Annotated in this window: 83 protein-coding genes and 1 tRNA gene (2 of these 84 cut by a window edge); 46 read left to right on the top strand and 38 right to left on the bottom strand. The window is 54.3% G+C overall.

Going from position 1 to position 50,081, the window contains the following annotated elements:
• The 11 genes from fliP to fliF all read right to left on the bottom strand — a co-directional run.
• A protein-coding gene (fliP, locus tag QLG21_RS01545) for a flagellar type III secretion system pore protein FliP (protein ID WP_137849281.1) crosses the window boundary here: on the bottom strand, positions 1 to 608 show its 5' portion. The gene continues 130 nt to the left of window position 1, outside the view; only the first 608 of its 738 coding nucleotides appear in the window; it begins with the start codon at positions 606 to 608; its stop codon lies off the left edge, out of view.
• The gene (gene fliO, locus QLG21_RS01540; protein WP_282483751.1) at positions 608 to 982 is read right to left on the bottom strand and encodes a flagellar biosynthetic protein FliO; all 375 of its coding nucleotides are present in this window, start codon (positions 980 to 982) and stop codon (positions 608 to 610) included. Before fliO ends, fliP begins: the two co-directional genes overlap by 1 nt.
• A gap of 2 nt (positions 983 to 984) precedes the next feature.
• Positions 985 to 1,398, bottom strand: a complete 414-nt coding sequence (fliN, locus tag QLG21_RS01535; protein ID WP_006176216.1) for a flagellar motor switch protein FliN — start codon at positions 1,396 to 1,398, stop codon at positions 985 to 987.
• Positions 1,395 to 2,399 carry a flagellar motor switch protein FliM gene (gene fliM / locus QLG21_RS01530; protein WP_006176215.1) on the bottom strand — a complete coding sequence of 335 codons (1,005 nt, stop codon included), beginning with the start codon at positions 2,397 to 2,399 and terminating at the stop codon, positions 1,395 to 1,397. Before fliM ends, fliN begins: the two co-directional genes overlap by 4 nt.
• Before the next feature lie 4 nt (positions 2,400 to 2,403).
• Positions 2,404 to 2,874 carry a flagellar basal body-associated protein FliL gene (gene fliL / locus QLG21_RS01525; protein ID WP_006176214.1) on the bottom strand — a complete coding sequence of 157 codons (471 nt, stop codon included), beginning with the start codon at positions 2,872 to 2,874 and terminating at the stop codon, positions 2,404 to 2,406.
• A 106-nt stretch (positions 2,875 to 2,980) separates the two neighbouring features.
• Positions 2,981 to 4,207 carry a flagellar hook length control protein FliK gene (fliK, locus tag QLG21_RS01520; RefSeq protein WP_282483750.1) on the bottom strand — a complete coding sequence of 409 codons (1,227 nt, stop codon included), beginning with the start codon at positions 4,205 to 4,207 and terminating at the stop codon, positions 2,981 to 2,983.
• Entirely contained in the window at positions 4,204 to 4,647 is a 444-nt protein-coding gene (fliJ, locus tag QLG21_RS01515; RefSeq protein ID WP_006176212.1) for a flagellar export protein FliJ, read from the bottom strand. Before fliJ ends, fliK begins: the two co-directional genes overlap by 4 nt.
• 21 nt (positions 4,648 to 4,668) lie before the next feature.
• Entirely contained in the window at positions 4,669 to 6,039 is a 1,371-nt protein-coding gene (gene fliI, locus QLG21_RS01510; RefSeq protein WP_006176211.1) for a flagellar protein export ATPase FliI, read from the bottom strand.
• Complete coding sequence (gene fliH / locus QLG21_RS01505) at positions 6,039 to 6,746, bottom strand: flagellar assembly protein FliH (RefSeq protein ID WP_058610153.1); 708 nt, start codon at positions 6,744 to 6,746, stop codon at positions 6,039 to 6,041. The genes fliI and fliH overlap by 1 nt, the downstream gene beginning before the upstream one ends.
• Entirely contained in the window at positions 6,739 to 7,737 is a 999-nt protein-coding gene (fliG, locus tag QLG21_RS01500) for a flagellar motor switch protein FliG (protein WP_006176209.1), read from the bottom strand. Before fliG ends, fliH begins: the two co-directional genes overlap by 8 nt.
• Entirely contained in the window at positions 7,730 to 9,409 is a 1,680-nt protein-coding gene (gene fliF / locus QLG21_RS01495) for a flagellar basal-body MS-ring/collar protein FliF (protein ID WP_088208193.1), read from the bottom strand. Before fliF ends, fliG begins: the two co-directional genes overlap by 8 nt.
• A gap of 228 nt (positions 9,410 to 9,637) precedes the next feature.
• Here fliF and fliE point away from each other — a divergent pair, with 228 nt between their 5' ends.
• Positions 9,638 to 9,952, top strand: a complete 315-nt coding sequence (gene fliE, locus QLG21_RS01490; protein ID WP_006176207.1) for a flagellar hook-basal body complex protein FliE — start codon at positions 9,638 to 9,640, stop codon at positions 9,950 to 9,952.
• Positions 9,953 to 9,978: 26 nt separating this feature from the next.
• On the opposite strand, the gene QLG21_RS01485 is transcribed toward fliE, so the two are convergent.
• The 25 genes from QLG21_RS01485 to QLG21_RS01365 all read right to left on the bottom strand — a co-directional run bounded on the left by QLG21_RS01485 (position 9,979) and on the right by QLG21_RS01365 (position 21,520).
• Positions 9,979 to 11,274 (bottom strand): site-specific integrase, encoded by a 1,296-nt coding sequence (locus QLG21_RS01485; protein ID WP_282483749.1) that lies wholly within the window; start codon positions 11,272 to 11,274, stop codon positions 9,979 to 9,981.
• A 45-nt stretch (positions 11,275 to 11,319) separates the two neighbouring features.
• Complete coding sequence (locus QLG21_RS01480) at positions 11,320 to 11,565, bottom strand: excisionase family protein (protein WP_282483748.1); 246 nt, start codon at positions 11,563 to 11,565, stop codon at positions 11,320 to 11,322.
• A gap of 153 nt (positions 11,566 to 11,718) precedes the next feature.
• Complete coding sequence (locus QLG21_RS01475; protein WP_282483747.1) at positions 11,719 to 11,988, bottom strand: hypothetical protein; 270 nt, start codon at positions 11,986 to 11,988, stop codon at positions 11,719 to 11,721.
• Positions 11,989 to 12,038: 50 nt separating this feature from the next.
• A complete protein-coding gene (locus QLG21_RS01470; protein ID WP_282483746.1) occupies positions 12,039 to 12,275 on the bottom strand; it encodes a TraR/DksA family transcriptional regulator in 237 nt (78 codons plus the stop codon).
• Between the two features lie 2 nt (positions 12,276 to 12,277).
• Positions 12,278 to 12,547: a hypothetical protein gene (locus tag QLG21_RS01465; protein WP_282483745.1), complete on the bottom strand. Its 270-nt coding sequence runs from the start codon at positions 12,545 to 12,547 to the stop codon at positions 12,278 to 12,280.
• 88 nt (positions 12,548 to 12,635) lie between these two features.
• Positions 12,636 to 12,866, bottom strand: a complete 231-nt coding sequence (locus QLG21_RS01460) for a hypothetical protein (RefSeq protein WP_282483744.1) — start codon at positions 12,864 to 12,866, stop codon at positions 12,636 to 12,638.
• Positions 12,863 to 13,084 carry a hypothetical protein gene (locus tag QLG21_RS01455; RefSeq protein ID WP_045357106.1) on the bottom strand — a complete coding sequence of 74 codons (222 nt, stop codon included), beginning with the start codon at positions 13,082 to 13,084 and terminating at the stop codon, positions 12,863 to 12,865. Before QLG21_RS01455 ends, QLG21_RS01460 begins: the two co-directional genes overlap by 4 nt.
• Complete coding sequence (locus QLG21_RS01450) at positions 13,081 to 13,299, bottom strand: hypothetical protein (RefSeq protein WP_282483743.1); 219 nt, start codon at positions 13,297 to 13,299, stop codon at positions 13,081 to 13,083. Before QLG21_RS01450 ends, QLG21_RS01455 begins: the two co-directional genes overlap by 4 nt.
• A complete protein-coding gene (locus tag QLG21_RS01445; protein WP_282483742.1) occupies positions 13,296 to 14,426 on the bottom strand; it encodes a site-specific DNA-methyltransferase in 1,131 nt (376 codons plus the stop codon). The genes QLG21_RS01450 and QLG21_RS01445 overlap by 4 nt, the downstream gene beginning before the upstream one ends.
• On the bottom strand, positions 14,423 to 14,887 hold the full coding sequence (locus QLG21_RS01440; RefSeq protein WP_282483741.1) for a hypothetical protein: 465 nt from the start codon (positions 14,885 to 14,887) through the stop codon (positions 14,423 to 14,425). Before QLG21_RS01440 ends, QLG21_RS01445 begins: the two co-directional genes overlap by 4 nt.
• A gap of 2 nt (positions 14,888 to 14,889) precedes the next feature.
• The gene (locus tag QLG21_RS01435; protein ID WP_282483739.1) at positions 14,890 to 15,951 is read right to left on the bottom strand and encodes a DGQHR domain-containing protein; all 1,062 of its coding nucleotides are present in this window, start codon (positions 15,949 to 15,951) and stop codon (positions 14,890 to 14,892) included.
• A complete protein-coding gene (locus tag QLG21_RS01430) occupies positions 15,948 to 16,100 on the bottom strand; it encodes a DUF1317 family protein (RefSeq protein ID WP_282483738.1) in 153 nt (50 codons plus the stop codon). The genes QLG21_RS01435 and QLG21_RS01430 overlap by 4 nt, the downstream gene beginning before the upstream one ends.
• On the bottom strand, positions 16,100 to 16,321 hold the full coding sequence (locus tag QLG21_RS01425; RefSeq protein WP_282483737.1) for a hypothetical protein: 222 nt from the start codon (positions 16,319 to 16,321) through the stop codon (positions 16,100 to 16,102). Before QLG21_RS01425 ends, QLG21_RS01430 begins: the two co-directional genes overlap by 1 nt.
• 25 nt (positions 16,322 to 16,346) lie before the next feature.
• Positions 16,347 to 16,844, bottom strand: a complete 498-nt coding sequence (locus QLG21_RS01420; protein ID WP_282483736.1) for a single-stranded DNA-binding protein — start codon at positions 16,842 to 16,844, stop codon at positions 16,347 to 16,349.
• Positions 16,845 to 17,570: a Rad52/Rad22 family DNA repair protein gene (locus QLG21_RS01415; protein WP_282483735.1), complete on the bottom strand. Its 726-nt coding sequence runs from the start codon at positions 17,568 to 17,570 to the stop codon at positions 16,845 to 16,847.
• Positions 17,567 to 17,725: a hypothetical protein gene (locus QLG21_RS01410; protein WP_282483734.1), complete on the bottom strand. Its 159-nt coding sequence runs from the start codon at positions 17,723 to 17,725 to the stop codon at positions 17,567 to 17,569. The genes QLG21_RS01415 and QLG21_RS01410 overlap by 4 nt, the downstream gene beginning before the upstream one ends.
• Positions 17,722 to 17,919 carry a thioredoxin reductase gene (locus tag QLG21_RS01405; RefSeq protein ID WP_196338212.1) on the bottom strand — a complete coding sequence of 66 codons (198 nt, stop codon included), beginning with the start codon at positions 17,917 to 17,919 and terminating at the stop codon, positions 17,722 to 17,724. Before QLG21_RS01405 ends, QLG21_RS01410 begins: the two co-directional genes overlap by 4 nt.
• Before the next feature lie 8 nt (positions 17,920 to 17,927).
• The gene (locus QLG21_RS01400; RefSeq protein ID WP_282483733.1) at positions 17,928 to 18,896 is read right to left on the bottom strand and encodes a hypothetical protein; all 969 of its coding nucleotides are present in this window, start codon (positions 18,894 to 18,896) and stop codon (positions 17,928 to 17,930) included.
• Positions 18,897 to 18,966: 70 nt separating this feature from the next.
• A complete protein-coding gene (locus tag QLG21_RS01395) occupies positions 18,967 to 19,401 on the bottom strand; it encodes a zinc-finger-containing protein (RefSeq protein WP_282483732.1) in 435 nt (144 codons plus the stop codon).
• A 10-nt stretch (positions 19,402 to 19,411) separates the two neighbouring features.
• On the bottom strand, positions 19,412 to 19,621 hold the full coding sequence (locus tag QLG21_RS01390) for a cell division protein FtsZ (protein WP_006176189.1): 210 nt from the start codon (positions 19,619 to 19,621) through the stop codon (positions 19,412 to 19,414).
• Positions 19,618 to 19,782, bottom strand: coding sequence for a hypothetical protein (locus tag QLG21_RS01385; RefSeq protein ID WP_213132382.1), 165 nt, complete (start codon positions 19,780 to 19,782; stop codon positions 19,618 to 19,620). Before QLG21_RS01385 ends, QLG21_RS01390 begins: the two co-directional genes overlap by 4 nt.
• Positions 19,779 to 19,967 carry a hypothetical protein gene (locus tag QLG21_RS01380; protein ID WP_072049634.1) on the bottom strand — a complete coding sequence of 63 codons (189 nt, stop codon included), beginning with the start codon at positions 19,965 to 19,967 and terminating at the stop codon, positions 19,779 to 19,781. Before QLG21_RS01380 ends, QLG21_RS01385 begins: the two co-directional genes overlap by 4 nt.
• Before the next feature lie 158 nt (positions 19,968 to 20,125).
• On the bottom strand, positions 20,126 to 20,368 hold the full coding sequence (locus QLG21_RS01375; RefSeq protein WP_045142291.1) for a hypothetical protein: 243 nt from the start codon (positions 20,366 to 20,368) through the stop codon (positions 20,126 to 20,128).
• A gap of 50 nt (positions 20,369 to 20,418) precedes the next feature.
• Positions 20,419 to 20,489 (bottom strand) — tRNA-OTHER (locus QLG21_RS01370).
• A gap of 398 nt (positions 20,490 to 20,887) precedes the next feature.
• On the bottom strand, positions 20,888 to 21,520 hold the full coding sequence (locus QLG21_RS01365; RefSeq protein WP_282483873.1) for a S24 family peptidase: 633 nt from the start codon (positions 21,518 to 21,520) through the stop codon (positions 20,888 to 20,890).
• Positions 21,521 to 21,673: 153 nt separating this feature from the next.
• Here QLG21_RS01365 and QLG21_RS01360 point away from each other — a divergent pair, with 153 nt between their 5' ends.
• The 24 genes from QLG21_RS01360 to QLG21_RS01245 all read left to right on the top strand — a co-directional run bounded on the left by QLG21_RS01360 (position 21,674) and on the right by QLG21_RS01245 (position 33,241).
• On the top strand, positions 21,674 to 21,895 hold the full coding sequence (locus QLG21_RS01360; protein WP_032141965.1) for a helix-turn-helix transcriptional regulator: 222 nt from the start codon (positions 21,674 to 21,676) through the stop codon (positions 21,893 to 21,895).
• Positions 21,896 to 21,924: 29 nt separating this feature from the next.
• Positions 21,925 to 22,470: a toxin YdaT family protein gene (locus tag QLG21_RS01355; protein ID WP_282483731.1), complete on the top strand. Its 546-nt coding sequence runs from the start codon at positions 21,925 to 21,927 to the stop codon at positions 22,468 to 22,470.
• Between the two features lie 85 nt (positions 22,471 to 22,555).
• The gene (locus QLG21_RS01350; RefSeq protein ID WP_348994625.1) at positions 22,556 to 23,455 is read left to right on the top strand and encodes a replication protein; all 900 of its coding nucleotides are present in this window, start codon (positions 22,556 to 22,558) and stop codon (positions 23,453 to 23,455) included.
• Positions 23,452 to 24,141 (top strand): replication protein P, encoded by a 690-nt coding sequence (locus tag QLG21_RS01345; RefSeq protein ID WP_282483730.1) that lies wholly within the window; start codon positions 23,452 to 23,454, stop codon positions 24,139 to 24,141. The genes QLG21_RS01350 and QLG21_RS01345 overlap by 4 nt, the downstream gene beginning before the upstream one ends.
• 1 nt (position 24,142) lies before the next feature.
• On the top strand, positions 24,143 to 24,442 hold the full coding sequence (locus tag QLG21_RS01340; RefSeq protein ID WP_282483729.1) for a protein ren: 300 nt from the start codon (positions 24,143 to 24,145) through the stop codon (positions 24,440 to 24,442).
• Entirely contained in the window at positions 24,439 to 24,798 is a 360-nt protein-coding gene (locus QLG21_RS01335; protein WP_282483728.1) for a hypothetical protein, read from the top strand. The genes QLG21_RS01340 and QLG21_RS01335 overlap by 4 nt, the downstream gene beginning before the upstream one ends.
• Positions 24,795 to 25,025: a hypothetical protein gene (locus QLG21_RS01330; protein ID WP_282483727.1), complete on the top strand. Its 231-nt coding sequence runs from the start codon at positions 24,795 to 24,797 to the stop codon at positions 25,023 to 25,025. The genes QLG21_RS01335 and QLG21_RS01330 overlap by 4 nt, the downstream gene beginning before the upstream one ends.
• Entirely contained in the window at positions 25,022 to 25,309 is a 288-nt protein-coding gene (locus QLG21_RS01325) for a hypothetical protein (RefSeq protein ID WP_282483726.1), read from the top strand. The genes QLG21_RS01330 and QLG21_RS01325 overlap by 4 nt, the downstream gene beginning before the upstream one ends.
• Positions 25,306 to 25,638 (top strand): ead/Ea22-like family protein, encoded by a 333-nt coding sequence (locus tag QLG21_RS01320; RefSeq protein WP_282483725.1) that lies wholly within the window; start codon positions 25,306 to 25,308, stop codon positions 25,636 to 25,638. The genes QLG21_RS01325 and QLG21_RS01320 overlap by 4 nt, the downstream gene beginning before the upstream one ends.
• Entirely contained in the window at positions 25,635 to 25,925 is a 291-nt protein-coding gene (locus QLG21_RS01315; protein WP_282483724.1) for a hypothetical protein, read from the top strand. The genes QLG21_RS01320 and QLG21_RS01315 overlap by 4 nt, the downstream gene beginning before the upstream one ends.
• On the top strand, positions 25,918 to 26,118 hold the full coding sequence (locus QLG21_RS01310; RefSeq protein WP_282483723.1) for a hypothetical protein: 201 nt from the start codon (positions 25,918 to 25,920) through the stop codon (positions 26,116 to 26,118). The genes QLG21_RS01315 and QLG21_RS01310 overlap by 8 nt, the downstream gene beginning before the upstream one ends.
• Before the next feature lie 53 nt (positions 26,119 to 26,171).
• Positions 26,172 to 26,564 carry a hypothetical protein gene (locus QLG21_RS01305; protein ID WP_282483722.1) on the top strand — a complete coding sequence of 131 codons (393 nt, stop codon included), beginning with the start codon at positions 26,172 to 26,174 and terminating at the stop codon, positions 26,562 to 26,564.
• 439 nt (positions 26,565 to 27,003) lie between these two features.
• Complete coding sequence (locus QLG21_RS01300) at positions 27,004 to 27,537, top strand: hypothetical protein (RefSeq protein ID WP_282483721.1); 534 nt, start codon at positions 27,004 to 27,006, stop codon at positions 27,535 to 27,537.
• 184 nt (positions 27,538 to 27,721) lie between these two features.
• Positions 27,722 to 28,177 (top strand): YbcN family protein, encoded by a 456-nt coding sequence (locus QLG21_RS01295; RefSeq protein ID WP_282483720.1) that lies wholly within the window; start codon positions 27,722 to 27,724, stop codon positions 28,175 to 28,177.
• Complete coding sequence (locus QLG21_RS01290; RefSeq protein ID WP_282483719.1) at positions 28,177 to 28,347, top strand: NinE family protein; 171 nt, start codon at positions 28,177 to 28,179, stop codon at positions 28,345 to 28,347. Before QLG21_RS01295 ends, QLG21_RS01290 begins: the two co-directional genes overlap by 1 nt.
• A complete protein-coding gene (locus QLG21_RS01285) occupies positions 28,340 to 28,639 on the top strand; it encodes a hypothetical protein (protein ID WP_282483718.1) in 300 nt (99 codons plus the stop codon). Before QLG21_RS01290 ends, QLG21_RS01285 begins: the two co-directional genes overlap by 8 nt.
• Positions 28,632 to 29,264: a recombination protein NinG gene (locus tag QLG21_RS01280; protein WP_282483717.1), complete on the top strand. Its 633-nt coding sequence runs from the start codon at positions 28,632 to 28,634 to the stop codon at positions 29,262 to 29,264. The genes QLG21_RS01285 and QLG21_RS01280 overlap by 8 nt, the downstream gene beginning before the upstream one ends.
• On the top strand, positions 29,261 to 29,377 hold the full coding sequence (locus tag QLG21_RS01275; RefSeq protein WP_249415644.1) for a hypothetical protein: 117 nt from the start codon (positions 29,261 to 29,263) through the stop codon (positions 29,375 to 29,377). The genes QLG21_RS01280 and QLG21_RS01275 overlap by 4 nt, the downstream gene beginning before the upstream one ends.
• A complete protein-coding gene (locus QLG21_RS01270) occupies positions 29,374 to 30,063 on the top strand; it encodes a bacteriophage antitermination protein Q (RefSeq protein WP_282483716.1) in 690 nt (229 codons plus the stop codon). Before QLG21_RS01275 ends, QLG21_RS01270 begins: the two co-directional genes overlap by 4 nt.
• Before the next feature lie 179 nt (positions 30,064 to 30,242).
• Positions 30,243 to 30,482: a hypothetical protein gene (locus QLG21_RS01265; protein ID WP_282483715.1), complete on the top strand. Its 240-nt coding sequence runs from the start codon at positions 30,243 to 30,245 to the stop codon at positions 30,480 to 30,482.
• Positions 30,483 to 30,905: 423 nt separating this feature from the next.
• Entirely contained in the window at positions 30,906 to 31,277 is a 372-nt protein-coding gene (locus QLG21_RS01260; protein ID WP_048961198.1) for a phage holin family protein, read from the top strand.
• A complete protein-coding gene (locus QLG21_RS01255; protein ID WP_282483714.1) occupies positions 31,261 to 31,905 on the top strand; it encodes a glycoside hydrolase family 19 protein in 645 nt (214 codons plus the stop codon). The genes QLG21_RS01260 and QLG21_RS01255 overlap by 17 nt, the downstream gene beginning before the upstream one ends.
• The gene (locus tag QLG21_RS01250; protein WP_282483713.1) at positions 31,893 to 32,369 is read left to right on the top strand and encodes an Rz lytic protein; all 477 of its coding nucleotides are present in this window, start codon (positions 31,893 to 31,895) and stop codon (positions 32,367 to 32,369) included. Before QLG21_RS01255 ends, QLG21_RS01250 begins: the two co-directional genes overlap by 13 nt.
• Before the next feature lie 347 nt (positions 32,370 to 32,716).
• Complete coding sequence (locus tag QLG21_RS01245; RefSeq protein WP_100134976.1) at positions 32,717 to 33,241, top strand: Rha family transcriptional regulator; 525 nt, start codon at positions 32,717 to 32,719, stop codon at positions 33,239 to 33,241.
• Between the two features lie 17 nt (positions 33,242 to 33,258).
• On the opposite strand, the gene QLG21_RS01240 is transcribed toward QLG21_RS01245, so the two are convergent.
• Positions 33,259 to 33,393: a hypothetical protein gene (locus QLG21_RS01240; RefSeq protein ID WP_265093666.1), complete on the bottom strand. Its 135-nt coding sequence runs from the start codon at positions 33,391 to 33,393 to the stop codon at positions 33,259 to 33,261.
• A 212-nt stretch (positions 33,394 to 33,605) separates the two neighbouring features.
• On the opposite strand from QLG21_RS01240, the gene QLG21_RS01235 reads away from it, so the two are divergent.
• Entirely contained in the window at positions 33,606 to 33,821 is a 216-nt protein-coding gene (locus tag QLG21_RS01235; RefSeq protein WP_282483712.1) for a hypothetical protein, read from the top strand.
• 81 nt (positions 33,822 to 33,902) lie between these two features.
• On the opposite strand, the gene QLG21_RS01230 is transcribed toward QLG21_RS01235, so the two are convergent.
• Positions 33,903 to 34,388: a hypothetical protein gene (locus QLG21_RS01230; protein WP_282483711.1), complete on the bottom strand. Its 486-nt coding sequence runs from the start codon at positions 34,386 to 34,388 to the stop codon at positions 33,903 to 33,905.
• Between the two features lie 79 nt (positions 34,389 to 34,467).
• Here QLG21_RS01230 and QLG21_RS01225 point away from each other — a divergent pair, with 79 nt between their 5' ends.
• The 20 genes from QLG21_RS01225 to QLG21_RS01130 form a co-directional block, all read left to right on the top strand.
• A complete protein-coding gene (locus QLG21_RS01225) occupies positions 34,468 to 35,106 on the top strand; it encodes a putative metallopeptidase (RefSeq protein ID WP_282483710.1) in 639 nt (212 codons plus the stop codon).
• 32 nt (positions 35,107 to 35,138) lie between these two features.
• Positions 35,139 to 35,618, top strand: a complete 480-nt coding sequence (locus QLG21_RS01220; RefSeq protein WP_022651005.1) for a DUF2280 domain-containing protein — start codon at positions 35,139 to 35,141, stop codon at positions 35,616 to 35,618.
• Positions 35,605 to 37,068: a DNA-packaging protein gene (locus QLG21_RS01215; protein ID WP_282483709.1), complete on the top strand. Its 1,464-nt coding sequence runs from the start codon at positions 35,605 to 35,607 to the stop codon at positions 37,066 to 37,068. The genes QLG21_RS01220 and QLG21_RS01215 overlap by 14 nt, the downstream gene beginning before the upstream one ends.
• 11 nt (positions 37,069 to 37,079) lie before the next feature.
• Positions 37,080 to 38,540: a phage portal protein gene (locus QLG21_RS01210; RefSeq protein ID WP_348994624.1), complete on the top strand. Its 1,461-nt coding sequence runs from the start codon at positions 37,080 to 37,082 to the stop codon at positions 38,538 to 38,540.
• Entirely contained in the window at positions 38,494 to 39,468 is a 975-nt protein-coding gene (locus QLG21_RS01205) for a phage minor head protein (protein WP_282483871.1), read from the top strand. Before QLG21_RS01210 ends, QLG21_RS01205 begins: the two co-directional genes overlap by 47 nt.
• Positions 39,469 to 39,505: 37 nt before the next feature.
• Entirely contained in the window at positions 39,506 to 40,009 is a 504-nt protein-coding gene (locus QLG21_RS01200) for a hypothetical protein (RefSeq protein ID WP_282483708.1), read from the top strand.
• Between the two features lie 68 nt (positions 40,010 to 40,077).
• On the top strand, positions 40,078 to 41,487 hold the full coding sequence (locus tag QLG21_RS01195) for a DUF2213 domain-containing protein (RefSeq protein WP_282483707.1): 1,410 nt from the start codon (positions 40,078 to 40,080) through the stop codon (positions 41,485 to 41,487).
• A 3-nt stretch (positions 41,488 to 41,490) separates the two neighbouring features.
• A complete protein-coding gene (locus tag QLG21_RS01190; protein ID WP_202560733.1) occupies positions 41,491 to 41,925 on the top strand; it encodes a hypothetical protein in 435 nt (144 codons plus the stop codon).
• A 9-nt stretch (positions 41,926 to 41,934) separates the two neighbouring features.
• On the top strand, positions 41,935 to 43,032 hold the full coding sequence (locus QLG21_RS01185; RefSeq protein ID WP_282483706.1) for a major capsid protein: 1,098 nt from the start codon (positions 41,935 to 41,937) through the stop codon (positions 43,030 to 43,032).
• Between the two features lie 9 nt (positions 43,033 to 43,041).
• Positions 43,042 to 43,407, top strand: coding sequence for a hypothetical protein (locus QLG21_RS01180; RefSeq protein ID WP_282483705.1), 366 nt, complete (start codon positions 43,042 to 43,044; stop codon positions 43,405 to 43,407).
• A 2-nt stretch (positions 43,408 to 43,409) separates the two neighbouring features.
• Positions 43,410 to 43,790, top strand: a complete 381-nt coding sequence (locus tag QLG21_RS01175) for a hypothetical protein (RefSeq protein WP_282483704.1) — start codon at positions 43,410 to 43,412, stop codon at positions 43,788 to 43,790.
• The gene (locus QLG21_RS01170) at positions 43,790 to 43,963 is read left to right on the top strand and encodes a hypothetical protein (RefSeq protein WP_006820518.1); all 174 of its coding nucleotides are present in this window, start codon (positions 43,790 to 43,792) and stop codon (positions 43,961 to 43,963) included. The genes QLG21_RS01175 and QLG21_RS01170 overlap by 1 nt, the downstream gene beginning before the upstream one ends.
• Positions 43,963 to 44,313 carry a hypothetical protein gene (locus QLG21_RS01165; RefSeq protein WP_282483703.1) on the top strand — a complete coding sequence of 117 codons (351 nt, stop codon included), beginning with the start codon at positions 43,963 to 43,965 and terminating at the stop codon, positions 44,311 to 44,313. Before QLG21_RS01170 ends, QLG21_RS01165 begins: the two co-directional genes overlap by 1 nt.
• A gap of 2 nt (positions 44,314 to 44,315) precedes the next feature.
• Positions 44,316 to 44,780, top strand: a complete 465-nt coding sequence (locus QLG21_RS01160; RefSeq protein WP_045896310.1) for a hypothetical protein — start codon at positions 44,316 to 44,318, stop codon at positions 44,778 to 44,780.
• Positions 44,777 to 45,160, top strand: coding sequence for a hypothetical protein (locus tag QLG21_RS01155; protein WP_282483702.1), 384 nt, complete (start codon positions 44,777 to 44,779; stop codon positions 45,158 to 45,160). The genes QLG21_RS01160 and QLG21_RS01155 overlap by 4 nt, the downstream gene beginning before the upstream one ends.
• 62 nt (positions 45,161 to 45,222) lie before the next feature.
• Positions 45,223 to 45,966, top strand: a complete 744-nt coding sequence (locus QLG21_RS01150; protein WP_241176511.1) for an Ig-like domain-containing protein — start codon at positions 45,223 to 45,225, stop codon at positions 45,964 to 45,966.
• A 57-nt stretch (positions 45,967 to 46,023) separates the two neighbouring features.
• The gene (locus tag QLG21_RS01145; RefSeq protein ID WP_282483701.1) at positions 46,024 to 46,716 is read left to right on the top strand and encodes a DUF6246 family protein; all 693 of its coding nucleotides are present in this window, start codon (positions 46,024 to 46,026) and stop codon (positions 46,714 to 46,716) included.
• Between the two features lie 47 nt (positions 46,717 to 46,763).
• On the top strand, positions 46,764 to 47,144 hold the full coding sequence (locus tag QLG21_RS01140; protein WP_126811100.1) for a hypothetical protein: 381 nt from the start codon (positions 46,764 to 46,766) through the stop codon (positions 47,142 to 47,144).
• Entirely contained in the window at positions 47,144 to 47,500 is a 357-nt protein-coding gene (locus QLG21_RS01135) for a hypothetical protein (protein ID WP_048983890.1), read from the top strand. The genes QLG21_RS01140 and QLG21_RS01135 overlap by 1 nt, the downstream gene beginning before the upstream one ends.
• A 54-nt stretch (positions 47,501 to 47,554) precedes the next feature.
• Positions 47,555 to 50,081, top strand: partial view of a tape measure protein gene (locus QLG21_RS01130; protein WP_282483700.1) — the 5' portion only. The gene runs 74 nt beyond the window's last position; only the first 2,527 of its 2,601 coding nucleotides appear in the window; its start codon is at positions 47,555 to 47,557; its stop codon lies off the right edge, out of view.

Here is a 50,081-nt window from a genome sequence, read left to right as displayed (position 1 = left end):
ACGCTGGCGATCACCAGGTCGATGATCAGGAACGGAATGAAGATCGTAAAGCCAATCTGGAATGCCGTTTTCAGCTCGCTGGTTACGTACGCTGGCAGCAGAATGCGCATCGGAACGGCTTCCGGCCCCTGCAATTCGCCGGTGTTGGCCAGGCGGGCGAACAGCGCCAGATCCGCTTCACGCGTCTGGCGCAGCATAAATTCGCGCAATGGCTGAGCGCCTTTTTCCAGCGCGACCTCCATCGAGATCTTATCTTCGCTGAACGGCTGATAGGCGTCGGTGTAAATTTTATCGATCACCGGCGACATAATGAAAAAAGTCAGGAACAGCGCCAGCCCGAGCAGAACCTGGTTAGGCGGGGCGGACGGCGTGCCGAGGGCGTTTCGCAGCAGACCAAAGACGATGATGATGCGGGTGAAGCTGGTCATCATCAGCAGGATTGCAGGAAGAAACGTCAGCGAGGTGATAAACACCAGCGTCTGCACCGGCAGGGACCAGCTTTGTCCGCCACCCGCCATCGGGGTGGAGATCAGGCCCGGCAGCTGGGCGTAAACGGCAGGGGCAAACAGGCCAAGGCCGGCAAGCGTAAGGGATAACAAACGGCGCATCAGGATCTCCCGGAACGCTTAAGCAAACTCTTCATGATGGACTGAAAATCCGCCGGGGCGTCTGTCGTCACGTCAACTACGACGGGCGCAGGAGGCAGTTTATGGAGCACGTTGATCGTCGTGGCGGTCACGCCAAGAACCAGGCGCGCATCTTCAACGTCAACAATGACCACGCGCTCGCGTGGCCCAAGCGTGGTGCTGGCACTGACCTTCAGACCGCGCCCGGCGGCGGTTTTACCCGCCACGCCAAAGCGCTTTGCCAGCCATGCGGCAATAAGAATAAAGGCAATAATACCGAACAGGGCGCCGCTCACCTGGAGCAGCGGCGAACCCGGTACCGCAGAGGGTTGGGATACTGTTGCCTGGGTTTTCATCGTTAGCGGCTCAGACGACGCATACGTTCGGATGGGGTAATGATGTCGGTAATACGCACGCCGTATTTATCCGCCACGACCACCACTTCACCCTGGGCAATCAGATAGCCGTTGATCAGAATATCCAGCGGCTCGCCGGCCAGGCCGTCAAGGGCAACAACCGAACCCTGCGTCAGGCGCAGCAGCTCTTTAATGGTCATCCGGGTGCGTCCCAGCTCCACGGTCAGTTTGACCGGGATATCCATGATCAGGTCGATATCCTGCAGCGTACCGCTGACGTCACCGCCGCCTAACTGCTGGAACACAGCATCCGCCGCGCTTTTGCCCGGGGTTGTTTTTTGCTCGTTCAACGCATCAGCCCATAGATCGTCCAGTGCTCCGCTGTTTTCATCGGACGGATTGTTCATGTCACTCATTTGGGCTGTTCCTCATTCAGCGAATTCAAAATCGGGTTGATCAAGTGTTCAACGCGTAGCGCATACTGGCCGTTTATCGTGCCGTACTGGCTTGTCAGCACGGGTACGCCATCCACATGGGCAATAATGCGGTCGGGTTTGTCTATCGGCAGAACATCGCCGGGTTGTAATTTCAGGATCTGGGATAAGCGCATCGACACGTCGGCGAAGTTAGCCACCAGCTCCAGCTGCGAATGCTGAACCTGACGCACCAGATTTTCGCGCCAGTTCTGATCTTCATGGCGTGAGTTTTCCAGCGGCGGGTTGACCAGCAGCTCGCGAAGCGGCTCGATCATGCTGAACGGCAGGCAGATATTGAACTCGCCGGTCAGGTTGCCAATTTCCACATGGAACGGGGTATTCACCACGATATCGTTCGGCGAGGTGGTGATGTTGGTGAACTTCACCTGCATCTCGGAACGCACGTACTCCACTTCAAGCGGGTTAATCGCTTTCCACGCGTCGCTGTAGGATTCCAGCGCCAGCTTCAGCATGCGGTTGATTACGCGCTGCTCGGTGTGGGTAAATTCACGACCTTCCACCTTCGTCGGGAAGCGGCCATCGCCGCCAAACAGGTTATCAACCGCGATAAACACCAGGCTTGGCGAAAACACCACCAGACCGGTACCGCGCAGCGGCTTGAGGTGGATCAGGTTAAGGTTGGTCGGCACCGGCAGGTTGCGGGCAAACTCATGATAGGGCTGAATGCGGATCGCGCCAACGGTGATGTCCGGGCTACGACGCAGCAGGTTGAACAGCCCCATACGGAACTGACGCGCAAAACGTTCGTTGATGATCTCCAGCGCCTGAAGACGCTCGCGCACCACGCGACGCTGGGTATTCGGGTCGTAGGGACGAATGTTATCGTCACCGGCCAGACCCGGCTTTGGCTCATCGTTTTTATCGCTATCGCCGTTAAGCAGCGCGTCGATTTCTGCCTGAGAAAGAATGCTATCGCCCATGTCGTTACCGCAAAATGAAAGCTGTATACAGAACGTCGGTGACTTCCTGCTTGGGTTGACCATGGACCAGCGGCGTCGCCAGCGTCTGCTTAATGGCATCGACCAGCTTTTGCTTGCCGTCATCGGAGGCCAGCGCCGAGGCGTCCTGACGCGAGAACAGCAGCAGCAGGCGGCTGCGCACTTCAGGCAGATAATCGTTAAGACGGGCGCGCGTGGCTTCGTCTTTCAGGCGCAGCGTAATGCCGATGTACAGCACGCGGTCCGCATCGCCCAGGTTCACGGTAAACGTATCCAGCGGGAAGAAGACCGGGGCCGGTGGCGGCGGTGCTTCTGCTTTGGCGGCAGCGCCGGTCGGTTCCTGCTGCATACGCCAGTAACTGTAGCCTGCGGTGGCGCAGGCGGCGAGCGTGATCAACACCAGCAGCGGGATCCAGATGGAACGCTTACTTTTTTTGGTGATAGCGGAGTCAGTCATCTGATACGAGCTTCCTGTTTCGGTACAGCTTAATACGGTGATTATCCCGTGTCCGGCTTAGGTCAAAGCGTGGAAAAGACGGGGATAATCACGTTACCTCTGGCGTTTAGGCGAAGATGTCTACCGCGCCGTTACCGCGCGCGGCGGATTGCAGGGACGCGGGAGCAATAAGCAGGTCGTCACCCTCTTCATTGAAGCCCCCCTGCTGGCCGGAGCGGGAGGCGTGCTGTTGCTGTTCAGAGGAGGACTGTTGCTGCCCGGCAAAACTCTCGCTGCTGACGCTGCTCTGGGAAAGCTGAATACCGTTTTCAGCAAGCTGGGTGCGCAGCATTGGCAGCGCGGCTTCCAGCGCCGCGCGAACGTGGCTGTGCGGCGACACCAGCTGCAGCTGCGCCTGGTTATCATCGAGCTTAAGGGAAATCTGTACCTGACCGAGATCTTCCGGATGCAGACGCAGCTCCGCTGACTGTTGTCCCTGCTTCGTGAACAGCGTGATGTGCTGGCTCAGCGTTTGCTGCCATTCCGGTGTACCGAGCGGCTGGCTCAACACCGGAGCCGTCGCAACGGTTGCCGCAGGCTGTGAAGGCGCAGGGGTACTCACCATTGGCGCAAGCGTGGCGGTTGGCGCGGTGGCGGTAGACGTCGAGGCTGCCGCGATATCCTGTTTCTCCGCTACGCCGTTCGCGACCGGCGCGACGGGCACAGAGGCGTCAGCGCCTTGCACGAGGGGCTGGTATGGCGAGGCGGTTTTGCCCTCATCGCGACCCGGCAGGTCAGCGGTCAACGCGTGTCGCCCGGCAGTGGACGGCGTCAGGGCGGCGGAGGGAAGGGACGCGCGGGCGCTCAGGCCTTCGGCGCTCTTCGGCTGCGCGGCAACCGCCGTCTGCTGGTGCGGCAGCATGGCCATTAACGCGCTAAGCCCGGCCAGCTCCTCGTCAGTGAGCGAGGTTTTCGTCTCTTCTTTCGCTGCCGCCGTGGTTAACGACTTCAGCGCGTCACCGTGGGCCGCAGGCGCAAGACCGGCCACCAGGGTTTGCAGCGCGGTAGCGTGCGGCGCGTCCTCCTCGACCAGAGTCTCCTGGCGGGCAAGAAGGTCGGCAAGTTTTGCCTGTAGCGGGGTGTTATCCCCTTTCGCCGCGGCTTTCGACAGCGTGCTGCCGGCGGCTTTCAGGTCTGCCAGGGTTAGCGGCGCATCTTTGCCCTGACCGCCGGTTTCCGTCAGCGCGCCCGCCAGCAGGGAGAGAAAATCCTGTGCACCCTCGGTGCCTTTCCCCGTCTGCGTGCCGCCTGACAGGTCGCTGTCGGTCATCAGCAGTTGTTGCAGTGTGATCATTCCGGTTTCCTCATTGATGCGCGCTGGGCAAACTCATCCATTTTTTTCTGATCCAGACGGTTCTCCGCCAGGGTCGATGCGGCGATCTGCCGGTCCTGTAAGGTCTGCCAGGCCTGCAGTCGCTGTTTTTTCTCGCGCCAGAAGTTGAGCGCGATGTCGACTTTTTCCGTCCACTGAAAAAGCTGCTGACGATGCTGTTCAATCGCTTTTTCCAGGGTCTGAATAAACTGCTGGTAGTTGATCCAGCGCTGGCTGCCGATGCCCTGCGTCATGTCGGTATTAAGGTTGGTGCGATACTCGTGCTGATAGTCGATTAACATCTTCAACTGTTCTTCAGCCTGCTGACATCCGCGCCGCATTGCGCCAAGCTGCAGTGCGGCATCATCCACTTCTTTTTCAGCCAGATCTTTTAGCGTTGATAACGCGCTGTTTTGCGCCATGACCTTCGCCCTCCACCTGTGTTACACCTGCGGGAAAATCAGCTCCAGGGCCTGAAGCGAGTCTTCCCAGTCGGCGCGTTCAAAAATACCTTGTTGCAGAAACGCCTCCAGCTGTGGCCAGAGGGTAATCGCTTTATCGAGCATCGGGTCGCTGCCTTTGGCATACGCCCCGACGCTGACCAGATCGCGGTTACGCTGGAAGCTGGAGAGCAGTTGTTTGAAGTTACGCACGCGGGCGTAGTGCTTCTCGGTTATCAGGGCCGTCATTGCACGGCTGATGGATGCTTCAATATCGATAGCCGGATAGTGCCCGGCTTCGGCGAGACGGCGCGATAACACAATGTGGCCGTCGAGGATCGCGCGCGCGGAGTCGGCAATCGGATCCTGCTGGTCATCGCCTTCGGTCAGCACCGTATAAAACGCGGTAATCGAGCCACCGCCCGTAATTCCGTTCCCCGCGCGTTCAACCAGCGCGGGCAGTTTGGCAAACACCGAGGGCGGATAGCCCTTGGTCGCCGGGGGTTCACCGATGGCCAGCGCGATTTCACGCTGCGCCATGGCATAACGGGTTAAGGAGTCCATGATCAGCAGGACGTGCTGCCCGCGGTCGCGAAAATCTTCCGCAATGCGGGTGGCATATGCGGCACCCTGCATACGCAGCAGCGGGGAGACATCCGCCGGGGCGGCAATCACCACCGAGCGCGCGCGGCCCTCTGCGCCGAGGATGTTCTCGATGAAGTCTTTGACCTCGCGACCACGTTCGCCGATCAGGCCCACCACGATCACGTCGGCCTGGGTATAGCGCGCCATCATGCCGAGCAGGACCGATTTCCCCACGCCGGAACCGGCGAACAGCCCCATACGCTGCCCGCGACCGACGGTCAGCAGGGCGTTGATGGGGCGAACGCCCGTATCGAGTACATGTTCAATGGCGGTACGTTGCAGGGGGTTAAACGGCTGGGTGATCAGCGCGCCGGTTTCCGTGGTATCCGGGGAGGGCAGGCCATCAAGCGGTTTGCCGCCGCCGTCCAGCACGCGGCCCAGCAGCGCCGGGCCAAGCGGCAGCTGTTTGCCGCTCTGTAATCCGTCGCCGCTCATATTTTTGGCGTAAACCCGCGCGCCGGGCAGAATGCCTTCCACCTCTTCAAGCGGCATCAGGAACAGGCGCTGGCCGTTGAAGCCGACCACTTCGCTTTCCACCTCACGCATCTCCGGCCCGTCCTGACGCTCAATCACGCAGGTGGCGCCGAGCGGAAGCTGCAGGCCCGTTGCCTCAAGCACCAGTCCGGTGGCGCGCGTTAAGCGGCCATAGCGACGCACCGAGGGGAGTTGCGTCATCTTTGTCTCGAAGTTATCGAGCGTGTTCAGCCAGCGGGTGAGGCGTGCGGTCATCAGACGACTCCCGGTGCCGCCAGACGGCACAGTTCCTGCCAGCGCGTCGCCACGCTGGCATCCAGATCGCCTTCATCGGCAGAGACTTTGCAGCCCCCGTGATGCAGGGAAGGGTCGCCGCGCAGACGCCAGCCGTGCAGGCTGAGGGTCGCGCCGAGGCTCTCTTCAACGCGCTGTAAATCATCGGGGTGTACGCGCAGCTGCGGTTTGCCGCTGAACAATGGCTCCTGCTGGAGCAAACCCTGGATCTGTTTAATCAGCGCCGAGTTATCCACCACCGGCGTCTGGCCAATCACCTGGCGGGCGGCTTCCAGCGCCATCTGCATCAGGCGCGAGGCGATCACGCTGTCCAGTGCGTCCAGGGTGTGCTGGAACTCGCTTACCAGCTGCTGCATCCGGGCATGAAGCGGCGCCTGCTGCTGGCGCGCCTGCTCCTGACCTGCTTCCAGGCCTTTCGCCAGCCCTTCCTGGTAGCCCTGTTCGTGGCCTTTCTGTCGGCCTTCGTTCATGCCCGCGTTAAAACCCTGCTCGTGCGCCTGCATTTGCAGCTGGGCCAGCATTTGCGCCCGCTGCTCTTCTTCGCTCAGTTCCGGGACATCTGCCCCGGCATCATCCTCGTCGGGCGCGGCCATGGCGGGTCTGAACTCTGCCACAGGCGGGGCCAGATCGTCAGGCGTCCAGGGTTTCCACGACAGCTCATTAGACATAGGTGTCGTCTCCGCTGCCGATCACCATCTCGCCGGTCTCTGCCAGACGGCGAACGATAAGCAGGATGGCTTTCTGTTCGTTTTCCACCTGAGACAGACGGACCGGGCCACGGTTGGCCAGATCGTCGCGCAGGATATCGGCTGCACGCTGCGACATGTTGCGCAGGAACTTCTCGCGCAGCGGCTGTTCGGCACCCTTGAGGGCGATAAGCAGCGATTCGGAGTCCACTTCCTGAAGCAGGCGCTGGATGCTGCGATCGTCCACTTCGACCAGGTTTTCGAACAGGAACATCTCGTCGATGATCTTTTGCGCCAGCTCGCCATCGAACTCGCGAACCGCGGTAATGACTGCCTCTTCCTGCTGGGTTTTCATCAGGTTGATGATCTCGGCTGCGGTTCTCACGCCGCCCATTTTGCTGCGCTTGAGGTTCTGACCGTCGAGCAGGTTGTTCAGCACTTCCGTCAGTTCCGCCAGCGCGGCAGGCTGCACGCCGCCGAAGGTGGCGATACGCAGCATCACGTCGTGGCGCAGACGTTCGTCGAACAGCGCCAGAATATCGGCCGCCTGACCCCGTTTGAGGTGCACCAGGATGGTGGCGATAATCTGCGGGTGCTCGTCGCGAATAAGGTCGGCGGCACTCTGCGGCTCCATAAAGTTGAGCGTCTCGATGCCGCTGGCGGTATCGCGGGTTTCAAGAATATCTTCCAGCAGGCTGGCGGCACGCTCTTCGCCGAGCGCTTTAACCAGCACGGAGCGCAGGTAATCGTTGGCGTTGATGTTGAGCGCCGCAAACTGCTCGGCTTCCTGCTCAAACTCCGCCAGCACTTCGGTCAGCTGCTTGTTGGAGATCTGACGCACGTTCGCCATCGCGGCGCTGAGGATCTGCACTTCGCGCTGGGAGAGGTGTTTAAACACCTCCGCCGCGCGGTCTTCGCCAATGGTCATCAGCAGGATGACGCTTTTATCGGTGCCCGTAAGCGTATTACTCATGTTCGTTACCCATCCACTGACGGATGACCAGCGCGACGACGCGCGGATCGTTGTCTGACATTTCGCGAATGCGCTGGCTCATCACCTCGGCACCCATACGCTGATTAGCACGACGCTGCTGGATCTGTTCGTCTTTGCTGAGGCGAACTTCAACGGCTTCTTCCGTATCCTGACGCGTGACCTGCTGCTCTTGCGCGGCCTTCTCGGCTTCTGCACGGCGCTGGAGCTGCGGACGCACGCCCTTACGCCACAGCAGCCAGGCGACAATCAGCACCAGCAGCCAGCGGCCTGCGGACATCAGCTGGTCGATAAACGCCTGCTGTTGCCAGAACGGCAGTTCACCACCGGTTTCATCCACCGAGCTGAACGGCGAGTTCACCACGTTGAGGGTGTCGCCACGCTTCTCTGAATACCCCATGGCTTCGCGGGTCAGATCTTCAATCTGCTTCATTTGCTCGGCGGTGAGCGGCAGCGGCTTGCCGTCCGGCAGCGTTTTATAGTTCACCACCACGGCAACCGACAGGCGCTGCACATCGCCCACGTTCAGCTTGGTGTGGCGGATAGTACGGTCGACTTCATAGTTAGTGGTTTCGTTACGGCTGCTGGTGCGCGGGCCTGAACTGGCCGCCGTTGAGGTGGTTTGCGCGTTGTTTTGCTGGCCGTTCTGCTGGTTCGCCGCAGGCGTAGTAATCGGCGCTGCGTTAGCCGGTGCAGGCTGGTTTGAGAGTGCGCCCGGCACGCCGCCAGGGTAAGGTCCGCCGACCTGCTCATTCTCATTAACCTGGCGCGAACGCATCACTGCCTGAGACGGGTTACCGTTCGGGCTGTACTGCTCTTCGGTCTGTTCTTTATTGGCGAAGTCGATCTGCGCGGTGACCTGCGCGTGTACGTTGCTGTTACCGACAACCGGGCCAAGGATCGCTTCGATACGACGCTGGAGACGGCCTTCGACGTCCGCGGCGTATTTCAGCTGCGCGTCGTTCAGATCGCGACCGGCGCTATTGGACTGGGTCAGCAGGTGGCCGCTCTGATCGACCAGAGTAACGTTACCCGGCGGCAGACCGGCAACCGCGCTGGACACCAGGTGGGTCACGGCGCTGATTTGTCCTTCATCGAGCGCGCGGCCCGGCTCGAGATTAACGGTCACGGAAGCGGAAGGAGACTTTTGTTCACGCACGAACAGGGAGGGTTTCGGCATCGCCAGGTGCACGCGGGCACTCTTGACCGGACCTAAGGTTTCAATGGTGCGGGCCAGTTCGCCTTCCAGCGCGCGCTGGTAGTTCACCTGCTCGCTGAACTGACTGATACCGAATTTTTCCTGGTCCAGCAGTTCAAAACCGACCGCGCCGCCTTTCGGCAGCCCTTGCTGCGCCAGACGCAGACGAAGCTCATGCACCTTATCTGCGGGCACTTCCAGCGCGCCGCCGTTATCGGCAAAGCGATAAGGGATATTCATCTGGGTAAGCTGGGTGACGATGGCACCGCCATCCTGATCGGAAAGGTTACTGTAAAGGGTGCGGTAATCCGGGCTTTTCGCCCATAAGACCATTGCTACCAGGATCGCAATTGCGGCAGCGCCTGCCACGATCAACGGGATTTTAGGGTTCGCGCGAAGGCGGTTCATCCACTCAAGTGATTTATTTTGTGGCGCTGTCGATGCTGCTGCACTCATTGCGCACCTCTTAAATCCTGGTGGTTTACGTTATTCGTGTAGAGAAACAAAACTGACTCCCGGGTCGGCAAACACGACAAAAGTTCCATATTGATGGCCCTGCCATTATTTGATGATTCGGGATTTTCTATGCGTCAAATAACCTGGTTTTTTCACGTTATTTACCGCCATTATCTTATTGACAAGCTGTTAGTCTTGACCCCGTAAAAAACCATCCAGGGGAGAGTCATGGCTATTCAGGGCATTGAAGGGGTACTCAGTCAGCTGCAGGCGACGGCGGTGTCGGCACGCAGTCAGAACGTGGCGGAACAACAGCCGGGCATCAGTTTTGCGGGGCAACTGCACGCCGCGCTTGACCGCATCAGCGAGACCCAGACGGCGGCGCGTACCCAGGCCGAGAAATTTAGCCTCGGCGAGCCGGGCGTGGCGCTGAACGATGTGATGACCGATTTGCAAAAAGCATCGGTCTCCCTGCAGATGGGGATCCAGGTACGTAACAAGCTGATCTCGGCCTATCAGGACGTGATGTCCATGCAGGTTTAGGTTGTTTAACCTAATGATAATTATAATTAATAACCATCCGATACTGTGGCGTGGGGCATGGATGGGGCAAACTCACTTAATTTCTGGTTTAGGATGAGTACCTGGTCCTGGTTGTTTTCAGCCATCCAGGATCCGTACACCCGGTAAACCATTTGCGCGTCTGTGTGGCCCATTTGCTTCGCTATGAAGTTAGGGTTAGCACCCGCAGCCAATGACCAGCATGCATAGGTGTGTCGGGATTGATATGCTTTGCGATAGCGAATCCCGGCGCGTCGCATTGCAGACTCCCATGATTGGTTAATCGACCCTACTGCGTAATGATTCCCGGCAAGGCTATTACGCGAAACTATTTGTGGGTTGAATACGAACGTGCACGGATGCACAACGGAGCGTCCATACTCACGGAGCTTAACTTCAATCTGATGCTGTTTGCTAACACGCGTCATTTCAGCCTGGCTTTTCAGCACATCGATAGCTGGCTGAATGAGGTTGATGATGCGGTCCGTTCCGGCGTCCGTTTTCGGAAGAGTGAACTCCTTCGTCAAAGTGTGGTTCCGGCGGATGATCATCGTGCCTGCTTTCAGGTCAATGTCTTCCCAGGCAAGAGCTACCAATTCTCCGTGCCGTACTCCGGTATAAACTGCCAGCGACCACATATTTTTAAGCTGCTGGTGGGTACATGCGTTAATCATCCGGATGAACTCTTCTCGCGTTAGCGGGTCAGGTTCAGTGCGTGCCCGTTTGAGCAGAGAAATGCCATTAAACGGATTCGCTTTCACATACCCGCTATCAGCTGCAAAGTTAAACATACCTGACATTGTTCTCATGTAGTTGTTCACCGTTCTGACTGATCGGCCTTTCACCGGCGTTTTCTGCCCCGTCTTCAGAACGTGATAACCAGTTAGCAATTCCTTCCTGATAAACAGCAGGTCCTCCTGCGTCACTGCAGATACCAGCCTGTCCCCACCGATCCTTGGAACCATGTTGCGCGCTATAGATGAATAGCGTGACATAGCGTTGGTGCTGATCTCCATGCGTTTCAATTCCAGCCACTTATTCGCCAATTCCAGCACAGTGATTTCCTTACTCTCCATCCCAAACCTTCTCAAGTTCGGCGAGTCAGGAAACTGGGCGGCATAGTTGAAGCTGCCAGTCTTTATCGAAAAGCACACCGACGCGCGCAGCTCGCCAGCGACCTTTCTGTTTTTTGGTGTATCCGGCACGCCGAGGCTTTCACGAACCCGGCTGCCTTTATAGATGAACCATATGCGGAGTGTTCCTCCGTGGTTCTCCACGCCTGTTGGGTATGCTGACTTAGCCATTATTCCCTCCTGACGCCCAAGAGCCCGCTAAGCATAAACGGATCTTCATTGGCGCGCACCCGGCTGTTTCTTTGACATGCTCTCAACCCACTGGTCAACAGCCTTGCGGTTATACATGCATTCGCTATTTTTCTTCGGCACACCGTCCGGGGAAACATGCAAATATTCCCGCCCGGCCATCCAGCATTTCTTGCGGGCCCGCTCGATAGTGCCCGGGCGAAGGCCGGTAATCTCGACGAGCTTTTCTTCTGTTACCCAGTCGTTGGGCACGATTAAGGTCATTTCGCTCATGGGTTTCTCCAGGCAAAAATAAACCGCCCGTAGGCGGCTAATATTGAAGTTATGTAACAGTCTTTTAGGTGCTAAACAACTAGTTGAAGGCTTGGGGGAATCGTACAAAACTGCGGTAAATATAAGCAATGTATAGATAGAAAAATGGAATTTTTAAGAAATTGGGTTCGGTTTATGACGTCTTATCGAAATAAGAATTGCTTCTTCGGATGGAACAGTTCCGTTAACTGCATATAGATACTCACGTCCATCATATGCATTCCAAAAAGTCTTCAAATCAAAGATGTATGAAATTGGTTGGATTTCAGGATCTCCGGTGCTTTGTACTGGATGAGATGCCATTTCAATGGTTGTCCCCGCTGATTTTGTTGTTGATCTTTTATGTCCATCATATCCGCCACCAAATACTAAAACGTCATTCATAGTAACTTTCCTCTTGATAATTTCTGTATATATAGCAAAAAAGGAAATTATTAACTGTGTGCTCTTCTACTATTTCGAATATGCTTTTTATCCCGCTCGATCAAACTTTGGCACTCTGCGCACGTCTGGCAGCCGGGAACGGCAGCGCGCCGCGGCTCTGGAATTGGTTCGTCGCATTCTTCACAACGTTCAGCTGATACGGCGTTGCGGTCTATGCGGTGAGCGGAAAGGGCAGCGTTACGCTGAAGCTCTTCAATCTCTGCTGCTGTGTCGATGATATCGGCCATGGTCACTCCTTACCGAGGGCTTTGTGGATGGCCGCGCGGGCTTTGTTGATTACGCCGTATCGTTCCGGGTATGTAACGTTTCGACCTTTTGCCATTGCTTTTTCGGTTAGCTGTAACGCTTCCAGTAAATCTGGTGCGGCGGCCATGAGCGCGCCGTTATCGTCTTCGGAGCCATTAATCAGTAACTCAGCGAGAAGGCCACCATCACCGCGAATTGTTCCGGTCTCTTTGCTATATGACCAATTACCTTTAGTGCCTTTAAAATCTTCCATATTCACTCCGCGAACTGTCGGTTAATTCGGTTGAAGGTGAACGCCAGCAATAAAAAAGGCCGCTTTAGCGACCTGGCGATTATTGATGTCATGGCTGAATCCACCCCTTGCCTTTGACGTGCTGGATGACACCAAGCTTCCTGAGCGACTGGAGGCGGCGATCAAGGATGCGGAAGACGTCCATCGGGTGCTTTCCTTCTGCTTCAGCAATAACGAGGCACTCCTGCCTGACGGAAGGGCTAAACAGCTCCGAAAGCGAGGTTGGATGAGCACCGATAGCGCTTAACACTTCGCTATCCAGTTTCGCGTATTTGGTCATGCTGCACCGCCTTCAGGAAAATCACCGAAGTCAGCAAGGTCAGTTTCGCGATCGAACTTAAATTCGCCTATATCGACAACCTCAACTTCGTGTTCGTAAATATCCCCTCCGCCACTTTCAAGAATCTCCATGGCTTCTTCCAGGCTTTCAGCATCCACTCTGAAGGTCTGCGAACCTTCTGCTCGCTTGACCTCAGTGGTAAAAAGAAATCTTTTCACGATTCAACTCCGAAGCGGCTATTAAGCCGCCCTGTGTATACGACGAACTCCAGGAGGCTAACTCCAAGAGCTTCAATTTTCTTGTGATGCTTGCTGATGATGGGAGGCACCGTTTCGTTCCAGTTAGGCTTTGGCTTCTTGCGCATGGCCTGCTGGATTTCCTCGGTGCAGCGGCGGCAGGCGGCGCGGATGGCGTTTTCATTTGCTGGCGTCATGCGGCCTCCGTCGTCTTTTTGAAGGAGTGAGCTATTCGAGCGGAAGCAATGGTTACGTAATCCGGGTTCAGGTCGATGCCGATGAAGTTAAATCTTTCCTCGATAGCTGCCCGGCCAGTGCTCCCGCTCCCCATCCACGGGTCAAGCACGGTACCGCCAGGCGGAGTAATCAGCCTGCAGAGATAACTCATCAGAGCGATCGGCTTAACGGTTGGGTGGTTGTTCTTCGCGCCACTGGTACGCCCGGCACCAGCGCGCGGATCGTTAATGCCGACGCTTCCTTCTTTGCGGCCGCCGGTCATGTCGCTGGCTGACGTCGCAATGAACCTCTCGAGGCCTTCGTCGCGCTCTTTCGGTTTTACCTTGGCGCAGTAGAAAAAGCGGGCGGCGCTCTTGCTGTCATCAATGCGTGGAGTTGATTCGTGCCGCCGGTCCATTTGCCCATAGCAATTCGCCGCACCCATTTTCGAGCTTGGCTCATTGCCGGTAAGCGCTCCTTGCTGGCCTTTCGCATCCGGAAACGCTGACACTACAGCATCGCTTCCATCGTGAATTATGTTTGCCGGCCAGCGTCCCTCCGGTGCCTGCTCGTAATCAGTAACAGGTTCGGTACCGTCGCGCTGGTGTGAAAGCAGGCCGCCAGCACCGCCATGTAGTGCCTCGTCGGTAGGGATGCGGCAGGCATTGATATTGATCGCCCCGGTGCCGTGCTCAGCCATGTTCGCTGACACCGTTTTTTTGAATGGCTTGCGAGCCATGACGATCGGTTCGTGCGCAGGCTTCAGAGCCGTTCCCCAGCCATCAAATTCACCATCGAGGTTATGCGACTTGGGGAAGCCGCTGCCGTAAATCCAGAGGATTTGGTCGCGGATTTCGAAGCCGGCATCCTCAACGTTAACGACAAGGCGGTGATAGGTTCGTGAGCCGCCGAACGCCAGAAGATGGCCGCCAGGCTTGAGAACGCGCAGGCATTCCTGCCACTGCTTAACGGTTGGAACGTCGTAATCCCATTTGTGGTTCATGAAACTGAGACCGTACGGAGGATCCGTAACGATGGCGTCAACTGAGTTATCCGGCAGCGTTTTCAGAACGTCCTCGCAGCGCCCGACGTGTAGTTGATAGGTCATGCCGCCTCCCGTCTGCGTGCCATCAATGGCTGGTCGTGTCCTGCGTTAAAGCTTTCAACCATCGCCCGGCAACACGCCGGACAGCAGCTATAAGTCCTTTGCGGCTCTCCGTCGAATTTCCAATAAGAGGAACGCATAGACGCGGAGAACGTGGCACAGATATCGCAATGAAAGGCTCCCGTTTCCATAACCCTCATTAGCTGAGTCTCGGAGAGTTCGAACTTTCTGGCGATAACCGCATGCTCAAGACCGGCATCAAGCAGGGCTTCAATCAGCTGAAGATCGTCGATTGTTAATTTCCCACAACGATAAAGGCCCATGCTGCTGGCTTTCATCTGGATAGACGCTTTGGTGCGCTGTAACGTCGCACACAGATCATCCATATCCATGTACAGATAAGTTTTCGACAAAAAAATGGCCTGAGATTCAGGCCAGGGCATTGAGTGCATCTGCATTGTCATAATTATTTCCCGAGGCTTTGCGCCAGGATAACTTTGACGAGCCGCTCAGCAGCTGATTTCTGCGCCGGAACGGAGGCAATTATCCTTGGGCGGTCTTTTTCGGCATTCACGCAGATACCACCCCATCGCGAAATCAGGAAGAAGTCTTCCATCTCAGTGGAACCTGCATTGCTCGCCAGTTCGTCAATCATCTGGACGATATCGACAATTGAGTGGTCAGCCATCAGCCGCTGAACGGCGTAGCCGAAGGCATTGATCATCACCGCGTGGAACTGAATGTAGTCACGCTTGTAGTCTGCCTGGCTGGTGCCGTGGCGAATCGCCTCGATCTGCGTCAGGGCCAACCAGGCCTCCCAGATGGATTCGATGTCACCCATTTCCAGCGGCTTACTGCCCGCATTGGCAAACTTGGCCGTCGCGTCGCTAAGCGCCTTGAAGCTCACCCATAACTTACTTTTCGCCGGAACGACGTTGTGCTCGAAGTCTGTAACCTCTGAGAAGGTGTCGTGCTGAGACAGGAACGACACCATCCCCTGGGCCACCTCATTACGCCCGTCATAGGCCATGTTGATCGCAGCGGAAGGTTTCGAGACGTTGTTATTGATATCGGAGAAGAACTGCTGGCGTGCCTTCAGTGGGAGATTATGGGTCAGCATCAGCGGGATGCTGATTGGCTCTCCGTAAGTCCGGCAGAACTCAGCTAACCCGGCGGCGCGGTGCTGGCCGTCGAACAGCTTGATCACTGCATCCATAGGGAAGCGTGCGACGCCCACATTCGTATTGCCGAACTCTTCAAACTCAATATCCGCGTCGCAGTTGCCGACCAGTGGCGGGATGATGAAGGGCTCTTTATTTTGGTAGGCATTGACGAGGTACTGGTAAAACTTCTTCACGCGCGCCTGGTTAATTTCGCGTTGAGAGCGCTCGAGCGTGCTGCCGTGATTGTCGGACGCAAGTATGCGCGTTAGCGCTCGAGCAGGCGCCGTGATCATGTAAGTCGCCGTGCTACCCTGCATGCCGCGCGACGCCGGCAACTCAAAGAAATAATCGCCTACTTTGCTCATGCCGCCTCCTGCCTTTCCCGATATTCCTCAGCGGGCCGCTGCGCCTTTAATGGATTGCTGACCACTTCACCCCATGGCATTAGCCAGCCGTTACCAATGAAGGGAAGGCGCAGTGTGCCAACCCTGATGTCGTCGTGAGCGTGAGTCATTAGTCACTCCTTGAAGCACCGCCAAGACCTTTGCGGTTGTCATTCAGATATGGATCACATGGCCTGTAAGTCGATGGTTTTGCCGGTGATGTATCGTTCTCACGCTCCTCACGGATGATCTGGTAAAGCTCTTTGCGATCGGCGCGTTCTTTCGGGCTAAGTTTCCGGTCAGGGATTGGCCGGAGAAGATATTTTCGATATTCGGGGGTAAATTTGTTCATTGGTTTCTCCTGACCGGGAGATGATTCAAAAGGGTATATCGTCGTCGAAGTCCATTGGCGGTTCGTTAGATGGGGCGGGTTCCGACTGCTGCTGTGCGCGAGACCGTGCGCCGCCGCTGAATTGATTTTTGCCCTGCGTTTGTCTGCCACCTGCTGGTGCCGCTCCACCGCCCTGACGGCCACCAAGCATCTGCATTGTTCCGCCGACGTTTACCACCACCTCCGTGGTGTACTTCTCGACGCCAGCCTGATCTGTCCATTTGCGGGTGCGCAGCTGGCCCTCGATATAAACCTGAGAGCCTTTACGCAGATATTCACCAGCTACCTCTGCCAGCTTTCCGAACAGAACGACGCGGTGCCATTCCGTTTGCTCTTTCTGTTCACCAGTGGCTTTATCTCGCCATGAATCTGATGTCGCCAGCGTCAGACTGCACACTGAGCCGCCGGAAGGCAGGTAACGTACCTCGGGGTCTTGCCCGAGGTTACCGACGAGGATCACTTTGTTTACGCCTTTGCTAGCCATTTACGCCGCCTGTTTAAGTTCTTTGAGTCGAATGCCAGTAACGTCTTTGCATTTGTTCTGGTGCTCAGCAAAGCCGTTAAGCAATTTCCATGTGTCTTCATAGCGATGCTTAAGCCGATCGCTATCGTTTTCAGAGCCAGCGTATGCAGAGAATTCGGCGAGGATTTTGTCCGCATCCACGGACTGAGGTGCCTGGTCTCGCTGCTGGTGACCATCATGCGGTTGATGGTTCTGCTCGGTTGGTGTTCCTGATGGCAATGCCCATCCCGGTAGAGCTGGCGCCTTCCAATAGAAAACGCCAACCTCTTTTGATTTGGCGTACTGGAACCCGGGCGCGCGCGTTGCTGAAACCACAGCGAACCCTTCCTCCAAGTTGTATAGGTAACGACCGATCCCCCATTGCACGGCGGCGCGCTTCATGGCGCCAGAGCGACCACCTTTCACAGCTTCAACTTGTGTGTTTTCTGCCGCATCCCACTTAGTGATCCACTCGCCTTCAACTTTTATGGAAATACCACACTCAACGCCGCCATTGTTCGGAATATCGCGGTATTCGTTACGCCAGCCAGCCTTGCCGCATACTTCATCCAGCCGCTTCATGATTGCGCGGTTAGTTACGTAAGCCAGCACCTTTGCCCAGATGCCGTTATTGTTTTTTCCCGCCTGCTGAATGCGCCACTCAATATCCTCGCTGGCAAATGGCGCATCTAATTCATCAAGGTTCATGTGTAATTCCCCGCAAATTCATCCCAGCTAATGACCGGGTTCTGCCGTTCGGCGGCAAGGTTGACTGGCTCGTCGTCGTTTTCTTGCTTTTCCGGCAGCACGTCGCGCATAAGGCGCAGGAATGACTCTTCATCCCACCGTTCTGCTGCCGTCATGCTGCACGCTCCTGATGAGTGATGACATAACCCTGTTCAGCCAGCCACTCGATGACTTCTGCGCCGTCGAGTTGGGGGAGTACGTCACGGGTTTTAACGATACCGGCCAGCACAACGCCCTCCATCTCAACTTTGATGGTGTTGTGGGGGCCGACGGACGTGCGCATGTCCACGCACTCGCATGTGATATTCATGAATCACCTCAATATTTGATGTGCGCGTCTTGCACTTTGCCGCCAGCGATCGCCAGCAGTGCTTTCTGCGCGAATTCTTCGGGTATGCCCTGAGCTATCAGGTCGGCGATAACGCGACGATTGACGGTGCGGCGGTGCTCTTTGTCTGCGGCGCGGCGCGCGACTTCTTCGGCTTTACGCTGCTCTTCGGCCAGACGGGCCGCCCCTGCTTCTTCCTGACGGCGGCGCTCCGCGGCAACGGCTTCTTCTTTTTCGCGTCGTGCACGCTCTTCCGCTTCCTGCTTCTCGCGTGCCGCACGCTGTTCCGCTTCAATGCGCTGGCGTTCCGCCAGCTCAGCGCGAGCTTTCTCTTCTGCTTCACGGCGCGCTGCGGCATCCAGTTCCGCCTTATGTCTCTCTTCGGCTTCTCGCTTGGCTTTGTCAGCCGCTTCCTGCTTCAGCCGCTCGTCTCGTTCACGCTGAGCCTGCTCCGCTAGGCGGCGCTGCTCTTCGCGGTCACGGTCGAAAGCGTCATTCATCAGCAAAGCCATTTCGTGATCTGCTTCGATCTGCGCGGCACGCTGGTGGTCGAACTCTTCGTTCATCATCAACGCTTCGGCGTGCAGCGCGTTCATGGCCTCCTCAGCCTTAATGCGATCCTGCTCGGCTTCCCATTCGGTTAGAGGACGGCGCACTTCATCCTTAAGCGCGTCCAGCCGCTCTCGCACAATGCGGCGGCTTTCGTCGATCTGCTTTGGCAGAGCTTTAAGCTCAGCAACCAGATCCTTGCCGGCGTTGTCGATGTAGGTTTTGGAACGGGCAACCTTGTGCGCCATGGATGCGATAGCGTCGCGGCCTTTACGGGTCGACACATCCGGCACCAGGCTGCGAGCTTCTTTCTCGATCGCCTCAATAATCGGGTCGAGTTGCTCTTTGGTGGTGAATACCGCCATTGCGTTCTGTTTCTCAATGACGACTAAATCCGTTACTTCGCTCATGGTATCTCCTGAAATTTGGATGTGCAGATCCCGCCCGCGTAATGCCAGGCCGATCGGTTAAATAGGGTGGTTAGCGGTTTAACCAGTCGTTACAGTGATGCATTGCAGCCTGGCACTGCTCTACGGTGAACCAGCCGAAGTGGCATTCATGAACAGGTATACCCATCTTGCCGGCCAGCCATTGATAAGCTTCAGTGCGCGTCATGGCGCCCGACTTCCAGATACGTTCAAATGGCAACTTACAGCTTTTGCGCGCGTCGCGGGTGGGCTTGTCTGCCAGAGTGCCAAGCGGGATCGCTGTGAAAGGATGAAGCCCGACGTATGCACCGCAGCGTTCGCACAGATAGACATACGGCCATTCACTGAAGTCGCGCCCATAGACTTCTCCATGAGTGCCGATCCGTACTGAACCAGAGCACAGGTGACAATTTGTTGGCACGGGAAGAGGATTCTTTACCCTGGCCGTCGCCTTTTTGCTTGGGTTGGTTGGAGTTTTGATTTCCATATCAGCGTCCTCAGTGAACGATTGGGTTGCCGTGACCGTCCAGAAGGACGTCAATCACGCAGTCACTGAGGCGGATGATTTCTGCGTCGGTGTGCAGGTACACCCATTTGCGCTCCTGAATGACTGCTGAGACGCGATAGGTTCGGCCTTCATGCATTGCCATCATGCCGGGCGTAACGCACTGGCGAATGAGCGGGGTGGTGCCGTAGTGAGACATCATTTTTTACCCTCCACCTGAGCCAGTAAACCAGCAACGTGCATCTGCCAGCGGTTCAGTGTGACCTGTTCGCGCGGATTGGTGAGCGACGTTAGCCGCCATTCGTTATTGTTCAGGGCGCAGCGCTTTACGGAGTACTGCTTGCCGTTGTGGGTGACTGTCATGATGCACTTCCCATAGCCCAGCGGCCTTTACCCTTATAAACAAGCGGCCAGCCTTCTTTGTCTGCTCTCACGATACAATCGTTGACTGTTACTCTTGAGCGAATGCGTACTTCAAGCGGTAGGGTTTTACTGTCAGCCCTGAGCTGGGCATCGTTGATAATTTGCAGCAACATTTCTTTGCTCATAAATCCTCTTAGCCTTATCGCGGCGAACGGAACGGTTAATACAAGACTTCAACGCATTTTTCTGTGTTTCAATGGGCGGTGGATGGCCGCCGGTTGTCATAACTAAGCCGCCTCGGTGAAGCGACTGAGGTATGAAAAAAGCCGCTGGCTAAGCGGCTTCAGACGAATAACGAATTTTTGTTTGCCTCATAACTCAAAACGAAGATATGAACGGCATGTGTTAACGTGTCTCCGCAAAATTCCCCGTAAATGCTTTCGGAAGCGACAAGCCACGTTCTGTCACCCGATAGCCTGCGCGCTGCCTTGTCGATTTTGTATTTGTCGATCAATGCATCTAATTCATCCATCAATCCCGATGCAGTCATTTGTTTAACCGCTTCTTCAGGAGAAAGTCTGAGCATGCCCATCGCCTTACCCTCTGTCGTTACCCGCTGATGCGGGAGAAATGCTTTGGTGGTGTGGTCTGGAATCGAACCAGAGGTACGGCCGTCATGCCCGCGTCTGCCACTGCGCTACCACACCCCAAAACATTCCCTGTATTGGTCAGCGCCAACTCTCTGCCAGTGTTGCCCGTTCTCACGCCGTTCTCGCTCTCGCGCGGGGATACTCTCTCACCGACCGGATCGCACCCGGTGATACAGCACGTTTTCGTGTGGGGGTCTAAACAGGTCATTGACGCTGTAAATCTGCATGTTGTTAAAAAGCAGGCGACTTGCTGTCCGCCGCTGGCTAACTTCGCTCAGCTGTCGATGTCGTTTCGATGAATTAAAGATACAGATAAAACTGTATTATCGTCAACAGACAAAACTGTATTTAAAGGCGAAAATAACATATGTTTCTGTATTTGTGATGGATTTATTTTGTAAGGGCGTAAAAAAAACCGGCATTAGCCGGTTTAGTTCGATGTGTAGGAGGGGGATTTAGCGTTTGCGTCGGTAGATTCGGTGCTCAATCATCACACCGATAATGGTTAGTGGCTGATGATCGCTGTTAATGACCGGGTAATCGTCATTCAATGGAACCAGTTCAAAGTGCTGACAACCCTTTGGATCTATCCATGTTGGACGGTACTTTTTGAACGTTGCCTGGGTTCCACCGTTCTTTGCCACGACGAACTCCCCCGGTGTCGGCTCTACCTCGGGGTCAACAATGATAACGTCACCTGCTTTGAAATCAGGTTCCATTGAGTCACCTTCTATTCTCAGTGCGAAGGTGTACTGGGAAACATCAAGATCTGTGAGAATGTATTCAAGGCTTCCGTCGAATGCTTCTATAGGGTTCTTCTCAGCCAGAGCACCTGCCTGTACATAGCTTATCAACGGTACTCTCCTGCTGTTGATCTCTGCCATCGGCATAAAAGCGCCGCCGTTCATCAGCCAATCTGCATCACATTTAAGGGCCTTGGCTATACCAACTATATTACGTGGCTTAAGAGTTTTCCCGTCTTCAATGCTCTGCCAGGATTGCTGCCGAATACCGGCTTTCTCAGCAGCTTCTGTCTGAGTTAACCCCAGCTCAATTCTTTTTTGTTTAACGCGATCGGCAAGGCTCACAGCGTCCTCATTCTCATCAGTTCGTCTTGTTTTCATTAGCCTGCATCCCGGCAGAAAGAGTTACACGATCCCTTAACACATAGTCACAGTTAAAACTGTAATTGACAAACAGAAATAACTGTCACAGAATACAGATAAAACTGTGGAGGTGACATGGAAACAATTTCTCAACGCCTCAAGCAAAAACGTGAAGAGATGAATCTGTCTCAGGACCAGCTGGCAAAACTGGCTGGCATGAAGCAGCAGTCACTTCAGGCCATAGAGGCCGGTGTTACGAAGCGCCCACGTTATTTGGTTGAGCTGGCTCGCGCTCTTAAGTGCAAACCAGAATGGCTTCTTTTTGGGGATGACCCAGAAAAATCAACAGCCGCTTAACGGCGGCCCTAACCACGAAAGGGAAAGCAATGCATTCACTTGCGTACCAACAAAATAGCAAATTATCGGTGCCACCGATGATTTACCAGAATCGCCGGGAAGTTGATTCCGCGGCGTTAAATATCGATGGGATCCGCGCAGCAGTTCGCGCCTGGGCAGCTGATTGCCGCAGCCGTGAATTTGTCGCAGCGCTGATTGTGGAAGAGTGGCGGGCCACTGGCGGCACCGGTCTGGATATCCCGACTGACTCGCACCGCCAGATGCAGAAGGTATTCCGCTGGATCGACGGCGACACCGAATATGCCGCCAACAACATTCGGCAGTTGGCTCCGGCAATCATGTCCGTTCTGCCGCTGGAGTACCGCAACCGCCTGGCACCACAGAACGACACCATGTCGCTGATCGCTACTGCGATGAAAGAGTGTGCCGAAGCTAAACAGGCCGTACTGCTGGACGCACCAGAGCATCAGAAGCTGAAAGAGGTAAGCGAGGGTATAGCGTCGCTGTTTCGCCTCATGCCGGAGCAGGTAGGTCCGCTGATGACGATGGTCACGTCGATGCTGGGGGTTATGTGAGAGGCACCAGAAAAGAAAAAGCCCTTGAAGCGGTAACTTCAAAGGCCCTTATCACACTGTGTTACGCCAAGTAACGGGAGTAATTATGGCAAACACCGCCAAAGTAATCAAATTCCCTGCGCAGCAACCGGCGCAGCAGGAGAATCGCATGGCCGATCTGGAAAATGGCTATCTTCGCCTTGCTAACCAGATTCAGGATGCCCTGTGTTTCGTAGAGCTTTCGGGGCGTGAATTCCGCGTGCTGAATGCTATTGTTCGCCTGACGTATGGGTGGTCCAAGAAAGAAGACAGGATCACCAACAGTCTCATCGCAGATAAAACCAGACTGGCCGTTAAGCACGTTTCTGAAGCTGTGCTCAGCCTGGCTTATCGCAACATCATCAAGATGCGCAGAATCGGGCAGACACGTTACATCGGGATTAACACGCTCCTGGATAGCTGGGCTTACACAAAGCCAAAATGTGCAAAGTGCCCGGTCAGTTTCCCGGTCGCTAAAGTTGTAACGCAGGTTATTACCATCCCTGAAATCGGGGATAGCAAAATCACCCCACAAACCATCCCTGAAAACAGGGATAACCATCCCCAAAAACAGGGAGAGGCATCCCTGAAAACAGGGAACACCAAAGACATTCTTCCAAAGACAAATATAAAACCTAATACCCCCTCTAATCCCCCAAGGGGGAAGGACAAGTTTGATCCGCTCAGTGTTGACGTACCTGAGTGGCTAAATCAAACCGCCTGGCATGAATGGGTGGCTTACCGCAAACAGTCTGGTAAGCCGATCAAAACTGAGTTGACCGTCACGAAGGCATTCAAGCTGCTGAAAGAGTGCCTGGAAGACGGACATAACCCGGTAGACGTGATCAACACCAGTATTGCTAACGGATATCAGGGGCTGTTTAAGCCGAAGTTCTCTGTCAAACCAGCCGCCAAGCCGGATCTGGACTTCAACAACACTGACTGGGCCTATGAGGTGATTCGATGAAATCTCTTGCAGAGCAGATGCGTAACCACGACCGCGAGCAGATGAGCCGCATGGCCCATAACCTGCCGGAGCAGTACCAGGAGCGTGCACCGGTAGAGCAGGTGGCTCAGGTATTCAACAAGCTGTTCAACGAGCTGCGCGCCGCGTTCCCGGCCAGCATGGCAAACTTCCGCAGCCAGGACGACCTGAACGAATTTCGCCGTCAGTGGCTGCTGGCGTTTCAGGAGAACGGAATCCAAACCATGGCCCAGGTCGATGCCGGAATGCGCATTGCCCGCCGCCAGGAGCGCCCATTCCTGCCGTCGCCGGGTCAGTTCGTCGCCTGGTGCAAACAGAGTGGTGGAGCGCTTGGCATCACCGTTGACCAGGTGATCGCCGAATACTGGGACTGGCGTAACCGCTCGTTCGAATTCACCTCCAGCGAACAATTCCCCTGGTCACAGCCGGTCATGTACCACATCTGCGTAGAACTTCGCCACCGCAGCACTGAGCGCCAGTTAACGCATGGTGAGCTGGCACGCGAAGCGGGCGATCTGCTGGACATGTGGGAGAAGCGCGTCACCGAGGGTAAGCCAGTGCCGCCGGTACGACGGGCAATTGCAGCTCCGACTGCCCAGCACGGGCCGACGCCGATCCAGTTACTCCAGGCGAAGTACAACCGCAACAAGTCGAACGGGATGGTGTGAGATGAAAGGCAAACAGGCAATTCTGCGTTATCTCGAAACGCACCGGACCTTCACAGCGAAGGATGTGGCCACAGAGTGCGGCATGACCATCAACTGCATCACGAAGAACGCCATCGATCTGGAGCGGACCCGGAAGATTGTGCGGGTGAGCAAGGTCTGGCGAACGGTGACTTATCGCCTGGCTACGCCGGAAGAGCAGGGCGGTACCGCGCGCAGCTGCACCAACGGAATTTTCCAGGAGTGCCGCAACAGCGCGGCAATGAAGCGAGTATTGATGGTTTGGGGGAGGGTAGGGGTATGAGCGTGAAACGTTATGAGGTGAATGGGACATCGTCGGTATTTGAAGATGCGAATGGAAGTCTTGTTGATTACGAAGACTACGCCGCACTTGAAGCAAAATGCGCGGCGCTGGCTGCGGAGAATGCGGGGCTTAAATCAGCGATTGATTCAACTATCGGATGGCAGCAATCAACCGATCCGGAGAACGTCGAAAGTGTCCGAATGCTGGTCGACATTAATACCCCAGCCACCGACGCCTTCCTGGCTGAAGTGCGGGCCAGCGGTGTGGAGATGTTTGCTGATGACCTGCTGTGTCCAGACCTTGATAGCACTATTCGCGAGTTCGCCGCCCAGCTTCGCAAAGGAGTGCAGTCATGAGACTGAAAATGCACACACCGAACGGCTCAGTGATTGTTGAAAGTAACCTGGTAACGCAGTTCTACCCTGATTTCGAAAGCGGCGGAGAGCTGACAACCATCGAAACGGTATCGGTTACTGGTGAAACTTTCTCGGTGAAAGTTAAGCATTCGTTTGTGCAAGTGACGAGCGCACTGGCTACAGCCTGGAGCGTTGACGAGAAGAAAGCAGAAGGAGTCGCCCAATGAGCAACTCTATCGACGCGCACCTTACTGATGAGGTGATCAATGCAGCATTCGAAAACACGAATTTCGGCCGCACTGATTTCCGCACCATCCTGGCTGAAACCGTAATGAAACGTGCTGCCGGGTATCACTCTGGCTGGACTGCAACAACCATCTGCGTGGGGCTTGGCTTGCTGAGCTCAAAGAACCAAGGCGCAACAAAACTTGGTCTAACGTTCGCTTTCCACCACTACTACAAGCCTTGCGTGCGTGAAGCACTGATGAAAGCCCAGGAGGCCGCCCAATGAGCAACATCGACAAACAGGCGCTGCGTGATATTGCCGCAGCAGCGGAATCAACCCCTTTATGGCATGCGGTTGGTGTGTTCGGCGAAGTAGTTGACCCTGATATGCCGGAGTGGAAGCCTGTGCATGACTTTTGCAAAACATTCACGGCTGAGAGAGTTCTGGCGCTGCTGGATGAGCTGGAAGCCAAAGACAAGCGCGCTGTCGAAATCCCAACCTTCGACGACTATGTGCCACACATTGCGCGAGAACTCCAAGCGGCTTTCCGTATTGCCTGTGATAACGCTGGCATCAACGTCTCTGCTGGCACCGATGAGGAAGATCGAGCATGAAAACTTATTACATCCATCCGGCTGCATTCGGTAGCACGCAAGATCCAGGCCACGGCCATGTACCCGTTGTGAAGGCTGATGACTTAGAGAAGCTACGCGCCAAGCTGGAAGCCGCAGAGAAGCGGATTGCTGAGCTGGAGGCGAAGCTCGAAACCGCCGATAAATTGCAAGATAGCGCATTTCGGCATGGTCTTCAGCGCGGATTCAGCTTTGGGCAAACAGATAATCAGGCTGGATTTGAAGAGTGCTTATCTGCATATAGCACGAGGGGTAAAGACAATGGCTAATTCATTACTTGAAACATGCAACGAATGGCAAATTCTTCGAGCAGAAATATTGGCTCGAAATCCAAATATGGCCACGACGCTTCAAAAGCTCGACATCATGATTGAGCACTCAGTTAGGGCGGCTATTGAAATATCACATCGTGTTGAGTGGGATTTTAGTGAAGCGGAACGCAAAGCTAAGGCGGTGAAATAATGGAACTTTCACGGGACAAGATTAAAGAAATAATCAATGACGATTGGCTTTTGATGGATGATTGCGAAGGAAATAAAAATTGTGATGTTGTCAAAGAGCTGGCGCGTATCGCGCTGGCATCGCTCGAATCGGAGCCAGTCGGCTGTGATGCCTGTGGTGGTAACGGTTCGGTAGACATCGATCACGGCGAGATGGGCATTGAGCATATCGAGTGTCCGAAATGTTACACCGCCCCGCCAGCGCCGGTAGTGCCGAATGGTTGGGTGCTGGTGCCGGTTGAGCCGACAGAAGACATGATTGTCAATGGTTTCGAGTCAGAGCCAGATGAGAGCTTTAGCGATGAGAAGGAGTGGGAAGCATACGACGCCATGAGCGGATGCCAGCAGGCTGCATACCGGGCGAAATTGTGCTGGGCAGCGATGTTATCGGCAGCACCTAAGATTTGAAAAATACCATATCTTGTATAGTTGAAACTTACACAGAACAAATGTTTAATAGATTTATCCCCGCGAGTGATCCAGAAAGGAGGGCCTGATTTTGTCCGAGTTTTTGTATTCCCCCGCATGCAACTGTAGAGCATCACATCTGAGTGTCTGATCAGGGGATTAAAAGATTGGAGTAGTGACAGTAGAGTGGCGACAGAGGCAGTGCCAAAGTCTACCGGAAAGCACTGGGTGCTTTCAGCTCTCGCCCTGGCCGTGATGGGCTAGTGGTTAAGTCATGGAAAGCTGAGAGATCAGATAACCGCATCGCCAGAGGAGCATGCCTGGAGTGATTCCGGCCAGCCAACCGAAAGCTGTGCGAATACGCATAAACTCGGCCTGCCAGTCGCCTGCATCATGCCTTTTCTGGGCTGAGGTGAGTTAAATCGGGTTAAAATCATAAATGAAAAATATTATCATCGATTCAAACGCATGGAATTTTCTTTTTGACAGTGGAATTAGTTTAAGCTCACCTGAGTTATCTCCGTATATTTTTCAAATTACTCGAGAGATTTCTCGTGAAATGGAGGAACTTGACGGCAAGGCTGGTAAGGAAGCTTTATACAAATTTTTCTGCGAAGAAACTATTCCACTTGAAGGTCCACTCGTATATTTTGGTTTTGATGAACCGGATACTCCTGAAGAAGAGCATAGATTCGGAGGCTTTGGAGTAGGCGGTTTTGGTTCAGTTCATCAAAATGATTTTTTAGAAAAAACCTCAAGGCAAATAAAATCTTCCAAAAGAGGGATATACTTTGGCAATGAAGCAGATCGCCTCATAGGCTCGAGAGGGTTTCAAAATACATACATCCTTACCGAGGATGGTAGTAAGTCAGGGCCTTTGAAAGAAGCATGCAATATCATACCAATATCGCATAAACAACTTATGACTGTACAAGAATTTCGCGAACACTTAGACACCTACACGTCAACTTAATTATATTTTGATTTTCCCTAATCAACCAGCCATAATCTTGTCATCGGAGCCCGAACAACTCCGGTGACTTCTGCGCATTTAAGGGGACTTAAATGCGACCACAATCTGAACTCCTCACCTTGTCACAGATGCAGAAATGCACCTGCGATTTTCTGCATTCAGCGGTTTCCGTTAAGGAGGCCGTATGACTCTGCCAGTAGACGGCATCAAACTCCATCGCGGTAACTTCGCGGCCATCGGCCAGCAGATTCAGCCTTTGCTGGATGCCGGGCAATGCTTCCGCCTGCAGGTTAAACCGTGGCGCGAGAAGCGCAGCCTGTCTCAAAATTCACTTCTTCACATGTGGCTGGCTGAAATCAGCGAATATCTGATTAACTCCGGCCGCACCGATGCGACTCCAGAATGGGTTAAGCGCAACCTCAAAAAGACCTATCTCGGATGCGAAGAGGTGACCTACACCGACTTCATCACCGGTGAGAAAACCACGACCTGGGAACCACGCCACACCGCAGACCTTGATACCGATGAAATGCACATCTTTCTGGTGAAGATTGAAATGTGGTGCGCCCAGTTCGGTCTGGCCCTGACTATCCCGAACGGTTGCGAATACCAGCAACTGCGCGATAAGCAGGAGGCCTGATGTCTACTCCACTTTCCCGCGTCATCACAAACGAAATCTTCCGCGTTCCGGCGCGCCGTAAGCGTAAGCCAGTGGTTAAGCCTTCCGACATCCCGACACTGAAGGGCTACACCGCCCGCCTGGTGGATCAGAAATGGCTGCGTCTCGCGGCGAGGAGGACTCATGCGTGAGTTAAGAGCTGGCGGCCTGGCCGTAATTATCAACAGCATGATCTCTGAAAACATTGGCGCAGCAGTCAAGCTGACGAAGCACATGGGAACCCTTAAGAGCACCTTTACCGGAATTGAGCTTGATGCGTGGAGCGTAGAGTCAGCTTCGGACAGGGATTTGAAAGGCTGGCTATCAGATGGCGAGATTGTAAATACATCGTCGCTCAACTGCCGATCCAAATGGCTGATGCCAATTGATGGCGATGACTTCTCTGATCAACTGGTATCTGACAAGGAGAAGTCACATGCGTAAACCATCCCGCCGTAAGTGCAAGGTGTGCGGTGAATACTTCGTGCCGAAATTTCACGATATCCGGATCCGCTGGTGCAGCCCTGAGCATGGCGTAATCCTCGCGATGCGAGAGCGCGAAAAAGAGAAGGTGAAGGCCATGGCTAAGCGCATCAAGGAGCGCAAAGAGAAAGAGCGCGCGGAACGCCGGGATCTGAAAGCGAGAAAGGTGGCACTAAAAACCAAACCGCAATGGAGGGCTGAAGCGCAGGCGGCTTTCAACCGGTATGTCCGTCTGAGGGATGCTGGTAAGCCGTGCATCAGCTGCGGCAGGCTGCCGGAGCAGAAGTTTGGCGGAACCATGGACTGCGGCCACTACCGTACCCGCGGCGCAGCGGCGCACCTCGCTTTCAACCTTCACAATACCGCAGCCCAGTGTGTTTATTGCAACCGGGATCGGGACGGCGCGCAAAAGGCATTTGAACAGGGCCTTATTGAGCGCATCGGTGACGAAAAAGTTGAGGCGATAAACAACGACAATTCCGTCCGCCGGTTCGACATCCCATACCTGCAGCGCATCAAATCCATTTTCACACGCAAAGCCCGCGCACTGGAAAAACGCCGCGCCCGTCGACAGGAGGTCGCATGAACCACGCCGATTTCCTGCGGTACCAGGCCGAAAGCGTCAAGCGCGCCAGCCTGCCGCCAATAGCAAAGCACAGCCAGACCAAAACCAACCAGCCACAGAAGGAAGCCGCATGAACAGTCAGCAACTGGAATACGTACGTCAGCAGCTCATTGTGGCGACCGCAGATCTGAGCGGGGCGACGAAAGGGCAACTGGTAGCTTTCGCCGAGAATGCGCAGTTCACCGCGACGGCACGCAGCCGGGGACGGAAGAAAACCACCGATCCGGTCACAGGCCGCAAACTTAATCCGGACGGCCCGGCGATGAGCGGCAGCCAGTCCCGCGCCAAGGGATCGTCAATCGCGCTGGTGGGGCCGGTTGAGTTCGTGACCGCATCGTGGCGCCGCGCTGTTCTGTCTCTGGAAGACCACCATAAAGCGTGGCTGCTCTGGAACTACAGCGAGAACACCCGCTTCGAATACCAGGTGGCGATCACCCAGTGGGCGTGGGCAGAGTTCCGGGAGCAACTCGGCCCGAAGAAGGTGGCCGGCAAGACGATGGAACGCCTGAAGAAACTGATATGGCTGGCGGCGCAGGACGTGAAAGCAGAACTGGCAGGGCGTGAGACGTACGAATATCAGGCGCTGGCGGAACTGGCCGGCGTGGCTAAATCCACCTGGACAGAGACGTATCTGCCTCACTGGCTGGCGATGCGAAACAGCTTTAAGCGGCTCGATAGTGGTGCGCTTATCTCAGTAACGCGATCACGTTCACAACAAAAGGCGACAAATTTAGATGCAAGTCTTGCAAAACCGAACTGAAACGCATATATTTCATGTAAATCTGATATCGTCGCCATAGCTTCACAGGTCGACAAAGAATTAAGAGCCTCGCCATCGTGCGGGGCTTAGTTTTTTGTGCTACCTGAAACGGTGTAAGTTAAAAATCATTCAACAATTATATAAAATGGTGTCTCACGTTTTTATAGAGAGACTGCACCATGAATAACTTCCAGCTATATGTTGGCGGCACTAACAACATCACCTATCGTTACGAAATTCAAAAGATGGATGATGCTTTTAGTGTTCGGATTTTTAATGTCCTCGATAAAGCACACAACGAAGTGGGGGCTAAACTCCTTCGCTCGGTATCATCTCACGACGTAATTGATGAGTGCGTGTCACATTACAAAAGGCAAGCGCAAGGCGTTAAGGGTTTTCTTCGCTGGCTTGGATTGTGAAAAAGTATCAGATTTAACAGGTCGCTTAGGTGGCCTTTTTCGTTTCTGCACAACAGGAAAGAGCATTGAACCCGTAGACCTCGCGGATTGGTGAAAGGTGCCGCGCAGTGCTCTGACCGTTGTGGTGTAACTCAATTCCCGCTTGCGGGTTAGATGGGTAGAGTAATGCATCAACTGGCTAACGCCAGCGGGTTAGGCATGATGCTGATGCCGGTCCCGAGTATCGGTTCGAGTCCGATCACCACACACCAAACCCACTACCTGGGACCCTTCGGCCAGTAAGCCGACATTGCCTTACCCTCACATTGCCAGCCTGTCGCTGGCTTTTTTATTTTCAGGCCCCGGGAAACATCCTCGACATGCCTTGTTGTTAAACCGTCCCGAGGGCCTGACCTAATCAACCAGCACCAAGCAGGTGCGAACATGAAGAAAACCACTATGCAAGACAGACCAGATACCTGGGCGGTGATGCTTGCGTGGCTTGTAAACCACAAAAACGAAGCTGGCTATTCGGTACTGGCTTTTGTCATGTCGATACTCGCTACCTCGCGCGGCGCGAAATCAAAGTGGAAAGACCGGATCGCTGGCGCAACGATGTGCGGGATCCTTTGCTTCTTTGCTCAGCCGACACTCACGGCTATATGGGCAATCTTCAACTGGAATTTCCCCCCTGAACTTTGCTGGCCGATCTCGGCTGGAGTCGGGTATGTGGGGGTGGATTCTCTTTTCGCCTATGCGCGCCGTCGCCTTGGCCTGAATGAACCGGGAGACAAAGCAAATGCTGACCCTCAGTAAATTCCAGCAAGCAACGGGCACCAGTGCGGCACTGGCCGGGAAGTGGTTTCCAGTCGTGCTGGCAGCAATGCAGAAATACGACATAAGCACGCCGTTAAGGCAGGCGCACTTCCTCGCTCAGGTGGGGCATGAGTCATCCGGTTTTGTAGACACCGAAGAGAGCCTGAATTACCGATACGGCGCATTGCTGGCGATGTTCGGCAATCGAATCAGTCGGGAAGACGCTTTTAAATATGGCCGCGTTGATTCCGGCCCGAATGCTCACCCGGCCGACCAGAAAATGATTGGCAGCATCATCTACGCCAACAAAAACGGGAACGGAGATCGCAATAGTGGTGATGGATATCGTTACCGCGGGCGCGGCCTGATTCAGGTGACGGGGAAAGCGAATTACGCCGCGCTGGTGAAGCAGCTTGGCGTTGATATCGTAAAGAGCCCGGAACTACTTACTCAGCCTCAATATGCTGCTGAATCCGCAGCTGCCTGGTGGAGCAATCACGGACTTAACGCTATCGCTGACTCAGATGATGTTAGCCGCATCACCAGAATCATCAACGGTGGTACCAACGGACTGGAGGACAGGAAAGCCCGCTTGACTAAAGCTAAGGGGGTTTTATGTTCGGGTTAATCAGTTTATTCCGCATTTTCAAAAATAATGCGCACATTCTCATTCCTTGCGCGTTCATCATCCTTGTCGCTATCTGCCTGTGGGGGCTAAATGCCCGCAATCATCAGTTAACGGCGACGAACGACAGGCTGACACAGCTTAACGACAGCAAGGATGTGCAGATCAACGACCTGAGGGCTAAAAATGACGATCTGGCGGGGAGCGTTAAAGAGCTTGCTGGCGCTGTTAACAGGCAAAACGTGGTCATGTCTGAGGTCGCAGAGCAAAGGGCTGAATCGGCGAAGCAAAACCGAATGCTACAGAGCGAGATTAAGCGCTACCTGGCGGCAGATAAGTGCGCTGCTGCTCCTGTTCCTGATGCCGCTGTTGAGCGGTTGCGCGCAGCAGCAGAAGCCGCCCGTGGAATACCGCGTGATAAAGCAGCCGGTCCTGAACCTTCCGGCGGATCTGACATCTCGCATTGATGTGCCAGATCTGCCAGACAATCCCTCATACGGAGACAGCGTTTCGATGAACGCGACACTTTACGGGATCGTCGGGCAATGCAATTACGACCGGGCGGCGATAAGAAAACTGCAGGTTACAGACAAAGAGCCTCATCCCTGAGGTTCTGACACAGTCTCTCCTCTGGACTTTAAACGTAGCAAATTCTCACAGCCTCGCATCCGCGGGGCTTTTTTTATGTGCATCTCACGCGCATCTCAACGAGAGCCTTTCAGTAAGCGAGCCTGAGAAATGCCGTTATAGGTGGCGACCTCTCTCGGGCGGCTTTTCTGTGAGACAGGCTCACTTTCTAAAAGGTAAAGACGCTATGAATAATCCGTCAGTTATTCCTGCCTTCGACTTCCGAGAAATGGTGCAAGCCAAAAACGGAGAGGTCGTTACCACATCCAGAAAAGTTGCCACGTACTTCGGAAAGCGACACGGTGATGTGCTCAGGAAAATCGAGCAGGTTAAGGCCGATTGCTCAAGTGAGTTTAGCCAACGCAATTTTGCGTCGGCTGATTATATCGATGAGCAGGGTAAGGTTCGCCCGATGTATAGCCTGACGAAAGATGGCTGGATCATGGTTGTGATGGGATTCACCGGGAAAGCCGCTGCGGCTATCAAAGAAAGCTACATTTCAGCTTTCAACTGGATGTCTGAGCAACTTAGCCGTCGTCTGGCCATGGGCGAAGAAATGCAGCACCGCTACGCCATTAAAGAAACGCGCTCGAAGTTGAAAGGAACGATCGGCAGCCGGTTAATGAACGAACGGAAGAAAGAGAAGCGCGTTCTGGCGGTCGAGCATGAACACATCATGCAGGTAACTCAGCCTGAGTTGCTGATTAACTAAACAGGCCATTACAAAGCCTATCTGCGGGGGGGTTTGATAATGCCGTATTGCTTCAAGAGCGCCAGGCTAATTGCCAGACAAATAGTTTTAACGATCTGGTTGATTGATGGGGCGATGGCGATGACGAAAGAAATATCTAATTCTGAAAACATGTTACCTCCTATAGAAAAACTAGGCAGACGAGTTCTGCCTCTATAGTGGTCTCTTATTATTTTACTGCGGCCCCTTCATTAGTGGTCTTTGATGTAGAAAAAACCGTGTCCAACAGTGTTGGACAGCCACGGTCTATCTGTAGTGGTCTTGAATTATCCCCTACAGCGGATAATCAACTAAATATCCCCACAAGCGGATAAAAAGGCTCTCAATGTCCGACATCTACCAAATCACGCTAACTACCCAAACAGGCGAAACCTTCACCGGCAAGATGTCACGACGTCAGCCTGAGCTGGTTAACGGCTTTGTGCCGCTGGCAACAGAGACGGGTCAGTGGCTGTATTTCGCTCCTGCAGATGTAAAGCGAGTTGAGTTCACGCCAGTGCCGACAGAGCAGATTGAAGAGCCTGCAGGACAAACGACATAGCAACGGGTGAGCAAGCCGTACTGAAGGTAATTTGAATAGCGTGCCTGTACGGAGAAGCAGAAGGGACTAGTCGTTAAAAAACTATTTATAATTTGCAATCTCAGCTGATATAGCCTCTGCATCATTTAAAATTTGCACCATCTCTTTTAAGGCATCTTGAGTATAACCATCCTTTGACAAAATCGACTTTTCATGTAAGTCACATACCAAAGCAAACATGTAAGCATGATATTTGACAATATGCTCTACTAACCCATTGTCTAGCATGCCAATTTTTTGAACGTTAGCTCTGTAAACGGGATTGAAATTGTCATGGATAAAAACGTTAAACTCAACAGTATCCTGATCGTTAGCAATCATTTCTTGCAGCATATCTTCCAGCGTCTTTTTATATTTACGAACCTGTAAAAGATGGGAAAGGGTTTTAACTTCAGCGATTAATCCGTTCTCAAGAGCTTTGGCCTCAGCTTTGCGTGAAAGAATATCTTTTACAATATTCCAAAGCCCTGTTAAACACGCACCGATAAGTGCGCTGGTTCCAACTGTCAACCAGAACGATGTTTCCATTTAAGCCTCTTTGCTTGTCGGTGATTCACATTTCTTTACAACGATACATCCCCCCAAACTTTGGCGCAACGGAGTTGAAATGCAAAACGATGATGAGCGCAGGCCATATCCGCCAGTTAACTTCATCGACTCCGACAACTGGCAGCCGTATACCAGGCTGATCCCCGCCAACGAAGTACATGAGTGGATAATCCGACAAATCATCAGCGATGCCGGCAGCATCCATAACCCTGACCACGGGCATCTGTTAGAGGCTGATATCTGCTTCATGTGGGCGTCTGACTCGTTCGCGAAGAAAGGACGGTATGTCCTCGGTCAGGCTGAGCAGGTAATGCTCCGCGCCAGTGGCTGGCAGAAAGCCAGAATGGAACAGCAGATGTATGAATGGTTCGGGCGAATCCCGAAGTTCATCATCACGCTGGCGGCCGATTACTGCTCACAATGCAGTGACCTTGAGTTTTGCGCGCTGGTAGAGCATGAGCTTTACCACATCGCACAGGCCACCGATGATTTCGGTGCGCCCAAGTTCAATAAAGAGACCGGGCAGCCAGTGCTCACACTGCGCGGCCATGACGTCGAAGAATTTACTGGTGTCGTACGTCGATACGGTGCCAGCAAAGAAGTACAGGAGCTCGTTGATGCGGCCAATGCGCCAGCAGAAGTGGCTCACATCGATATAGCCAGGTCATGCGGTACATGCATGTTAAAGCTGGCCTAACAATATGACTGATTATGACAGGCAGGTAATCCATGGCGACACTGAAAGGTGAGGTCAAAGCCTTCATCGTTCAGTCTCTTGCCTGCTTCGATACCCCATCCCAGGTGGTTGAGCTGGTCAAAAAAGAATTTGGCCTGAGCATCACACGTCAGCAGGTCGAATCCCACGACCCGACGAAAGCAAACGGCAGGGGGCTGGCGCAGAAATGGGTAGACATGTTCAATGCCACCCGCGAACGCTTCCAGAATGAAATCTCCGATATTCCGATCGCCAATAAGGCGTATCGCCTTCGAGTTCTCGACCGTATGGCAACGCGCGCCGAGGGCATGAAGAACCTCGCGCTTACTGCCGAGATCATCGAGCAGGCGGCGAAGGAATGCGGCGATGCCTACACCAATAAGCACAAGTTTGAACATTCCGGCCCGAATGGTGGCGCGATCCAGACGATCACCATGAGCAAAGAGGAATACAAATCCGCGCGGCAGGAGATGATGGAGGATGACGACTGCTGAGCAAAGGGCGTTTGCCCGTAAGGTTGAATGCGAAGAGGACGGGCTCTATTACGCTCGATACTTCTTCAAGCAGCGCACCGGCGGCAAGATGATTGTCGCTCCGCACCACAAGGTGATTCAGCAAACACTGGATCGCGTTATTGATGGTGAGATTCAGCGCCTGATCATCAACGTCCCGCCTGGGTACACGAAAACGGAGCTGGCTACCATCAATATGATGGGCCGCGGACTGGCGCTGAACTGCCGGGCCCGCTTCATGCACCTGTCCTATTCGCACAACCTGGCGCTGCTGAACTCCTCAACCGCGCGCGGCATGATTAAGTCGCAGGCCTACCAGTCGATGTGGCCGATGTCGCTGCGCGATGACGCTGACAGCAAGGCCATGTGGTGGACTGAACACGGCGGCGGCGTTTATGCGTCGTCAGCTGCCGGGCAGGTTACCGGCTTTCGTGCCGGACACATGGAGCCAGGATGGCAGGGCGCGCTGATTATCGATGACCCGGTTAAGCCGGACGACGCTTATTCGGAGATCGTCCGCGACGGCGTCAACAATCGCTTTAACGAGACAATTAAATCACGACTGGCGATCGAGACGACGCCGCTGATTGTCATCATGCAGCGGATCCACTACCACGACCTGAGCGGTTATCTGCTGCGGGGTGGTAGTGGTGAGAAGTGGCACCACCTGAATCTGCCTGTTCTCATCGATAGCAGCCGCAGTTACGAAGAGACTTATCCGGAAAACACCCACGCTATCCCGATTGACCACGGCTTGCCTGATGGCTGGCTGTGGCCGTTTAAGCACAACGAATCGCACCGCGTATCGCTGTTTTCTCACCGGCGCACCGCCGAAGCCCAGTACATGCAAAACCCGAAACGCTTCAACGCGGAAGGGGCTTTGTGGACAGAAGGCATGATCGCCGCGGCACGAGCGCTCAGTATCACAGAAGAATTGTCACGGACGGTGATAGCTATCGACCCACAGGCGACGAACAGCGATGAAAGCGACGAAACGGGCATTGTGGCTGCCAGCGCATATGGCTCAGGGGATGAGAAGCAATATTCAGCTGATGGAGATTACAGCGGGAAATACTCACCTAATGGCTGGGCTACACGAGCGATGGATGCATATGCACAACACGACGCCGATGCAATTGTTATCGAAACCAACCAGGGCGGTGACATGGCGGAAGACACGCTACGCAATGCAGGTTTTAAAGACCGCATCATTCGTGTCCATGCCAGCAAGGGTAAGTTTGCCCGAGCAGAACCCATATCAGCCTTGTATGCACAGGGACGCGTAGCTCACCGAGGCAGCCTCTATCATCTTGAGAATCAGATGATGGAATATGTGCCAACCACATCAAAAAAATCGCCTGACCGCCTTGATGCGTTCGTATGGGCCATGACCGAGTTAAGCGGGCAGACGCCTGGCGCAATCTTCTTCTAAGGAGCTCATCAGTGAGTGAATTAAGCACCGGGGAACAGTTCCTCGTTAATGCCCTTGCTGAAGCTATCGGGCGGCAGCGCATGCTGTACGCGGGCCAGCCGGGAAACACCAAACGCACGAAGTTGTGGGATGAATTCGGCTACCCCAACAGCCTCGAGTTCGACCGATACTACCGGGCCTATGAGCGCAACGCGGTGGCGTTTGCCGCCGTCCATAAGCTTCTTGATTCGTGCTGGGTTGATAACCCGACGATCATCGATGGCGACGACGGCAAGGAGTCAACCGAGACAACGGACTGGGAGAAATCAGCTACTAAGCTGCTGAAGAAGCACTGGCCGAAAATTAAGGATGCGGATCGCCGCAATCTCGTTGGCCGATACTCGGCATTGCTCATTCAGTTCCGGGACGGAAGGGAATGGCACGAGCCAGTCGACCGCGCGAAGGTTAAAACCCTACGGAATATCGGTAATGGACCCATTGTTAAGCTGATCCCCGCGTGGGAATCGCAGATCAAGCCAGGCAACTTCGATACCGACACGCTTTCAGAAACGTACGGCCAGCCAGTTTCGTACAACTTCAACGAGCAGCCAGTTGGTGATGATGGCACGTATGGCCCGGTGCGCGGCGTTACCGTACACCCCGAGCGAATCATCATTCTCTGCGAAGGCTCTGAAGACGAGAACATGCTCTCTGGCGTGCCTTTCCTGCGTGCGGGCTACAACAAACTGCTCGACCTCGAAAAGGTATCGGGTGGTAGTGCTGAAGGGTTCCTGAAGAATGCCAGTCGCCAACTCGGGATTGCGTTCGATAAAGAAACCAATATCGCGAACCTGACAAAGGCAGCCACAGACGCTGGCTACAAAGACCTTGGTGAAGCGCTTAACGACAAAGTCGCCAAGATGAACCGTGGCACTGATGCCGCCCTGGTAATGCAGGCCGGTACGCCTTCGGTACTCTCCGTTGCAGCTGCAGATCCATCCCCTACATGGACAGTGGCCGCCAACGAGTTTGCATCTTCGATTCAATGCCCGTTCACCATTCTGTTCGGTCAGCAGACGGGGCGACTTGCCTCCGATGAGGACAAGACAGACTGGGCGAAGCGCTGTAACGGTCGCCGCTGGGGATTCCAGTCGATGGTGGTCGAGAGCGTGCTTGAGCGCTTCTGGACGGTTGGTGTCATTGACCCGCCATCATCCGGAGAGGTCACGCTGGCATGGTCTGATCTGCTCGCGCCGAGCGAGAAAGAGAAGATTGCCAACATGCAGGCGATGGCTGTTGTGGCGAAAGATACCCAGCAGGCATATGGCACACCGGCGGTGGATGAAAACGAAATCCGCGCAGTCGGCGAGCTGGAGCCTCGCAAGGTCGTTCAGCCACCTAACCCTGATGTAAAGCAAACCGATAAGGATCCGCTGACAGATGATGATGACAGCGCAAACCAGGATCGGGACGCCAATCGTACCGCGCAATAAAGCTGACCCCACGCAGTCATCGCGACAGGTCAGCCGGATGTTCAATGATATCGAAGATCGGTATCTGAACATCAAACGCAGGCTAAAGGCACTATTTGACCAAAGGCTGACAGGGCAGCAGCGAGAGGCGAACGCGCAGCGGTCATGGATGATGTGCAACAACGAAGGTGCAGAACCTTCGCTGTATCAGGTCAATGCCGGAAAGTTCATCTATGACATGACCGCCGCTGAACTGGCCGACCTGCTGCAGGTAGTTCAGTCGATTCTGGATGATGAGCTTCTTGATGGAGGCAGCCAGAATCTATGGGCGATGGACTACGTCATTGCGGAGTATGACCGAGGAACGCTAAATGCCTTCACCAACCTGTCGGTGCAGTCGCAGGTTTACGCCAGCCAGACCACGCTACAGCAACTTTTAAGCAGCCCCGGTTATCTGAACCAGATATCGGCGGCCAGACTGACAACGTTCAGCGACTGGAAAGTCATCAGTGACACCGCCCGAGGCGACCTGACCAACATCATCACCGATGCGGTAGCGCGCGGCGTGAATCCTCGTGAGACGGCCAGCGTCATCAGCAAGCGTCTCGATGTGTCGATGTCGAAGGCCAAGACCATCGCTCAGACTGAGCAGGTCGGCGCGTTGCGGCAGGCACAATGGAATGAAACGGACTGGGCTGCTGACAGGCTGGGGCTGAATACCGGCCTGATGTGGCTGTCAGCACTCAAACCAACCACTCGCAGCTGGCACGCCAGCCGTCACGGCAAGGTCTATACCACGGAAGAAGTGCGCGACTTCTACGCCGAGAACGGCAACCGATATAACTGCTACTGCAGCCAGATTCCGGTGCTGCTCAACGACGACGGCAGCATCTTTAACGAGGGGCTGGCTGATAAGCTATCCCAGGAGGGAAAGTCATGGAAAAAATGATAATCTACAAAGAAATCATTACAACCGGAGCGACCGCATGCCCGCCGTTTCATTTGATGTTATGGATTTTCTCTCAAAAGCTGGAGTTGGGATAATCACTGGTGTCATTGCCGCAATAGTGACAGCGAATGTTGCATTAAGACGCTTTTATCATGAAAAATGGTGGGAGAAGAAAAGTCAATCCTACAACGAATTGGTTGGAAATCTCTTTGAGTTGCAAGTTTTTTTCGAAGATGTAAGGCGTCATTATCGTCGAGAGCGACAAGGCAAAGTTACAATGTTTGATGAAGATATCCCATGGGATAAGGGCGAAAGTCTGCGTATTGCCATACAGCGTCAGTTGGCTCTGGCTCCCATTTCTCTTAGCGCTAAAACTAACGATTTGGTAAAACATTTTTTTGAGCAATCCAGCACCAAATTAAGAGAAATGTTCAAAGAAGGAATGCCTCAGGAAGAAATTTATGATGAGAGAATTAAGTTGCTTCAACAAGTCATTAACGAAATTGCTCACGATGCAAAAAAAGAATTGAAATTTCGTTAAGCACGAAATCCTTAAGACCCGCTCAGGCGGGTTTTTTATTGCCTGAAATCCACCAATGAGGACCCAGCATGAAACGCAACCGCGTGAACGTGCTGACCGTCGTCAACTCCGCTTCAAACATCACCACTGAAACCATCGACGGCAAGCCACATATCGTGGTTCGCGGCATCACGCCTGTCGTGGACGATATCGTGATGAACCGGAAGTTGTACCCGGCAGCAGAAATCGAAAAGGCCTACAACACGCTTGAGCGTAACCCGATGCCGCTGGGCCATCCGAAAGTGGACGGCAAGCATGTGTCGGCGCGCGATGTCCGGGCGGTGAACGAGTACCACGTCGGGGCCTGGCTACAGAACGTCAGCCACAATGAAGGGAAGGTGACGGGCGACATGTACGTTAACCGCCAGTACGCCGAGTCGAGCGAGAAGGGCAAACGCCTGATTAACCGCCTGGATGAAATGCTGGCTGGCACCAACTCCGACCCGATCCACATCTCCACCGGCCTGCTGTATTCCGGCATTGCTGCCAACGGTGAATCGAAGGGCAAAAAGTACAACGAGATCGCCACCAATATGATGTTTGATCATGTGGCGGTGCTGCTTGATGAGCCTGGTGCCGGAACGCCAGAGGATGGCGTTGGCATCTTCGTTAACTCAGAAGGTGATGAGCAACAGATCGAAGTTGCCCGCCTGGCTGATGGTATCGACTGCACCCGCGACGGCCTGCTTAACAAAACCAAATTCTTCTTCACCAATGCCTCCAACTTCTCTTTCGACGACATCTCCCGCGCCATCAGCGACAAGCTGCGTGAGGGTGACGCTGAAGATAAGTGGCTTTGGCCTGAAACGGTGTGGCCGGACAGCTTCATCTACCGCAATGACACCAAATACCTGAAGCAGAAGTACCTCATCGATGACGACGGCAAGGCCGTGTTCGTCGGCGAACCTGTAGAAGTCGTGCGCAAACCCACTGAGTACGAGATTAAAACCAACGGAGAGAACGATCCGATGAAAGAACTGATTATCAATGCGCTGCAAGCCGCTGGTAAGCCGACCGAAGGCAAGTCCGACGCCGAGCTGATGGACGCATACAACCAGATGAAGGCCGAAGAAGCTACCGCCAAGAAAAAAGGCGATGAAGAAATCGATCCTGAAACCGGCAAGCCCAAGAAAAAAGAGCAGGCCACTAACTCTGGGCATGAGCAGCAGAACGAGAAGTTGATGGAACTTATCTCAGCCGCTGTTAACTCTGCCGTAGAACCACTCAAAGCGCAGTTGAATGCCAACTCCGACAAAGAGAAAGGCGAAAAGCGCTCAGCTGTGAAGCTGGCGATGAACATGAGCGATGAAGAAGTCGCAGATCTGGACGGTAAGGCGCTCGACGCGATGTACGCCAAGTGCCAGACATCTTTCGGCCTGAACGGCGCATTCCGCAACCAGGCTACCAACACCCAATCAGTCAGCGAAATGCCGGAGTAAAAAATGGCTAAAGACGGAAAGCATATCATCCACGCCGGTGGCGTGTTCCCTAATCCGCTGCTTAACCGTGAAGGTGCAGCCGCGGCATCTACTCCACCGGGTACCATTGGCTTCTTCAGCGCAACGGACAAATTCACGGCCTCTGTTGATGGCAAGGAAGCTGCAATTTTCTACGTGGCTAACAAAGACTATCTGCGCTGTCTGTCTGTGGACGACGCTATCCCTGCTGGAGAACTTGTCGTAGGGATTCACCCTCTGCCTGGCATGTTCTTAAACGTACGTGCTGCAGCTGGCACCTACACCAAGGGGCAGGCGCTCTCTATTGCAAACGGCCGAGTCAAATTGGCTGCCGCCGACGAGTCAGTGCGCTGCTACGTCGAGGAAGACAAATCATATACAACGGCAGCAGGCGATCTGCTTCGTGTCGTAATCAAATAAGGAGCAGATATGTTTGTATTCTCCAAGTCTATCGGTGAAAAGACCGGTAACCTCGCTGTAAACCAGGCGCAATGGCGCGCTCTCGAAGTTGAGCGAAACGCCAGCGCTCAGGCTGCGGCTGATTTTCTGGCGCGTACTCAATTCCGTGGCGATGCCGAAAACGCACCTTATCTCGACGCGGTGAACGCTGTTGACGATATCCGCCGCCTGTACCGCGCTTTCGACACAACGGTACTTCAGCAGTTTGAGCCGAATACTGAGTTCACCCTGCTGAACGATCTGATGCCGCTTTCCCGCTCAGTTCGCATCGAACAATCCCGTTACGATTACGCCCGTACCGGCGGTCGCGGCTGGGCTCATACATCCATGTCCGGACAGGTCGGCGCGGCACTCGATGCCCGCAGCTATTCCTTCGATGGAACTATGGTGCCTATCCACGACTCGGGCTTTAAGTTCGAATGGCGTGATCCAATCTTCAACAGTCCACAGGCATTGCAGTCGCAGTCGGATGCTCAGCGTGGCTCCGTTGTAGACGTTCAGCGTCGTTACGTTGACTACATTTTCAACGGCTTCCGCGATAAGGCTGGCAACTTCGCAGTATTCGACGGCCTGACCTGGAAAGGGCTGCGTGACGATGAGCGTGTAGCGCAGATCGACCTTGGCGCTTCCGGCCTTAACATCGACTTCACCTCTGGTACCGCAACGTCTCAGGCTATCCGCGACGGGGCAATCGCGCTGCGTGATCAGATGCGTCGCGTAAACAACCAGTATGCAGAGCAAACCTGGTACGTATCCGGCGAAATCATCTCCAACCTGGAGCGCTATTTCTCCGACAACTTCCAGTCCGGCACGATCATGGATGAAATCCTGAAGCTGACCGGTGTTGCGGCGATTAAAGAAGACAGCCAGCTGTCGGGTAACGAAATCGTCATCGTGCCACTGGGCGCTGGCGTTATCGCTCCGATCGTCGGCCAGGCTATCGGTACCGTTGCATCTCCTCGCCCTGAGTACAACAGCGACTACATCTGGCGTACCTGGGGTGCAATGGGGCTGATGGTCAAGCAGGACATCAACAATAAATACTCCGTCATTCACGCATCGAGCTAAGGATAAATCATGGCACTGGTAGAAATCGTGGCAAGCAATCTGCACGCCGGTGCCAACCTCCGCAAACTGGAGGTTGGTTCGGTGGTCGAAGTAGACGACGCAACGGCTGAGCGCTGGCTGGAAAATGGTAAGGCGAAGGAGACCGACAAGAAGAAAGGTGAAAAACTTTCCTTCGAAGTGGCAACTCCTTCAGCCCACTCTGCGGAATTGTCTGGCCTGCAAAAGCAACTCGCCGACGCGCTGGAGCAGAACCAAAAGCTAATCGCCGATGGTGAAGCAAAAGACAAGGCTCACGCCGACGCGCTTGCAGCAGAAACCAAACGCGCTGACGAAGCCGAAGCAGCACTGGCAGAAGCTATCAAGAAGGCGAAATAACCATGGCTGACCCAATCACAGCGGCAGACGTGCAGGCGTTCCTCGGTGAATTGGGTTACTCCATTCCGGGCGCGCTACTGGAGCCGATCCTCTGCGTAGTGAACAAGATTATCCCGTGCCTCGATGGCGCGGGGTATGACGAGTGCACCGCTAAGCTGATCCTGATGTACGCCGCCGCGCTTATGGCTACGTCGTCCGGCGCGCGCCGGATTAAATCACAGGGTGCGCCGTCTGGAGCGTCCCGTTCGTTTGAATATGGCGACGACAGCATCACATGGTTGCGCGACTCGCTGTCCCGGCTTGATACCAGCGGATGCACCGGTGAGCTGCCAATCAGCGCTGGTAACAGTGTCGGCCTGTTCATGGTGGTCGGGGGCTGCTGATGACGTACAAATCAGTTAAGCACGGGCTGCCGCGCTCGTTTACCCGCGTCTGGGTGATGACCGACACCGGGCGGGAGACTACCGGCTACGTGAAATCGGACGGCGAGTGGTTCATCAACTGCCCGCGCATCCGGGCGACTGGCGCGAAGGTGCTGCGCTGGAAGGAGGGCTGATGTCATCGGTAGCAAATTGGTCCTACACCGCCAAAGCCACCATCTGGCGCAAGCTGGAAGGCAATGACGAATACGGCGACCCGAAAGTATATGCCGAACCTGAGCAAATCCTCTGTGATTACGAGGGCGGGCTCAGCAAGAAGTTAGCCAGTCTGGGCGCTGAAATCGTCGTGAAGAATACCGTCTGGACGGAGTTCGCTCTGGCGGCCGCAGGTGATTACTTGCTGATTGGAGTATCGACCGAAGCGGACCCGGTTGTGGCCGGTGCTGACGAGGTTCGGCAGGTCATCCGTTACGCCGATACGTTCGAGCGCCTTGCGGATGATTACGCCATCCTGACGGGAGTGTAGCCATGGGTATCAAAGTGAAGGGCATTAGCCAGGCGAAGAAGCACCTGAACGATGTCATCAACGACGTTAAGGGGCGCAAGGTAATCCGCGCGTTGCAGTCGGCGATGATGCTTATCGGCACCCGGGCGGCATATTACACCCCGATCGACACCTCAACTCTGATTAATAGCCAGTTCCGCGAAATCGACGCTGGCGGGGTTCTCATCACCGGGCGCATCGGTTACTCAGCCAACTATGCCGCGTACGTTCATGAGGCATCAGGCAAACTGAAAGGCCAGCCGCGCGCGCACTTCGGCGTGACCAGCAACAGGTCTGAGTTCGGCCCGCAGAAACCGAAAGAGTTCGGCGGAGGCACCGGAAAGGGCAACTACTGGGATCCTCATGGTGAGCCGCAATTCCTGACCAAAGGCGCGAATGACGAGCGCGATAACGTTGATGCGGTGATGCGCAAGGAGCTTTCGCTATGACACCCATGATGCACGAGCGGGTGCGCAACATGTTCGGCGGCGCCGGGCTAACTACCGGTTTCACGGTGCAGCAGCTGATGTACGACGACCCGGACGACCAGTCGAAGGCGATCATGGTATTCAGGCCAAACGGCGGGTCGAATATCCGCACTGATCTCGGATCCGAATATCACGTCCTGGTCGACGTTGTCGGCGCGAAAGATAAGCGCAAAGACGCACTAAACGCTGTGCAGCGAATCGTCGATTACGTCCAGGCCAACCCCATGGCTGACGAGTGTGTCGGCTACATCCAGAACATGGGCGCAATTCCCGCGCCGGTGCTCACAGAAGAAGGGCGAATAGTCTTCCGACTCCAGTTCGCCTGCACTTACGGCGAATAGCCATCCCAACCAAATAACCCGCTCCGGCGGGTTTTCTTTTATACGTCAAAGAGGAGTTTCACATGGCTAATTGCCAGAACTCGAACGAGCGCCTGTTCGGCGGTGCGGTCGTGCTGGAAGTCGCCGATGGCTGCCCGGACGTCAAGCCACTTGAATCTGAGTGGATGGCGCTGGCCGCTGGTACGTCGAAAGGCTTCGACTTCAACCCGAACTCGGTTACCTCTGATGCGGATGACGGCGGCGGCTATGTCGAGACCATCATCACCAACAGTGACTTCACCCTGAGCTTTGAAGGTGAAGTGCGCAAGAAGGACAAGCTGGATCAGTACGGCGTCGGCAAGTTCATCAAGTATTTCGCTGACGAGCTGAAGGCCAAGCGCCAGCCCGGTATCTGGGTGCGCATGGATTACGGCCCGGTCGAATTCGTCGGCTACATGAACATCACGGCGCTGAGCTCAGACGGTGGTACCAACGATATCGTCACATTCTCCACCGAGTTCAAAGTAGGCGATGCCACAACCATCGAAGTGAACGAGCTGACTGCTGTAGCGGTGACTGGCGTAACGGTAACTCCGGCTACCAGCACTGGCGCGGCGGGCGGTACCAGCACCTTCACGGTGAATATCGCACCAACCGGCGCAACCAACAAAGACTTCACCGTCGCATCTACCGATCCAACAAAAGCTACTGCTTCAGCATCCGGTACCACAGTCACTGTGAACCGCGTCGCCACCGGCAGCGCGCAGATCATCATCAACACCGAAGACGGCAACTTTGTGGCAGTGCATACGGTTACCGTTACCTAACGGACATTCCAAAGGGCGGCGTGCTGCCCTTGATAATGACCGTTTACTGGAAGGCCTATGACCGCTTTAACCGATATTGGCGAACTATCTATCAGCGACAGCCGCGATGGTGGGAAAGATTATCTGCTCAGGCCGTCTTTCGAGGCTATGACGAGGATCGGCACCCCGGAAGAGATTGTGCAGACGTACGCCACCATACACGGCAATGATGTTGCTCAGCTGATTGAGGTTTGCGCTGGCACGCTGGGGCGCTTTCCTGAATGGCTTTCACCATCATTCAACCGCGCCGCTGAGAAGCTGTTATCAACGTGCATGCTGGTGCTGCAGGCATGCTGCGAGGACGACCTGACGCCAATGATCGGCGAGTGGAAAGGGTGGCGGAACTGCGTAGTCTACCGCCCAGGCCAGATGCCGAAGAACGACATTATCGTGCTGGCGCAGCACCTCATGCAGCACGGTGTAGTCGGTAAGGCCAAGGTTCGCCAACTGCAGCGACACGAAACAGGCGAGCGAACGACAGAGTTTAAGGCCTTCGACTACATCAGCGCTGCACGTAGCCATTTTGGCATGAACCGGGCCGAAGCCTCGCAGTTAACGATGACCGAATTTCAGATGCTACTGGCGGCGAAATATCCGGACCAGAAAGGCTTCACACGCGATGAGTACGACAGCATCGCGGAGGCTTACCTGGCTAAACAAAAGGCCAGAAGATCCCCTGGCATTCTCAAGAGTAGTAAGACTACTACTTAGGGTGGTAATATCATCGTAAATGTCATATAGCTTATCAGTAGGTTAAAATGTTAGTAAAAGCCAATGCAAATGGTAAAACGCTATTAGAGTCAGGTTGCTTTCATAGCATTATTAATCCATCGGCGACTTCTGAGCCTCTAAAACTTGTTTATGACGGGTTAGCCATTTCAATTGAAACAGTAATCTTGCCCGAAAGTGAGTCTAATAAACAGGGGGTTAATGCATACCTTAGGAATGGAGAAGTATTTTTCGTTCACAAGGTAATTGTACCTATTATGAATGAAGCTGTAGGTCTTGTTATTCCTGCGGAGATTGGTAAAAAATCTAATGGATTGAAGTTATTTTTAGCTTGGCATTCTTTTATCAGAAAAATCGGTGAAAACCAAATCTCTGTCATTACTAACTTTTCTCTTTATGAGGGGGCGTAATGTCGGAGCCTTTTGTTGCATCTCAACCGGATATACCTAACAACAATACCGAAACTACAACTCCTTCTGTACATCAAGGTGGACTAGGCGGCGTTAGTGTTGCAGGAACGATTGCCAAAGAGATCGGAACTGGTGAGCACGCAAAAGACTCATTCATTTGGACAACTCTAAAATACTGCTTCTATCTAGGTGGGTTATTTAGTATTTGTTTATTGCTTGTTTTTTTTCATTTTTCATTCGATCTTGATTCGCCTGAAAAATTTGACATTGTGAGCGCCCTTAAAGATGTCTGGTCAATATTTACCCCAATACTTACGTTGGCCTTGGGATATGCATTCGGTAAAAGAGAAGCTTAAATAATTTAGCTTAATAACCCGCTCCGGCGGGTTTTTTTATGCCCGGAGAAAGATATGGCAGGTGAGAAGAACGCCGGTAGCATCGTTTATGAAATCAGCGCCGACGTTGAACCGCTGCTACAGGGCGGGAAACAGGCCAGTGCCTCCCTTGATGGAATGGAACGATCGGCTGAAAGAGCCAATGCCGGATTTAAGCGTGTAGATTCATCCACAAAAGCCACCGCAAAATCATTCATTCGGGCTGCAGATGACAGTTCAACTGCAGCAAGAATGATGGAAGCGCTGGGAAACGAGATTGCTATTCTCGAAGAGAAAGAGAAGAAAGGCGCTCGTTCTGCTGTGATTCTTGCTGCTGAACTGCGCGCTGGCGCGAACGCAACAGCAGCACAAAGAAAAGAAATCGCAGCTCTTACAGGCCAACTTTACGACATGAAACAGGCGCAAGATAAATCTTCTTCGTCTGCGGGATCTCTTAAAACAGGACTGACAGCCATAGCTTCAGCTATAGCTGTCTCTCAGGTGGTCGAATATGGTAAGCGCTTCCTTGAAGCGGCTGACGCCATGTCTCAAATGCAGGCCAGGATCGAGAGGTTAACTGGCAGTGCCGCGGCCGCCACACAGACAATGCAGGGGTTGATGCGCATAAGCTCGGCAACGGGTGGCTCACTGCAGGACACAGCGAAGCTGTGGGAAACCCTCAGCACAGCGTTGCGCGATACTGGAGCGACTAATGGTCAGATTATTCAGCTCACCGAGACACTTCAGAAAATCGGCCGCATCGGCGGATCTTCAACCGAGGAAATGGCTAATGCTCTTCGTCAGTTCGGCCAGTCGATCTCCTCTGGCACTATACGGGCTGAGGAATTCAACTCCATTCTGGAGCAAATGCCTGAACTGGCTCGACAAATCGCCGCCGGGATGGGTGTAAGCATCGGCGAACTGCGTCAACTGATGCTCGACGGAAAATTGACAGCAGAAGATGCGCTGAACGCCATTCAGAAACAAACTGGCTCCGTGAATGCTGAATTTGAGAAGCTCCCTCGTACACTGGCTCAGGCAAACACTGCACTTACAAACTCATTCCTGTCCATGATCGACTCCGTCAACCAAGCGACAGGTGCGAGTAACGGCCTGGTGGCAGTTATCGACTCAATGACGGCTGCGCTCGACAGGCTGGTGGGCAAGGCTGCTTCAGCAGATGCGCAAATATCAGATCTAAACAGCACGGCAGAAATGTTCACACGCCGCGCACGTACCTGGTCATGGTTAGGTCTGGACGGCTGGGAGGCACAAAACAAAGCGCTGGCAGGATTGAGCAATAAAGCCGCCATGCTGGTAGGAGACCTAGCGGCTGTGTCCAAAGCATCTCAGGCTGCAGCTAATACCAAGCCCATAGAGATAAAGGCGGTAGCGGGAACAGGCAAGCAGAAAAAGACGCAAGCCGAAAAAGACGCTGAAAAATACGCCAAGGCTCAGGAGGCGGTTAATGAAAAGCTGGACGAGTTGCGGCAAAAGGCAGAGCTGTCTGCTGGAAGCGTAGGCGAATTGTCGCGCGCACAGGCCGTGCTCAATGCCCAGCAGTCTCTCGGGAATAGCGCTACAGAAGATCAGATACTGCTGGCCGGGCAACTGGCCGGGAAGGCCTGGGATAACGCCAACGCATTACGTGCCCAGGCCAAGGCAGAAAAAGAACGTACTGACGCTGCCAACAAATTCACATCGATTCAGGGAAAGACCAGCAAAACCGCAGGTCTGGATAGCCAGTACCAGAAAGATATCGCTGACATCCAGCAGTACGCCCAACTTTATCCGCAGAAGATAGGCGAGGCGGAGGCGGCACGCGCTGCTATCGAACAGCAGTATCGGGATCAGCGCAACGCGGCGATGTGGGAGGAATGGGCGCAACAGAACGCGGCCACGCAGGCAGCGGCGGCTGCTTTCGATTCTCTCGGATCGGTCGCCAGTAACGCGCTAACCGGCATTGTCACCGGCAGCATGTCAGCCAGCGATGCGATGAGAAGCATTGGCATGACCGTCCTGAACAGCGTAGTTAACTCTTTCGTGCAGATGGGCCTCGAGTGGGTTAAGTCGGCGATCATGGGCCAGACAGCAACGACGTCAGCAGTGGCAGTTTCGACAGCCGCTCAAACTGCAGGCATAGCTACCACTACGGCAGCAAGTACTGCGGCAGCGGCGACACAAACGGCGGCATGGACGCCTGCGGCTATGCTGGCGTCTATAAGTACCCTCGGCGGAGCTGCTGCCATAGGTATTGGTGCTGTTCTCGGTGCGCTGGCTATGGGAGTGGCTGGTAAGCGTAAGAATGGCGGACCTGTCTCGGCTGGCGGCATGTACCAGGTCGGAGAAGGCGGTATGCCTGAAATTTACCAGGCCAGCACCGGTAAGCAGTACATGATACCCGGTGACAACGGTCGGGTGATCAGCAATAAGGACATGTCTGCAGGCGGAGGTGGCGGGGTGGTAATCAACATTCAGAACTACACGTCATCATCGGTCGATGCGCAGGCCGGCACGGATGCCAATGGCGGCGTGACCGTCGATGTAATTGTCGCGGACCTGA

The sequence above is a fragment of the Enterobacter sp. V87_3 genome (assembly GCF_029967835.1).
Taxonomy (GTDB): Bacteria; Pseudomonadota; Gammaproteobacteria; order Enterobacterales; family Enterobacteriaceae; genus Enterobacter; species Enterobacter cancerogenus.
This window is presented reverse-complemented; position numbering and strand designations above follow the sequence as displayed.

Bases quoted from the DNA above. Each gene is read 5' to 3' on its own strand.
- fliK (WP_282483750.1), bottom strand. From the start codon at position 4,207: ATGATCACACTGCAACAACTGCTGATGACCGACAGCGACCTGTCAGGC.
- QLG21_RS01285 (WP_282483718.1), top strand. From the start codon at position 28,340: ATGCGTGAGTTAAGAGCTGGCGGCCTGGCCGTAATTATCAACAGCATG.
- fliG (WP_006176209.1), bottom strand. From the start codon at position 7,737: ATGAGTAATACGCTTACGGGCACCGATAAAAGCGTCATCCTGCTGATG.
- QLG21_RS01390 (WP_006176189.1), bottom strand. From the start codon at position 19,621: ATGATGTCTCACTACGGCACCACCCCGCTCATTCGCCAGTGCGTTACG.
- QLG21_RS01275 (WP_249415644.1), top strand. From the start codon at position 29,261: ATGAACCACGCCGATTTCCTGCGGTACCAGGCCGAAAGCGTCAAGCGC.
- QLG21_RS01220 (WP_022651005.1), top strand. From the start codon at position 35,139: ATGGCGACACTGAAAGGTGAGGTCAAAGCCTTCATCGTTCAGTCTCTT.
- fliO (WP_282483751.1), bottom strand. From the start codon at position 982: ATGAAAACCCAGGCAACAGTATCCCAACCCTCTGCGGTACCGGGTTCG.
- QLG21_RS01415 (WP_282483735.1), bottom strand. From the start codon at position 17,570: ATGAACCTTGATGAATTAGATGCGCCATTTGCCAGCGAGGATATTGAG.
- QLG21_RS01240 (WP_265093666.1), bottom strand. From the start codon at position 33,393: ATGTTTTCAGAATTAGATATTTCTTTCGTCATCGCCATCGCCCCATCA.
- QLG21_RS01295 (WP_282483720.1), top strand. From the start codon at position 27,722: ATGACTCTGCCAGTAGACGGCATCAAACTCCATCGCGGTAACTTCGCG.
- QLG21_RS01330 (WP_282483727.1), top strand. From the start codon at position 24,795: ATGAGACTGAAAATGCACACACCGAACGGCTCAGTGATTGTTGAAAGT.
- QLG21_RS01480 (WP_282483748.1), bottom strand. From the start codon at position 11,565: ATGAGCGAAATGACCTTAATCGTGCCCAACGACTGGGTAACAGAAGAA.
- fliM (WP_006176215.1), bottom strand. From the start codon at position 2,399: ATGGGCGATAGCATTCTTTCTCAGGCAGAAATCGACGCGCTGCTTAAC.
- fliL (WP_006176214.1), bottom strand. From the start codon at position 2,874: ATGACTGACTCCGCTATCACCAAAAAAAGTAAGCGTTCCATCTGGATC.
- QLG21_RS01325 (WP_282483726.1), top strand. From the start codon at position 25,022: ATGAGCAACTCTATCGACGCGCACCTTACTGATGAGGTGATCAATGCA.
- QLG21_RS01470 (WP_282483746.1), bottom strand. From the start codon at position 12,275: ATGGCCGATATCATCGACACAGCAGCAGAGATTGAAGAGCTTCAGCGT.
- QLG21_RS01315 (WP_282483724.1), top strand. From the start codon at position 25,635: ATGAAAACTTATTACATCCATCCGGCTGCATTCGGTAGCACGCAAGAT.
- QLG21_RS01350 (WP_348994625.1), top strand. From the start codon at position 22,556: ATGGCAAACACCGCCAAAGTAATCAAATTCCCTGCGCAGCAACCGGCG.
- QLG21_RS01410 (WP_282483734.1), bottom strand. From the start codon at position 17,725: ATGACGGCAGCAGAACGGTGGGATGAAGAGTCATTCCTGCGCCTTATG.
- fliH (WP_058610153.1), bottom strand. From the start codon at position 6,746: ATGTCTAATGAGCTGTCGTGGAAACCCTGGACGCCTGACGATCTGGCC.
- QLG21_RS01290 (WP_282483719.1), top strand. From the start codon at position 28,177: ATGTCTACTCCACTTTCCCGCGTCATCACAAACGAAATCTTCCGCGTT.
- fliE (WP_006176207.1), top strand. From the start codon at position 9,638: ATGGCTATTCAGGGCATTGAAGGGGTACTCAGTCAGCTGCAGGCGACG.
- fliF (WP_088208193.1), bottom strand. From the start codon at position 9,409: ATGAGTGCAGCAGCATCGACAGCGCCACAAAATAAATCACTTGAGTGG.
- QLG21_RS01175 (WP_282483704.1), top strand. From the start codon at position 43,410: ATGGCTGACCCAATCACAGCGGCAGACGTGCAGGCGTTCCTCGGTGAA.
- QLG21_RS01270 (WP_282483716.1), top strand. From the start codon at position 29,374: ATGAACAGTCAGCAACTGGAATACGTACGTCAGCAGCTCATTGTGGCG.
- QLG21_RS01360 (WP_032141965.1), top strand. From the start codon at position 21,674: ATGGAAACAATTTCTCAACGCCTCAAGCAAAAACGTGAAGAGATGAAT.
- QLG21_RS01405 (WP_196338212.1), bottom strand. From the start codon at position 17,919: ATGAATATCACATGCGAGTGCGTGGACATGCGCACGTCCGTCGGCCCC.
- QLG21_RS01135 (WP_048983890.1), top strand. From the start codon at position 47,144: ATGTCGGAGCCTTTTGTTGCATCTCAACCGGATATACCTAACAACAAT.
- QLG21_RS01250 (WP_282483713.1), top strand. From the start codon at position 31,893: ATGTTCGGGTTAATCAGTTTATTCCGCATTTTCAAAAATAATGCGCAC.
- QLG21_RS01160 (WP_045896310.1), top strand. From the start codon at position 44,316: ATGGGTATCAAAGTGAAGGGCATTAGCCAGGCGAAGAAGCACCTGAAC.
- QLG21_RS01320 (WP_282483725.1), top strand. From the start codon at position 25,306: ATGAGCAACATCGACAAACAGGCGCTGCGTGATATTGCCGCAGCAGCG.
- QLG21_RS01170 (WP_006820518.1), top strand. From the start codon at position 43,790: ATGACGTACAAATCAGTTAAGCACGGGCTGCCGCGCTCGTTTACCCGC.
- fliI (WP_006176211.1), bottom strand. From the start codon at position 6,039: ATGACCGCACGCCTCACCCGCTGGCTGAACACGCTCGATAACTTCGAG.
- QLG21_RS01385 (WP_213132382.1), bottom strand. From the start codon at position 19,782: ATGACAGTCACCCACAACGGCAAGCAGTACTCCGTAAAGCGCTGCGCC.
- QLG21_RS01305 (WP_282483722.1), top strand. From the start codon at position 26,172: ATGGATGATTGCGAAGGAAATAAAAATTGTGATGTTGTCAAAGAGCTG.
- QLG21_RS01165 (WP_282483703.1), top strand. From the start codon at position 43,963: ATGTCATCGGTAGCAAATTGGTCCTACACCGCCAAAGCCACCATCTGG.
- QLG21_RS01340 (WP_282483729.1), top strand. From the start codon at position 24,143: ATGAAAGGCAAACAGGCAATTCTGCGTTATCTCGAAACGCACCGGACC.
- QLG21_RS01230 (WP_282483711.1), bottom strand. From the start codon at position 34,388: ATGGAAACATCGTTCTGGTTGACAGTTGGAACCAGCGCACTTATCGGT.
- QLG21_RS01355 (WP_282483731.1), top strand. From the start codon at position 21,925: ATGCATTCACTTGCGTACCAACAAAATAGCAAATTATCGGTGCCACCG.
- QLG21_RS01145 (WP_282483701.1), top strand. From the start codon at position 46,024: ATGACCGCTTTAACCGATATTGGCGAACTATCTATCAGCGACAGCCGC.
- QLG21_RS01460 (WP_282483744.1), bottom strand. From the start codon at position 12,866: ATGACCAAATACGCGAAACTGGATAGCGAAGTGTTAAGCGCTATCGGT.
- QLG21_RS01425 (WP_282483737.1), bottom strand. From the start codon at position 16,321: ATGAACAAATTTACCCCCGAATATCGAAAATATCTTCTCCGGCCAATC.
- QLG21_RS01180 (WP_282483705.1), top strand. From the start codon at position 43,042: ATGGCACTGGTAGAAATCGTGGCAAGCAATCTGCACGCCGGTGCCAAC.
- QLG21_RS01235 (WP_282483712.1), top strand. From the start codon at position 33,606: ATGTCCGACATCTACCAAATCACGCTAACTACCCAAACAGGCGAAACC.
- QLG21_RS01255 (WP_282483714.1), top strand. From the start codon at position 31,261: ATGCTGACCCTCAGTAAATTCCAGCAAGCAACGGGCACCAGTGCGGCA.
- fliN (WP_006176216.1), bottom strand. From the start codon at position 1,398: ATGAGTGACATGAACAATCCGTCCGATGAAAACAGCGGAGCACTGGAC.
- QLG21_RS01465 (WP_282483745.1), bottom strand. From the start codon at position 12,547: ATGGAAGATTTTAAAGGCACTAAAGGTAATTGGTCATATAGCAAAGAG.
- QLG21_RS01485 (WP_282483749.1), bottom strand. From the start codon at position 11,274: ATGGCTAAGTCAGCATACCCAACAGGCGTGGAGAACCACGGAGGAACA.
- QLG21_RS01300 (WP_282483721.1), top strand. From the start codon at position 27,004: ATGAAAAATATTATCATCGATTCAAACGCATGGAATTTTCTTTTTGAC.
- QLG21_RS01400 (WP_282483733.1), bottom strand. From the start codon at position 18,896: ATGAGCGAAGTAACGGATTTAGTCGTCATTGAGAAACAGAACGCAATG.
- QLG21_RS01215 (WP_282483709.1), top strand. From the start codon at position 35,605: ATGACGACTGCTGAGCAAAGGGCGTTTGCCCGTAAGGTTGAATGCGAA.
- QLG21_RS01245 (WP_100134976.1), top strand. From the start codon at position 32,717: ATGAATAATCCGTCAGTTATTCCTGCCTTCGACTTCCGAGAAATGGTG.
- QLG21_RS01420 (WP_282483736.1), bottom strand. From the start codon at position 16,844: ATGGCTAGCAAAGGCGTAAACAAAGTGATCCTCGTCGGTAACCTCGGG.
- QLG21_RS01185 (WP_282483706.1), top strand. From the start codon at position 41,935: ATGTTTGTATTCTCCAAGTCTATCGGTGAAAAGACCGGTAACCTCGCT.
- QLG21_RS01150 (WP_241176511.1), top strand. From the start codon at position 45,223: ATGGCTAATTGCCAGAACTCGAACGAGCGCCTGTTCGGCGGTGCGGTC.
- QLG21_RS01435 (WP_282483739.1), bottom strand. From the start codon at position 15,951: ATGAGCAAAGTAGGCGATTATTTCTTTGAGTTGCCGGCGTCGCGCGGC.
- QLG21_RS01375 (WP_045142291.1), bottom strand. From the start codon at position 20,368: ATGCTCAGACTTTCTCCTGAAGAAGCGGTTAAACAAATGACTGCATCG.
- QLG21_RS01280 (WP_282483717.1), top strand. From the start codon at position 28,632: ATGCGTAAACCATCCCGCCGTAAGTGCAAGGTGTGCGGTGAATACTTC.
- QLG21_RS01205 (WP_282483871.1), top strand. From the start codon at position 38,494: ATGACAGCGCAAACCAGGATCGGGACGCCAATCGTACCGCGCAATAAA.
- QLG21_RS01155 (WP_282483702.1), top strand. From the start codon at position 44,777: ATGACACCCATGATGCACGAGCGGGTGCGCAACATGTTCGGCGGCGCC.
- QLG21_RS01445 (WP_282483742.1), bottom strand. From the start codon at position 14,426: ATGACCTATCAACTACACGTCGGGCGCTGCGAGGACGTTCTGAAAACG.
- QLG21_RS01225 (WP_282483710.1), top strand. From the start codon at position 34,468: ATGCAAAACGATGATGAGCGCAGGCCATATCCGCCAGTTAACTTCATC.
- QLG21_RS01190 (WP_202560733.1), top strand. From the start codon at position 41,491: ATGGCTAAAGACGGAAAGCATATCATCCACGCCGGTGGCGTGTTCCCT.
- QLG21_RS01200 (WP_282483708.1), top strand. From the start codon at position 39,506: ATGCCCGCCGTTTCATTTGATGTTATGGATTTTCTCTCAAAAGCTGGA.
- QLG21_RS01265 (WP_282483715.1), top strand. From the start codon at position 30,243: ATGAATAACTTCCAGCTATATGTTGGCGGCACTAACAACATCACCTAT.
- fliJ (WP_006176212.1), bottom strand. From the start codon at position 4,647: ATGGCGCAAAACAGCGCGTTATCAACGCTAAAAGATCTGGCTGAAAAA.
- QLG21_RS01140 (WP_126811100.1), top strand. From the start codon at position 46,764: ATGTTAGTAAAAGCCAATGCAAATGGTAAAACGCTATTAGAGTCAGGT.
- QLG21_RS01380 (WP_072049634.1), bottom strand. From the start codon at position 19,967: ATGAGCAAAGAAATGTTGCTGCAAATTATCAACGATGCCCAGCTCAGG.
- QLG21_RS01345 (WP_282483730.1), top strand. From the start codon at position 23,452: ATGAAATCTCTTGCAGAGCAGATGCGTAACCACGACCGCGAGCAGATG.
- QLG21_RS01310 (WP_282483723.1), top strand. From the start codon at position 25,918: ATGGCTAATTCATTACTTGAAACATGCAACGAATGGCAAATTCTTCGA.
- QLG21_RS01475 (WP_282483747.1), bottom strand. From the start codon at position 11,988: ATGAATGACGTTTTAGTATTTGGTGGCGGATATGATGGACATAAAAGA.
- QLG21_RS01395 (WP_282483732.1), bottom strand. From the start codon at position 19,401: ATGGAAATCAAAACTCCAACCAACCCAAGCAAAAAGGCGACGGCCAGG.
- QLG21_RS01260 (WP_048961198.1), top strand. From the start codon at position 30,906: ATGAAGAAAACCACTATGCAAGACAGACCAGATACCTGGGCGGTGATG.
- QLG21_RS01335 (WP_282483728.1), top strand. From the start codon at position 24,439: ATGAGCGTGAAACGTTATGAGGTGAATGGGACATCGTCGGTATTTGAA.
- QLG21_RS01450 (WP_282483743.1), bottom strand. From the start codon at position 13,299: ATGACGCCAGCAAATGAAAACGCCATCCGCGCCGCCTGCCGCCGCTGC.
- QLG21_RS01430 (WP_282483738.1), bottom strand. From the start codon at position 16,100: ATGACTCACGCTCACGACGACATCAGGGTTGGCACACTGCGCCTTCCC.
- QLG21_RS01195 (WP_282483707.1), top strand. From the start codon at position 40,078: ATGAAACGCAACCGCGTGAACGTGCTGACCGTCGTCAACTCCGCTTCA.
- QLG21_RS01440 (WP_282483741.1), bottom strand. From the start codon at position 14,887: ATGACAATGCAGATGCACTCAATGCCCTGGCCTGAATCTCAGGCCATT.